The sequence below is a fragment of the Brevibacterium sp. 50QC2O2 genome, from assembly GCF_024580675.1.
Taxonomy (GTDB): Bacteria; Actinomycetota; Actinomycetes; order Actinomycetales; family Brevibacteriaceae; genus Brevibacterium; species Brevibacterium moorei.
In genome coordinates, this window is sequence record NZ_JANIJZ010000010.1 from 1 (window position 1) to 56,166 (window position 56,166).

Genomic DNA, 56,166 nt, shown 5'->3' on the forward strand with positions numbered 1-56,166 from the left:
CCTTGGTGCCCTTGAGCTTCTTCATCGCACCCTTGGACAAATCCAGACAACGGCTCTTGACGAACGGTCCGCGGTCGTTGATGCGCACGGTCACGGACTTGCCGTTCTTCTTGTTCGTCACCTTCACCTTGGTGCCGAACTTGAAGGACTTGTGCGCTGCGGTCAGCTTGTTCGGCTTGAAGCGCTCACCGCTGGCGGTGCGCGAACCGTACGAATAGTAACTGGCCTTGCAACTGCCGGACTTCTTGGCCTTCTTCTTTTTCTTCTTCTTGGAGGTCTGGTCGATGTGCACCAGGCCGGCGGCCTGTCGGCTCAGATCCGAATCCGCAGTCGTCTGCGAATACTGCGGCGCCGCCTGCTGGGTACCGGGGGCTGCAACGCAGCCACTCAGGCCAACGGCGACAGTGGCCACAGCGGCGGTCGTGGACAGGATAAAGCGTCTCTTCACTGAGTCAGAGCACCTTCCAGGTGACGTTGATGTGGCCGGCCGATATCCCGCCGACCTTCTTCATAGCGGCCTTTGACAGGTCCAGGCAGCGGCCGGCGACATAGGGTCCGCGGTCGTTGATGCGCACGGTCACGGACTTGCCGTTCTTCTTGTTCGTCACCTTCACGCGCGAATTGAAGGGCAGGGTCTTGTGCGCGGCGGTCAGGGCATTGGGATTGAAGCGCTCCCCGGTGGCGGTCTGCTGTCCCTCTGAGTAGAACGAGGCCTTGCAGCTACCACCCTTGCCGGAGGCCTTGGTGCTGGTGGGGTGCTTCGAATCCCCGGATGACTTCTTCTTCGGTGTCTTCTGCTTGGACGACTTGTCCTGCGAGGACGACTTCTTCGACTTCGAGGGGGAATCCTTCCCCTGCTTCGCCGGCGCCTGTGTGTGAGTGGGTTCGGGCGCCGGCGTCTCCAGGCGGACTCCCCCGGTCATCTGCGGAACCCTGGTCTGCTTGCTCTGGGTGTTCCCCGTCTGCTGCAGTGGAGCGATATCGGAGGCCACCACGTCCTGATCGACGTGTACGGTGCCGTCACCCTGCTGGCTGGAGACACCCGCCACGGTGACCGCCGCGATCGCAGCGGTCGGGATCGCGATGGCGGCCATCACCGGCTTGCGGTTGGTTGCGCGGAGCACGCCGGCGGCCGTGGCATGGCGTCCGGACTTGGTCTTGCCCGGCCGCAGAGCGCCCATGAACTGTTTGAAACCGGAGCCTGACGTCGCTCCAGAGTGCTTTCCCACGGTGCTTCCCCTCATCGTGTGATCATTCCGTTACAAAAGACCACCATAGATAACATTTCGTTATTTTTCTAGCCGCAGGGGGAATCAGTGGGCAAGCTCGCAGAAACTCCTGGTTGCTCCGCACGCACTGCGGGCCCCGAACCGATATCGGTTCGGGGCCCGCAGTGGACGCATGTGCCTCAGAGGACCTTGTAGCTGACCTTGATGACGCCGTCGCCGCCGATCTTGTTCATCGCGGCGGTCGAGAGGTCGAGGCAGCGGCCGGCGATATACGGGCCGCGATCGTTGATCCGCACCGTCACGGACTTGCCGTTGGAGGCGGTGACCTTGACGACGCTGCCCAGCGGCAGGCTCTTGTGTGCGGCGGTCATTGCGCTGGGGTTGAAGGTCTCCCCCGATGCCGTTGGACCGCCGGCCGTGCCGTCGCCCTCGCCGTAGGTCGATGCGGTGCAGCTACCGCCCTGGCCCGAGGCCTTACCATTCTTACCCTTGGTGCTCGCATCATCGGATGACGAAGAGGACGACGATGATTTCGCCGGTTTGGGAGCCGGAGTGTGGAGTGAGACCGCAGCAGGGTCCGCCTTGGCGGCCTTGGGTGCAGCCTGGGCCTTCTCCTGTGCCAGCGGAGAAACATCCGCGGGGACGACGTTCTGCGCAACCTGGACCTGTCCCTCACCCTGCTGGCTGGAGACCCCGGCCACCGTGACCGCACCGATCGCGGCCGTCGGGATCGCAATCGCGGCCATCACCGGTTTGGCGCTGGTGGCGCCCAACACCCCCGCCGCGGTCTTCTGCTTGGGTGCCGAGTGCCGGCCCGCGTTCGAGCGGGTGGCAAAGGCGCCGAGCATCTGCTTGATGCCAGCCTTCGACTGTTCGGGTGTGGAATGCTTACCCACGAGGACTCCTCCACGAGCGTGACCGGTTCGTTACCAACAACCAGGTTAGATAACAAAACGTTATTTGGCCAGCCTCGGGCCGATATCGGGACATACATCACGAGTGCTCTCAGCGTTTGAACAGCTTCCCCGCCGCGCGAATCCCCCGCCCCGTCAGCCGGGCCGCATATTGCAGACGGGTGTCCTCGGGCCGATGCAGCCGGCGTGCCTCCGCAGCCAGGTCGGCGGCGGCTTCGGCGATCTCGTCGAGCCCCTCCACCGTGCGCTCGGCCCGCTCCTTCGACCGCGCCCTGCGGTCGTCGGAGCGGGCCGAGCGCGCGGACCCGGCCACCACGGGTGGGTCGTAGACCGCATCCGGTTCGAGCGGCTCGGGTGGTATCGGGCTCATGCACCCATCCTAGGACCCGTTACCCTGCTCGAGTGCAGACGGGGGAATGATCCGACCGGCTATAATGTTGAAGTTTGTGAATGACGTACCCGAGTCGTGAAGGACGGCAAGAATGAGCGAACGTAGTCTCCGCGGTACCCAGCTGGGCTCCCGCAGCCTGGAATCCGAAGTCGGCGTCGAACCCGCACCCAGGCAGGATGTCGAATACGTCTGCGAGGACGGCTTCACCTTCTCCGTTCCGTTCTCAGTCGAAGCGGATGTTCCGAACACCTGGGACTCCAAAACCCACGGGATCGGCACCCGGGTGGGAGCCACCGATGATGATGCAGAGGAGGCCAAGCACGTCCGTTCGCATTGGGACATGCTGCTGGAGCGCCGCTCGTTCGAAGAGCTCCAGGAGCTGTTGGACGAACGACTGGAGATCCGGCGCGGTCTGCGCAAACCGGAGCTGTGATCCACCGGTTCCGATCCCGCCCTCGGGCCGTGGACGGAACGAATGACACGGGGGCCGTCCGATCGATGTGATCGGACGGCCCCCGTGTCATGCATCGGCTGGTCAGCGCCGCCTGCCCACCAGGCGAGCAACCTGCCGCGCACGGGCCCGCACACCCCAGACGGCGACCCGGCCCACGGCCTCCTCGATGATGTTGCCACTCATCTTGGATACGCCCAGTTCCCGTTCGACGAAGACGATGGGCACCTCGGTGATCACTGCCCCGGCGTTCTTCGCCCGCACCGTCATGTCGATCTGGAAACAGTACCCCTGGGATTCCACGGCTCCCAGATCCATGGCCTCGAGCAGCTCACGCCGGTAGGCGCGGAAGCCGGCAGTGGCATCGTGGACGCCCAACCCGATCGCCACGTTGACGTAGACGTTCGCGCCGCGGGAGAGCAGATTGCGATTCCACGGCCAGTTCACTGTCGCCCCGCCGGGGACCCACCTGGCGCCGATCGCCAGATCTGCGCCCGCATCGATCGCCCGCAGCAGCAACGGCAGATCGCGGCCCCGATGCGAACCGTCGGCATCCATTTCACAGATGATGCTGTAGTCGCGTTCCAGGGCCCAATCGAATGCGGCCAGGTAGGCGGCGCCCAGCCCGTTCTTCGCGGTGCGGTGGAGCACGTGGATCCGCTCATCGGACCGGGCCCGCTCATCGGCCCAGTCCCCCGTCCCATCGGGGGAACCATCATCGACGACGAGGACGTCGACCTCGGGGCTGTAGCGATGGATCGCCTCGATCGTCACGGGCAGGGATTCGCGTTCGTTGTACGTTGGGATCGCAATCAGGGTCTGCTGGCTCACGGGGTCCACCCTATCCGTAGATTCTGTCTGTTGAGCGTACCCTCAGTCGATGGGCGAGCCATCGACGTAGACGGTCACCGGTAGCGGCAGTGGCTGATCCGGGCTGAGATCGGGCAGTCCGGCGGTGCCGGAGCGCGGATCGGTGCTCCACGCCGCAACCCGTTCGTCCGCTGCTTGGACGACCAGATTCCCGATCCGCCAGCGGACCAGGTCGGCGCTGGCGCCAGGGGCCAGCACCCCACCGGAGACATCATCGATCGCCCGGTGGGCGAACCGGGTGACGGCGTTGAACGCCGCCCGGCCCGAGGTCCCGTCCGGTCCGAAGACGGCAGCGCGCAGGGTGGCCCAGGGCGACTCGGGATCGAGGGAGAAACTCAGCTGGGCGCCCGCGGCCAACAGCTGTGCGATGGGATAGTCATGGGTGCTGGGAGCGATCGTGATGCCCAACCCCCAGGAGCCCAGGGCAGCGATATCGGCCTCGGTGATCGGCGCTGTGACGAACAGGCGCCATGCCGCGCGCTGGGCGGCCACCAGGATCGTGGAGTCGCTCAGCCGAGCCTCCATCGCGCGCAGTTCGTCCAGCGTGTCGATGACCACGAACGCCTCCGGCGCCGTCTGCGGCGATAGTTCCAGGGCGACGCGCGCCCGCAGCGCCGGGCGGTGTCCCGGAGCGACCGAACCGTCGGATGTGAACTCATAGGCCGTCACCCGCAGCACACCGGCCGAAGAGGCGAAGGCTGTGAGTTGTTCGGACGTGCCCAGCACATGTGCACTGACGATTCCGGCGGCCAACAGCCGAGTCCCGGTCACCGCGGTATGGCCCAGATCGAGGGCCGCAGTGGTCAAACCGGGGGTGATGAAATCCTCCTGGCAGTCGATTAACCGCCCATCCATGACGGTGGCGGCTTCATCACCGCCGACCCACAGGACTTCGGGGCCGGCGAAGGCGATCGCATTGGCGAAGGGATCCACGCTCGAATAGACATCGGCGTTGTACAGGACTGTTTGACTCATCTCCCAAGTATCCCACCTGCTCGCTGCGGACCGGAGACCGGCCATGGGAGGAGATGCCGCTAGGCTGGAGGAGTGAACGAGCCGCTCATCACCATCGACCTGCCCACCCTGTACTACCGGGCTTTCCATGCGCTGCCCACGACTATGACGGCGCCCGACGGAACCCCGGTCAATGCGATCAGGGGCACCCTCGACGCTCTGGCCACGCTGGCCCAGGATCTGGGCACCCGGCGGCTGGCCGCCGTCTTCGACGCCGACTGGCGCCCGGCCTGGCGCACAGCGATTCTGCCTGAGTACAAGGCGGAGCGCGCCGGTGAGACCGGCTCCGAGATTCCACCGGAACTCGCCCCGCAGATCCCCATGTTGCAGGCCCTGTTGAATGCCGCGGGCATCACCTCGGCAGAAGTCCCGGGCACCGAGGCCGATGACGTCATCGGCTCTATGGTCGGCCAGGCGGCGGAGCCCGTGACGATCGTCTCGACCGATCGCGATCTGCTCAGCCTGCTCGAGCCCGGCCATGACACAGTGCTCTACCGGCCCAAGCCGAAGGGGGTGTGGGAGACGATCACGGCGGCCGATCTGCCTGCGCTCTACGGAGTCGACTCCGGAACCGCCTACCGGGAACTCGCAGCACTGCGCGGTGACCCCTCGGACGGGATCGCAGGGGTACCGGGGATCGGCGAGAAGACCGCTGCGAAACTGCTCTCGGGCTACGGCGATCTGCGCGAGGTACTCGCAGCCGCAGCCGCGGGCCAGCGCTCCCACGGGCTCAGTGCCCGGCGGGCGGCAGCTCTGCTGGAGGCCGCGGACCGGATCTGGAAGAACATCGAGGTGATGACGATCCGTCAGGACCTCGACGTGGCAGAGGCCCTCAGAGCCCCCGGCACCCACTCCCCCGACGTGGCCGAACTGACCGAAATGGCCGATGAGCTGGGCCTGGGCCGCAGCGCGCAGCGGCTCCTGACCGCGCTGCGCGCCGATATTCCCACGACGACGGGTGGCTTCGTACCGGCTCGGCCGTCCACTCCGGCTCGGCCCTCCGACCCGCAGCCCCTGCCCTGGACCGTCGGCCCCGTGTTCGCCTTCGACCTGGAGACCACGGGAGTCGACCCCGATACCGCCCGGGTGGTCACCGCAGCCCTCATCGACTGCACCGGGGGCGAGGCCGGAGCCCAGACCACCTGGCTGGTCGATCCGGGAGTCGAGATCCCGGCAGACGCCCAGGCGATCCACGGGATCTCGACCGAGACCGCCCGCGCCAACGGCCAACCGGCCCCCGCGGCCCTGACGCAGATCCTGGCGGCACTGGAGCAGGTGCGCGCCGCAGGCGGCGCGGTCGTCGGCCACAACCTCGTCTACGACCTGACCGTCCTCCAGCGCGAGGCGAGCCGGTACGGATTGCACCCGGATGCCCACGCCGTGTGCCCCTGGGTCATCGACACCCTGGTCATCGACAAGCAGGCCGAACGCTACCGCAGGGGCAAGAGGACCCTGACCGCGACGGCCCAGCGCTGGGGAGTCGATCTGACCGATGCCCATGATGCGGGAGCCGACGCGCGGGCCAGTGCCGGCATCGCCTTCGCGATCGCAGCCGAGTACCCGGACTTCCGCATGTCCGCCGAGGCCCTGCACGCCGCCCAGATCGAGTGGAAGGCCGCACAGGCGAAGGACTTCGAATCGTTCCTGCGCTCCAAGGGCCGCGATGCCCACATCGACGGCCGCTGGCCCTTCGAAGACTGATCGTGTGCTGAAGACCACCGGCCGATCCCCCTTATAGACTGATTCCGGTCGATTTAGAAGAAGGACGTGACATGGGTCTGTTTTCCCGTCTGCTGGGCCGCCCCGGCGCCCAGGCGGACAAGAAGTTCGCCTGGTTGGAGAAAGAACGCGCGCACATCGAAGCGCTGAGTCGGGAGTACGACTCGACCACTGACGCCGAATTCCCCGCCGCGGCATCCGCCGCCTTCGAACGTGACTCACGGCGCGAACAGTTGGTCCACTACGCCGCGCTCGTCACCGTCGCAGCCGAGCGCACCCTGGGCGAACGCCCCTTCACCACCCAGATCACCGGTCTGATCGGCCTGCTCGAGGGCCAGATCGTGCAGATGCTGACCGGTGAGGGGAAGACCCTGGTGGGCGCGATGGCCGCCGCCGGCTACGCGCTCCAGGGCCGCCGGGTCCACGTGGTCAGCGTCAATGACTACCTGGCCGAACGCGATGAGTCCTGGATGCGCCCACTGTTCGAGCTCCTGGGCGTCGCATCTGCCGCCATCACCGAGGCCCTGCCGGATGCCGAACGCCGGACGTCCTACGATAACGAGGTCGTCTACGGCTCCGTTCAGGAGATCGGCTTCGATGTGCTGCGCGACAGATTCGTCCTCGAGGACTCCGCGCTGCGAGTGGGAGAACGCGACGTGGTCATCGTCGATGAGGCGGACTCGGTGCTCATCGACGAGGCCCGTGTCCCCCTGGTGCTGGCCGGTTCGACCACCGTTGAGGCAGCCGATGAGCAGATCGCGGCTCTGGTCGAGGGTCTGGACGAGGGACAGGACTATGAGATCAGCCCCGACCGCAAGGCGGTCTCGCTGACCGATGCCGGTGCCGATCGGGTCGAATCCCTGATGGACGTCGATCTGTTCGGCGCCGATACCGCTACGCTCGCGGCGATCAACCTGGCCCTCTACGCCAAGGCCCTGGTCACCCGCGACGTCGACTACCTGGTGGTCGACGGGCGGATCAAACTGATCTCCGACTCACGCGGGCGCGTCGCCGCACTGCAGCGCTGGCCCGACGGGCTGCAGGCGGCCGTCGAGGCGAAGGAACACCTGGAGACCTCGGCCAGCGGCGAGATCATGGACCAGATGACGGTCGAGGAACTGATCCACGGCTATCGGACCGTTTGCGGGATGACCGGCACCGCGGTGGCCGTCGGCGACGATCTCAGGGAATTCTACGAACTCGAGATCCTGGTCGTGGAACCACACGAGCCGATGATCCGGCAGGATCTGGCCGACCGGCTCTACACCTATCAGGAGTCCAAGGAGCGCGCGATCGTCGAAGAGGTCGTCGAACAGCACGCGGGTGGACGGCCCGTTCTGGTCGGCACCCGCTCGGTCGCAGAAAGCGAATCCCTGGCCGGGCGTCTGCGGGATCGCGGCATAGACGCCGCGGTGCTCAACGCCAAAGACGATTCGCACGAGGCGCAGGTAATCGCGGCGGCGGGTCGGCGGGGGGCGGTGACCGTCTCCACCCAGATGGCCGGCCGCGGTACCGATATCCTGCTCGACGAGGACGACGCCGTGCGCTCTCAGGGTCTCCTGGTGATCGGCGCCGGCCGCTATACGTCCTCCCGCCTGGACGATCAGCTGCGCGGTCGCGCCGGACGCCAGGGCGATCCGGGCGAATCCGTGTTCTTCACCAGTCTGGAGGACGAGCTGCTCACCCGCGTCCCGGAGGCCGCCAGGTTCAAGGAGGAGGGCGATGAGACCGGGTTCATCGCCAACCGCAGGGCCGCGCAGCTGGTCGAACACGCACAGCGGATGGCCGAGGGCGAGAACACCGCGAACCACCGCGACACTTGGAAGTTCAACGAACTCATGGCCAAGCAGCGCCAGCTCGTATTGGCGCGCCGCGAGGGCATCCGGAAGTCCGGCGCGGGACAGGGCGAACTGCTCGAAAGCCTGAAACCGGAAACCAGGGGGAAGATCGACGGGGCCCGCCGGGACCATGGTGAGGAAGTCGTCGAGGCTGCTCTGCGCGACGTCCTGTTGTTCGAACTCGACGAACGCTGGGTGGAGCACCTGGCGTATCTGAACGATCTGCGCGAGGGCATCCACCTTCGCACCCTGGCCCATGAGCGTCCACACGAGGCCTTCAACAAGGAGTCGATCGCGGCCTTCGCCGGTTTCTGGCCGGACGTGCTCGAAACTTCGTCTCAGGTGCTCGACGATGCGACGATCACCGCGGAGGGAATCGACCTGGCCGCGCACGGGCTCAAGCGTCCGTCGTCGACCTGGACCTATATTGCGGCTGATTCGGCCTTCGGATCCGATATCGAAACAGTCGTCAACCGGATCCGTTCGAAGGTCAAGTAGGACTCAATCGAGCACCACACCGCGGCGCAGTGATTCGGCGGCCCGCCGGATCACCGCCGCGGTGCGGCCGATTGCCACCTGTTCGACCTGGCCCAGCAGATCCAGGGTTTGCCTGGCCCAGCGGACGAAGTCCCCTGCGGCGACCTCCGAGCGTCCGATCGAATGCGCCAGGTCCTTCCCATTGGCCCAGTTGTACATGGCGCGGGCTATCCCGGCTTCCGGCTCCGGGGTCACCGGCAGGCGGGCGTCCGTCTCCATCTGCGAGAGCATGCGCCAGGTCGAGCGCAACTCGTCGAAGCACCGCGACAGTTTGGCAGACGGCAGGCGCGGCGCCCCGATCGTCTCCCGGCGCGCCTGATAGACCAGCATCGAGGCCAGCGCAGCACATTCCGGTTCGTCGAGTTCGTCCCACAGGCCCGCGCGGACGCTCAGTGCCGTGAGCAGATCGCGCTCACCGTAGATCCGGCGCAGAATGTGCGAATCATCGGGGAGGAACTTCAGGGTCGTGAGCACATTGCAGACACGGTCGAAAACATGCGCGATCGACTCGGTGCGTCCGGTGATCTGCGCCATCACCGACTGCTGCTCGCGTTCGAGCTTGACGGCGCGTTCGGCCCAGCGGGCATGCGTTTCCCGGTCGGGGCAGGCATGGCAGGGATGGGCCCGCAGCTGTGCGCGCACCGCCTCGATCTGTTCCCTGCCGACAGTGTCCGCACGGACCTTGACGGCATGGCCGACATCGGCCGGGTCGTTGATCGCCCCGGACTCGATGCCGGCCGCGACGGTTTCGACGACCCGGCGGCGCTCGGCGACGACGCGATGGTTGAATTTCTTGCCCGGTTTGATGTGGCCCAGATGCACCGGTGGTTCGGTGACCTCGTGCGGGCGCAGATGCCAGACCTTGCCGGTCGACGTCAGCACGCTGGGCAGGCGGGTATCGCCCCCCTCTTCGGTGCGCAGCGGTGCGATGACGGTACAGGCGCCGAAACTACGGCGGCTGGGCAGCAGTACGACGTCGCCGAAGCGCAGCTTCGACATGGCCTCGAGCAGCTCCCGTTGTTTGAGCCTGGCCCTGGACTTGCCCGCGGACTTCTCCATCGCCGCGATGGTGCGGCGCAGCCCGAAGTACTCGGCGAAGTCCCCGTGGTCGCACTGCATGGCCGCATGATACTTCTCCAGGGCGGCGTCGGCACGGCGCGCCTTCTTCGCCAGACCGACGACCGAGGTGTCGGCCTGATACTGGGCGAACGAGGTCTCCAGTACCTTGCGGGCATCGTCGGTGGTGAGGCGCGCCAGGAGATTGGCCGCCATATTGTAGGTCGGGGTGAACTGGCTCTTGAGCGCATAGGTCCGCTTGGAGGCCAGCGCCGCGATATCGGAGGGGTCGATCGAGGGGTGCCAGATGGTCACCGCGTGGCCCTCCACGTCGATCCCGCGGCGACCGGCCCGACCGGTGAGCTGGGTGTACTCCCCCGGGGTGATCTGCACATGCGTCTCGCCGTTGAACTTCGAGAGCTTTTCGAGCACGACGGAGCGGGCGGGCATGTTGATGCCCAACGCCAGGGTCTCGGTGGCGAACACGACCTTGATGTGGCCGGCCGCGTAGAGTCGTTCGACCAGTTCCTTGAATTGTGGGATCAACCCCGCATGGTGCGCCCCGAATCCGCCGAGCAGTCCCGCGGCGAAGTTGTGGAATCCCAGGATGCTCAGGTCGGCATCCGGCAGTTCATCGTGCAAATCATCGAGTTCTTCCCTGATCACCCGTTTGCTGGCCTCATCGGTGAGGTCCAGGCCGGAGGCCAGGCAGTGTTCCACCGCATCATCGCAGGCGTTGCGGGAGAAGATGAAGTAGATCGCCGGCAGCAGCCCGGAGCGGGCCAGCGAGCGGATCGTCGCCGAGCGGGCCGGGCGGGTGAAGCGCGGGGCCGAATGGCGGCGCTTATCGCGGCGGGAGCCCGACCCGCGGTAGCGGCGCACCGCGGCCTGCAGGTCCCGGTTGACGTCGTGGCCGGTCGGTGTGAACAGCGGCAGGATGTCCGTGCCGACGGCCACGTGGTTGTACAGGGGCACCGGGCGGTGTTCGGAGACGATGACGTCGGTATGGCCGCGGACCTCGGCCAGCCAGGCGCCGAACTCCTCGGCATTGGACACGGTGGCCGACAGGCTGACCAGCAGCACGTGCGCCGGCAGGTGGATGATGACCTCCTCCCACACCGGGCCACGGAATCTATCGCCCAGATAGTGGACCTCGTCGAGCACAACGTAGCCCAGGTCGTCCAGTCCGGTGCCGGAATAGATCATATTGCGCAGGACCTCGGTGGTCATCACAACGATCTGTGCATCCCGGTTGATGCTCGCATCGCCGGTCAGCAGACCCACCCGGTCCGCCCCGTGGGCATCGACCAACTCCTGGTACTTCTGATTGCTCAGCGCCTTAATGGGGGTGGTGTAGAAGACCCTGACATCGCGGGCCACCGCCAGTTCGACTCCGAACTGCGCCACGGTCGTCTTCCCTGCACCCGTCGGAGCTGCGACGAGGACGGACCGTCCCTCCTCCAGCGCCCGGCAGGCGCGGATCTGGAAGTCGTCCAGGGGGTAGGGCAAATCGTCGCGGAAACGGTGGAGAACCGTCGATCCCTCCGCCTGGCGGGCACGGAACGCGGCATAGGCCTGGGCGGGAGAGCTGTTTTCTTGCATACCTGCCAGTCTAAGCGTCAGTCCTCATCGACGGTCACCGGCTCCACCCAGGTGCCCTCGGCGATCATCCGCCTTCTGCGCCGCTTGTCGTGCAGGGCGCAGATCAACCAGGCGAGGAAGAACATGACGAGCATCGGCACCACGAGGTAGAACATGGAGACCGCATCGGGGCTGGGTGTGGCGATCGCCGCGAAGACGAAGACCAGGACGACCAGCCAGCGCCAGGACTTGCGGATGGTATGCGCGCTGAGAATCGTCAGCATATTGAGCCCGACCATGAGCACGGGCAAGATGAAGGCCACTCCGAAGGCGAGAATCACCAGCATCACGAAGGACAGGTAGTCGCCCGCCGGAATGATGTACGAGCCGCCTTCTGGAATGAACGAACCCAGCGCCTTGACCGCATTGGGCAAAGCGAAGAAGGCCATGGTGCCGCCCAGCAGGAACATCGGCAGTGCGGTGAGGACGAAGCCCAGAGTGTAGAGCTTCTCCTTCCGCTTGAGGCCGGGCATGATGAACGCGAAGATCTGGTAGAGCCAGATCGGCGAAGACGCTATCACTCCGATGAACGCCGCTACCTTGAGTCTGATGTCGAAGGGCGAGGCCACGGAGGCGAAATTGACCTGGGCCTCTTTTCCGTCCTGCTCCGCCAGTTCGTGTAGGGGCGATTGCAGAAGACCGATCACCGGCTGATACAGGAACCACCCGACGACCACGCCGATCAGCAGGAATACGCCGATGATGATCGCGCGGTTGCGCATCTCTTTGAGATGCCCCATCAAGGGCATCCGACGTTCGGGGTTCGAACGTCGTTTACTCCGTGTGACCACCTTTTACTTGGACGACTGCGGCTTATTGTCGGTCTGCTCGTTCGCCGCGGTCTGGGCCCCGGCGCCATCCGTCCCCTGGCCCGTCAATGCCTGATCGTCCGTGTCGGCCTTCTTCTGACCGTCCTTACCCAGATCCTTGACCTCGTCGCGGAAGATCTTCATTGACTTGCCCAGGTTCTTCGCAACGGAGGGCAGCTTCGCAGCGCCGAAGATCAGCACGATCACCAGCACTACGATCAGAATGTGCATCGGGGAAAATCCACCCATGGTTTCTCCTTCAAAGTAGTCCCGACAAGTCTACGCGCTTTTGGGGTGGGTTTCTCCCCGTGCGCCCTCCCCTGTGGCACGGGCACAGGCCGCCGCACCCCGGGCCAGCTCCGCGGGTTCAACCGCCAGCAGGTGGCGGCCGTGGCACAGCAGGAAGCGGTCGAGCCACGCACGTGAGAATACTCTCAATCCGACCCTCACGCTGCCCGGACCCGCCACATCGTATTCGGTCTCGTAGGCACCGAGCTCATCGGCCAGCCAGGCCGCACGCGGGGCCAGGGTCAGGTGGACCGTGAACGCCTCCTCGGCCGGGCGCGCTACCCGTTCAGCCGAGGCCTCCTCCGGCACGCCGGGTGCGGGCGCTTCGGTGGCCGATCGCACATTGTCCACCGCGAAAGTGCGCGGCGCATGGGAATCATGGCACCACGCGTCGATGTACCAGCGGCCGTCCAGACGCAGTCGCTCCGGCGTGATGAGTCGGACGGTGAGCTCATCGCGGCTGGAGACGTAGTAGTCGATGCGCAGCCCGGAACCCGCGTCGATGGCGGCGAGCAGCGTGGAGCGCAATTGAGCTGGGATGGCGGGCAGATCGTGCTCGATATGCGCGACCCTGGCCCGGCCCACCGCTTCGATCTTCTGTCGCAACCGGGCCAGGATGGCGTCCTGCCCGTCGGTGGTCGCAGGCAGGGCACGCAGGTAGTCGACTGCCACCAGCAGGCTGCGCGCCTCGTCGGGACTCAACCGCACGGGCACGGATACCTCTTCGGCATTGGACACGTAGATTCGGTCGCCCTCCCAGCTGGCCTCGATCAGGTCATCGGGCATGTGGCCGGGCCTGCCGGAGACGAACAGGAGCTGCAGATCGTCGATCAGCTGGGCCTGGGTGATGCCGAAGGCCTCGGCCGCTGTGGCCACTCCGACCCCTTGATTGCGCACCAGATAGGGCACCAGTCCCAACAGGCGGGTCAGCCGTCCCGCTGCGGCGCTACCCCTGGCCATGGTCGCCCCCTGCCAGGCGGGTCAGTGTCTGCGCCGTCAGTTCCAGCGCGGCCAGATAGTCCCGGCGCAGCGTCTCAGGGGCCAGGACCCGCACCGCCGGTCCGAAGCCCAGCAGGTAGTCGATGAAGTCGCCACCGGAATCGACGGGGACCTCGATGTGGTCCCACCCCTCGGGTCCGGTCCAGTGCGCGCTTGCCCTGCGGCGCAGCGGATCGGCGGCACCGGGGGCCACCGCCAGGCGAGCCGTCTCCTGGGCAGGGCCGCCCGGATCGAACCAGTCGGCGGCCCGGAACTCGGTGGGGATCGCGTAGTCGCCTGCGGCCCTCCCCTGCACTGCCGAGATCGTCCCGATGATCCGCGAGAGGCGGAAGGTCCTGATCGCCGATCTGTCGATGTCCTGCCCGACCACATAGGTCGAGTCGCCCCGATTGAGCAGCGCATAGGGTTCCAGGCGCCGCCGCTGGGGTTCACCGCCGGGTTTGCGGTAGTCGAATCCGACGGGTTCCCTACGCCCCAGCGCGCGCATCAGCGGCGCGAAGGCGGCCTCGCGCAGCCCGGAGCCCGCTGGGAACTCCGCATGACCGGGTTCCAGATCCAGGCCCAGACCGCGCAGCTTATCCAGTGCCCGGGCCGCATCGGGACCCAGTTCGGTGCCGCGTAGGACGTCGGAGGCCACCGTCAGGGCCAGGGCCTCATCCCGGTCGAGCACGATGTCGCGCAGCGCGTAGTCGTCATCGTCGATCCGATAGCCGTAGGCCGGCGCGCCGGACTCCACGTCCTCCCAGGATTTCACGGAGATCTCGATGCCCAGGCCCCGCAACAGCTCCTTGTCCCGGCTGAACTTCCGGTCGAAGGCCTCATAGTCCAGCTCGCGGTAATCCTCGATCTTCTCCCGCAGACTCGCCGCATCGATCCAGCCGGCGGCCGAGCGCAGCGCGATGAGCAGGTTCAGCAGACGTTCGGTCTGCCGCCTGACCTGAGGAGAACCGAGTGAGCCGGACATGACGGCGGTTAGGCCACGCCTGCGAGGTCGCAGACGAAGATGAGCGATTCGTTCGGGGCTATCGTGCCCGGCACGCCTGCCGGCCCGTATGCCAGGTGGGCGGGGATCCGCAGGGTCCGGCGCCCGCCGACCCGCATGCCGACCACGCCCTGGTCCCAGCCGGGGATGACCATGCCAACGCCCAGGCGGAAGCGCAAGGGTTCCCCGCGGCCCCAGCTGGAGTCGAACTCCTCCCCGGTCGAGAAGGACACGCCCACATAGTGCACGGCCACGGTATCGCCGGGTTTGGCCTCGGCGCCGTCACCGGGGATGTCATCGTGAATCTCCAGGTCGACCGGGGGGACCTCACCGGGGAAGTCGACTTCGGGTTTGGTGCGTGCCATCGGATGGCCTTTCTGTTGTGGTTCTGTGGGTGACAGCGGGTGATTCAGCCGACCGCTGCGAGGATGTCGATGACGAAGACCAGGGTGGAGTTGCCCGGGATCGAGCTGCTGCCGGAGGGACCATAGCCCTTGTCCGGTGGCACAACCAGAAGCAGCTGCGAACCGACCCGCTGGCCGACGATGCCCTCGTCCCAGCCTGCGATGAGCTGCTTCACCCCGATCTGGAAGGTAGCGGGCTGGCCCTTGTCCCAGCTCGAATCGAAGGTCTTCGTATTGTCGTCCCACAACCAACCTGAGTAGTGGAAGGTCACGTTCTGGCCGGCGGCGACCTTCGCGCCCTTGCCCTTGATGGTGGGCTGGACGATCAGCTTGGACGGCTTCGTTCCACTGGGCTTGGAAATCGACGGCTTGCCGTCCTTGCCCAGGGTGACCTTCGGCAGGCCCGCCTTGGGCGCCACCTTGGAGCCGGTGGCGCGCTTGAGCACCTCGGGCTGCTTTTCGGCCTTGAGCACGTCGATGACGTAGAGCACGGTCTGGGACTGGGACGATCCGTTCGAGGAATCACTGGCGATCTGGCTCTGCATGTTGAACAGCACACGCGAACCCACCGGTACCCCGCTCAGCGCCTTGTAGAGGTCACCATTGATCTGTTTGGTGTCCATCGGGAAGCCCGCGGGCTTGCCCTGGTCCAGCGTGGATTCCGCCTTCTTGCCGGTGTTGCCGGAGAAAGTCGTCATCTGCACGGTCAGCTGCTGACCGTCCTTGACGGCCTCGCCCTTGCCCTTGCTCAGCGTCTTGTGCCCGGACTTCCCGATTGCCAGAGGGGCTGCGAAGTCGACCTTCGGTTCCTTTCCGAAGGCCCCCGTGACCTTCACCTGGTCCAAAGAGGTCGATTTGGCCTTGGCAGGGGCCTGGGCCGGTGCACTGCCGGCCGGGGCCTGGGAGGCGCTTGCATTGTCCTCCTTATCGCCTCCCCCGCAACCGGACAGGACGAGGCCGAGGACGGCCAGGGTGCTGATGAGCTTGACTCGCAAAAGATCTTCCTTCCGATGACGTACCGGGATCATCCTAGCGAAAGACCCGCGATCAGACCCTCAGCCTGTTCGTCGGTGGCCTTGAAGGGGTCCTTGAGCATGACGGCGCGCTGGGACTGGTCGTTGACCCGCAGGTGGACCCAGTCGACGGTGAAGTCGCGCCGGGCGGCATGGGCCGCTCCCACAAAGGCACCGCGCAGCTTGGCCCTGGTGGTCTGCGGCGGGGTGGTGGTGGCGGCGGTGACCTCCGCATCGGTGGTGCGCCGGGCGATCAGCCCCGCCGCCACGAGCTTGTGGTACATCCCGGTGGCCGCGGAGATGTCATGATAGGCGAAGTCCAGCCGGGCGATCCGGGCGTCGTCGAGGCCCGCGTCCGAACGCTCCAGGTACCGATCGAACAGCTTCTTCTTGATCACCCAGTCGATCTCCGTGTCCACCTGTGAGAAGTCACCGGACTCCACTGCGGTGAGCATCCTGGTCCACAGGTCGAGCACCCGGGCCGCCGTGGCATCGTCGCCGATCGAGTGGTTGCCCGATGCCACCAGCCGGGTGGCGTGTTCGAGGTAGACGCCCAGTAGTTCCCGCGTGGTCATGACCGTGCCGGAGGCCAATTCCAGCCGGGTCGATCCGGTCAGGTCGCGGGCCACCGTGCGGATGTCCCTGATCGGATTGCGCAGGCTCAGATCCCCCAGCGTGGCACCGGTCTCGATCAGGTCGAGGATGAGAGCCGCCGACCCGACCTTGAGTTCCGTGGTGGGCTCTGCGATCGACGAATCGCCGACGATGACGTGGAGCCGGCGGTACTTCTCCGCATCCGCGTGCGGTTCATCGCGGGCGTTGATGATGGGGCGCGACCGCGTCGTCGCCGAGGACACGCCCTCCCACATGACATCGGCGCGGCTGGACAGTCCGTAGACCAGTTCATCGGCGGCCAGTGTCGGCGTCTGTCCCGGGGCATGCGGGTTGACACGGTTCGTCTCCGCCGGCGGAGCCTGCAGCAGTGCGGTCTTGGGCAGTACCGCGCCCGAACCGACGAGCAGCTGTCTGACCACCAGGAAGGGCAGCAGGGTGGTCGTCAGATGGGTGAAGTCCATCGAGCGGCGGATCAGATAGTTCTCGTGACTGCCATAGGAATTGCCGGCCGAATCCTGGTTGTTCTTCACCAGGTGCGGGCGCCCGTGCACGCCATCGGCGGCCATGGCCTCGACCGCGGTATCCAGCAGGCCCGCCATCAGGGACTCCCCCGCCTTGTCCTGGACCACCAGGTCGTGGACCGAATCGCATTCGGCCGAGGCGTACTCGGGGTGCGACCCCACGTCCAGGTAGAAGCGGGAGCCGTTGGGCAGGAACACGTTCGAGGACCTGCCCCAGGCCACAATGGGGCGGAACAGGTAGCGGGCCACCTCCTCGGGCCCCAGGCGCCTGCCGTCGGTGGCGGTGAAGGCGATGCCGTATTCCGTTTCGATGCCGAAGATGCGCCGCATCTCAGGCCTCCTTTGCAGATAGGTCGAGCCGGGTGAAGGTCCGCCGGCGGGTGGTGGTGCGGTCAAGGACCGCCGCTTCCAGGTTCGTCGTATCGCCGCCGGTCAAGGCCTCGATCGCAGTGGCCTTGGCCGCCTGCAAGTCCATGCTCCTGGTGTCGACATCGGCCAGCCGGGCATCCAGCGCGGCCGCCTGTCCGCCGAGTGCCACATGGTGTCCGGCCTCGAACACGGATCCGTCGAAGGAGATGCGGAAGAGCCCGTCGGTATCCGCGGTGTCCCCCAGTTCGGCGACGACCAGTTCCACCTCATAGGGTTTGGCCTCCGTGGTGAACACCCCCGCCAGCGTCTGCGCGTAGGCTGCGACCAGGCCGTGGGCCGTGACATCGGCCCTGGCATAGCTGTACCCGCGCAGATCGGCGAAGCGCACGCCCGCCTGGCGCAGGGTCTCGAACTCGTTGTAGCGCCCGACCGCGGCGAAGCCGATCCGGTCGTAGATCTCGGAGATCTTGTGCAGCCCGGCCGAGGGATTCTGCGCCAACAGCAGGATGCCGTCGGCATAGCTGAGCACCAACACGCTGCGACCCCTGGTGACACCGGCCCTGGCATAGTCCGCGCGGTCCTTCATCAGCTGTTCGGGTGAGACGTACATCGGCATGCTCATCGGCCATTCCTTCTACCGCGGGACTCCATGATGGCCTGGGCCCGCTCGAGTACCCGCGCGGGCGGGACCCGTTGGACACCGGTCACGGTGGCGTGCAGGACCGTCGGCGCGATCCGGCCGAGAGGATCGGGACCGCCCGTGGCGGAATCCTGACCTGCTGCATCGATCAGCGCCTCGAGTGCGAGGTCGACCCCGGCGTCGAGGTCGAGGGCGGGTCTCCACAGTCGGTCCAGGGTCCCCCTGGCCCAGGCGGCACCGGAGCCGATCGAGTGGAACGGGCCCTCCGGATAGCTGCCACCGGTGACGTCGAAGGAGTAGATCCGACCGGGGTTCGCCGTGTCGGACGGGTCGACCCCGGCGAACAACGGCACCACGGCCAGGCCCCGCAGCGCCAGGTCGAGGCGGCCCCGCAGCATCGTCGCCAGACGGTTCGCCTTGCCCAGCAGGGACAGGGGCGTCCCGGAGATCTTCTCGTAGTGTTCGAGTTCGACCTGGAACAGGTGGATCAGGTCCAGTGCCAGGCCCGCCGTCCCGGCGATCCCGATCACCGAGGCGTCATCGGCCGGGTGCACTTTCTCGATGGTGTGCGAGGCGATGACGTTGCCCATCGTGGCCCGCCTGTCACCGGCCATCAGCACGCCATCGGCTGTGGTCAGGGCCAGGATCGTGGTTCCGGTGGGCACTTGTGGTGCGCCCTCACCCTCCGGGACTGGGCCCGGCAGAGCGTCGGGGATGAGCCGCCGGCCGAGTTCCGTGAAGGAATCCGTGCAGACGGTCAGGAGTTCGGGTGGCAGTGCGCTCACTGCCCGCCCTTCTGCACGAAGTTGCGCACGAACTCCTCGGCATTGCTTTCGAGCACGGAGTCGATGTCGTCGAGGATCGAGTCGACGTTCGATGTGTTGATCTGCGCCTGGGCCGCGACCACGGGCGCATCGTCCGGGGCATCGACCGGAGTGGAATCGGACTTGTGGAACTGTTCCTGTGTCATCTCATACCTCGCTTGTATCGCGGACCGGCGCGTCTGCGCCCGGCGTATCCAGTCTAGTTATTCCCAGTGCCGTCAGCAGATCCTCGGTGGTCCGGGCATCCGCCAGACGCTCCGCCAACAGCTCCCGAGTGCCCTTGAGCGGATACTTCATGGGCACCCTGACCAGGGACTGCCCGCGGGAGAACACGAGCGAGTCCCAACTGGCCGAGCGCAGATCCTCGGCGAAGCGCTCGACGACGGTGCCGCGCAGCCAGGCCCTGGTATCCGGCGGCGGCACGACGACCGCTCGTTCGACCGCCGCGGGATCGCTCAGCCGGCGGATGGCGCCGGCGGCCTCGAGCTTGTAGAACAGGCCCTTCTCCGGGCGCACATCGTGGTACTGCACGTCGATCAGCGCCAGCTTGGGACTGTTCCACGGCAGGTTGTCGCGCTTGCGATACTGCTCCAGCAAGCGCCATTTGGCGACCCAGTCGATCGAGTCGGCCAACTCCATCGGGTCCCTGGCCAGTTTGTCCAGGAAGTCTTCCCACAGATCCAACACCTCTGCGGTCGCGGTATCCGGCTCGGGGCCCACCGCGGCCTGTGCCGCCGACAGATAGGCGCGCTGGATCTCCAGCGCGCTCGTGGTCGTCCCATCGGACAGGCCGATGCGGTGGCTCAAGGTCAGATCGTGGGAGACGTTCTGGAGTTCGGCTACGGGCTCGGCGATGTCGAAGGCCGGGGCCAGGCCGGATTCGATCAGGCCCAGCACCAGGGCAGTCGACCCGAAGCGCACCAGGGTTGCGGGTTCGGCCAGGGTGGCATCGCCGATGATGACGTGCAGCCGGCGGTAGAGCTCGGGATCGGCATGGGGCTCGTCACGGGTGTTGATGATCGGCCGGCGCAGGGTCGTCTCCAGCCCTACCTCGGCTTCGAAGAAGTCCGCCCGCGAGGAGATCTGATAGCCGGGGTACTGACCCGCCGTGCCAATGCCCACCCGGCCGGCCCCGCACAGGATCTGCCGGGTGATGAAGAACGGGGTGAGACCGGCGACGATCGCGTCGAAGGGCACGGAGCGGTCGACCAGGTAGTTCTCGTGTGCACCGTACGAGGCGCCCTTGGAGTCGGTGTTGTTCTTGTACAGGTTGACCGGCTCGGTCGTGTTGGCCAGATTGCGCACAGCACCCAGCGCGACCAGATCTCCGGCCCTGTCCCACACCAGCAGATCACGGGGGTTCGTGACCTCCGGTGAGGAGTACTCCGGGTGTGCGTGGTCGACGTAGAGCCGGGCCCCGTTCTCCAGCACCACATTGGCCAGGTACTGGGCCTCGGGCTGGGCCTGAGGGATGTTCGTCAACTGGCTGGGGTCGGCATCCTGGATGTTCATCAGGAAGCCCCTGGCGTCGGCCAAGGGGGTCTCCGAGAAGAAGTCCCAGAAATTCTGGCTGGATTTGAGCCCCCGCGGCCCTGCGTATGCGTCGACGACGCGCGCTGAATCGCGCATCGGATTGGCGTGTGGGTTGTTCTGCTGCCAGATGCCGAATTCGGTCTCCGCACCCATGATGCGTTTCGCTGAGATCATCGTCTGCCTCCCCTGTCTAAACTGTAACGGTGTCGCCTAAGAAGAATTCCCATGTCGCCCCGGCTCTCATCGCCGACCTTGTGCTCGTCGTCCTGTTCACGGTGATCGGGCACTACACCCACCATCATTCCCTGGTCCCCCTCGAAGTCGTGCACACCGCGTGGCCCTTCGCCGCGGCGCTGGCCGCCGCCTGGCTGCTGACCGCGGCCTGGCGCCAACCCACTGCGCCTCTGGCCGTGGGCACCGGCGTCTGGGCGGTGACCGTACTGGGCGGTCTGCTCATCCGTTTCTTCATCGGTGAGACGAACGCGGGATCCTTCATGGTTGTAGCCGCGAGCATGAATTTCGTGACCCTGGTCGGGTGGCGGGCGATCGCCACGCTGATCGCCCGCCGCGGCTGACCGGTCACGGCCAGCCGGCGATCAGAGCAGGCTGTCGTCCGGCCTGGCCGTCACCGCCGGGGGAACCGTCGCAGCAGCAGCCGAGGCCGCGGCGATCTCCCGGCGGTCGCGTGCCAGCATCGTCAGGTTCGTGATCCGTTCGCCCTTCTTACCGGAGATCCGCGCCCACTCATCGGGGTTGGTCTCATTGGGCAGGTCCTCGTGCTCGGAGAACTCCTCGGCGATGGCCGCATCGAAGTGAGCGGCGGACAGGCCCTTGACGCCTGTGGTCAGAGCGTCCTTGATCGCATACTTCTTGGCCCGGTCGATGATATTGGCGATCATCGCCCCGGAGGTGAAGTCTGCGAAGTACATGGTCTCCGAGCGTCCGGTCGCGTATGTCACGCGGACGAATTCGTTCTCCGGCGTGCGCTCGTACATCCGCTCGGTGCAGTGATCGATCAGCCGATCGACCGCCTGCTGCCTGTCCGTGGTGCCCTCGAGCACCGACGGGTGCAGTGGCAGTTCGGCGTTGAGGTAGATCCCGAAGATCTCCTTGGCCGCCTGGCGGTCCGGACGCTCGATGCGGATCTTGACATCCAGCCGACCGGGGCGCAGGATCGCGGGATCGATCAGATCTTCCCGGTTGGACGCACCGATCACGATGACGTTGTCGAGCCGTTCGACACCATCGATCTCGGCCAGCAGCTGCGGGACGATCGTGGTCTCCACGTCCGAGGACTTGCCGGTGCCGCGGGTGCGGAACAGCGACTCCATCTCGTCGAAGAACACCACGACCGGGGATCCGGCGGTGGCCTTCTCCCTGGCGCGGGCGAAGATCAGCCGTAGCTGGCGTTCGGTTTCGCCGACGTATTTGTCCAGCAGCTCCGGGCCCTTGATGTTGAGGAAGTAGGAGCGCGGACGGCGGCCTGCGGCTTCCGGGTCGGCCTGCCGCCGGGCGGCCAGGGAGTTCGCGACGGCCTTCGCGATGAGGGTCTTGCCACAGCCGGGAGGGCCGTAGAGCAGAATGCCCTTGGGCGGCTTGAGCCCGTGTTCGCGGTACAGCTCCGGGTGCTCGAAGGGCAGTTCCACCGCGTCCTGGATCTCGCCGATCTGCGCATGCAACCCGCCGATGTCCGTATACGAGATGTCGGGGACGTGTTCGAGCAGGAGCGACTGGACCTCCGGCTTCTCCACCAGCTCATAGGCGTAATGGGTTCTGGTGTCCACCAACACCGCGGTACCGGCGCGCAGGCCGGAGTCCAACAGGGGCTGTGCCAGCGTGTAGATCTGCTCATCATCCCCCGGGGCCCCGACCAGGATCCTGTCCTCGCCCACCAGCTCGCGCACCGTGACGACGGTGCCGACCCGGTTGTAATCGGCGACGTCCAGGGCCACCAGGCCCTCCGACAGACGAACGGTGATACCGGGGACCAGCCGGGAGGAGTCGAGTTCGGGGGAAATGGCCACACGCATCTGCCGGCCCGCATAGAGGATGTCGACGGTGGGGATCGCATCCTCGCCGGTCACCACGCCCACCACTGTGGCGAACGAGTTCGGCGGCTCCGTCAGACGCTCGGCCTCGGACTTGATCCGGGTGAGTTCCTCCCTGGCCGTGCGCAGGGTCTTCGTCAGGGCCTCATTGCGCTTGCCGGCATTGAACAGCTGCTGGCGCAGGGATGCGGAATCCTTGCGCAGGCGGCCGAGCTCTTCTTCCGTGCTCATCTCATTCCTCCTCGGATGTACTCTGAGCTGTGTCCGTATCCAGGAACTGCGCGCGCCGATCGACTTCCCGCGCGACCCTGCGCAGTTTCTTGGGCGTGGCGATGCGTTCACCCACTGCCTCTGGCGTGACTTCCGGATCCTGCCAGGCGGCCCGATCGGCTTCCTTCGGGGTCGCGGCCTGCGGCCGCTTCACCCGTTCCAGGGGGCTGCCGCCTGGAGCCAGGCGGCGGGCGAACAGGAGGAAGCCGGAGTGGCCGATCATCCGGTGCTCCGGACGCACCGCCAGGCCCTCGAGGTGCCAATCGCGGACCATGGACTCCAGGGCGCGGGATTCGGTGAACTGTCCGGAGGCCGCAATCGCCTCGCGCAGTCGGGACAGCTGGGGGACGGTCGCGACGTAGCCGATGAAGACGCCGCCGGGTGCCAGGGCAGTGGCGACTTCCGGCAGGCACTCCCACGGGGTCAGCATGTCCAGGACCACGCGGTCGACCGTGCCGGGGGCGAACTGCCCCGGTAGCTCCTCGGACAGATCACCCAGAGTGTAGGACCATGCGGGATGGTCGCCTCCGAAGAAATCGCGGATATTGCCCGCGGCGATGGCGGCGAATTCCTCGCGGCGTTCGAAGGAGTGCACCCGGCCGGTGTCGCCCACCGCCCGCAGCAGGCTCAGGGTCAGGGCGCCGGAGCCCAGACCCGCCTCGACCACGGTGGCACCGGGGAAGATATCGCCCAGTGTCACGATGAGGGCGGCGTCCTTGGGGTAGATGACGGCCGCGCCGCGGGGCATCGAGAGGATGAAGTCCTCGAGCGTGGGCCGCAGTGCCTGATAGGACACCCCCGCCGAGTTCTCCACCACGGTGCCCTGCTCGGCCCCGATCAGCAGATCGTGGGCCAACTGTCCCTTGGCGGTGTGGAAGATGTGTCCCGGTGCCAGCACCAGGGTGTGCATCCGGCCCTTGGGATCGGTCAGCTGTACCTTGTCGCCGGGGCGGAATGGGCCTCGCCGGTCGTTCGCACCGGTCGTCGTCATCGCAGTCATTGTGCTTCAAGCCTATTACGAATAGGGCCCGCCCTCCCCATCGGTGGGCGGAATGTCCGCGATGCGATCACCCGGCGCGGGTCACACGGCCATCAGTTCGTCGAAGAACTCCTGCAGATCGATCAGTCCGGTCAGCGTCGAACCCTCCATCACCAGGCAGAACTCCGCCTTGGGCCGATGGGTCAGGGACTCCAGAAGGTGGGGTGCCGTGATTTCATGCGGCACCCCGACCCAGCCGCCCAGGGGGCGGGCGAACTCGTGGATGAGGCTGGTTTGCGCGACTTCCTCGTTGAGCCCGGCGACCGCATGGCGGTCGACGATCCCATAGGGCAGGCCGCGTTCGTTGAGCACGATGATGAGCGTCTGGTCCCCTGCAGCGCCCATGCTGTTCGCGACGGCCAGGGCGTGCGCCACCTCGGAGTCCCAGGTGGCGGCGATCGCCGGCTGGATCACCTGGTCGAGGTCGTAGTTCTCCATCTTGCGCGCCCGCTTCGCGTGAGTCGCGGCGTCGCCCGCGGAGAACCACAGCATGAGTGCGATCGCCGTGGTGGAGATGATCGTGACGTAGTCGGGCCGCTGACCGGCGGCCATCGGCACGACGACGGAGACGACAATGAGGGCCACCGCGATCCCCCTGCCGATCCAGCTGGCGACGATCGTGCCCTTGTACTGGCTGTTCGTGGCCCGCCAGATCAGGGCCTGCAGGGCCCAACCACCGTCTAAGGGGATGCCGGGGAACAGGTTCATCACGCCCAGAGCCAGGTTCGCGAACACCAGGGCGACCAACAGCAGCCAGGCGACCGATCCGTCCGGGACGATCCGCAGCAGCAGCCAGCCGACGAGGGCCAGCACGATGTTGACGATGGGCCCGACGATGGAGACCACGAAGTTCGTGGTCGCGGATTTCCGCTGGTCCTCCTCCACCTTGGGTTCGAACTTCGTGAAGCCGCCCCAGATGTTCAGTTCGAATGCGGCGACGCGCTGCCCGTAGAGCCGACCGGCCACACCGTGGGCAAGTTCGTGCAGGAAGACGGAGAAGAACAGCAGGACCGCATAGCAGAATGCGATGACCCAGGCGCTCATCCGCAGGTCGCCACCGCTCATGGTGCGCACGAAGGGGGTGAAGAGGATGGTGATGACCGCGGCCGCGATGAACCACGACCAGGACAGGATCACCGGGGCGCCCAACACCCTGCCCAGGGTCAGGCCGGTAGAGGAGCCGATGAAGGGCTTGCGCTTGGATTGAGACGACATCGCCCCAATCCTACCGTGTCCGTGCTCGCTCCTAAGATGGGTGCCATGGCCGAACTCAATGCTCTTTCCCCCTCGCGTGCGAACGATTTCCTGCAGTGCCCTCTGAAGTTCCGCTTCCGCACCGTCGATCGGCTGCCGGAACCGCCGTCGGCCGCCGCGTTCAAGGGCACCCTGGTACACGCGGTGCTCGAGCACCTCTACGATCTACCGGCGCCGGAGCGCACCCTCGACGCAGCGCGCGGTCTCATCGTGCCCCGGTTCGACGACCTTGCCCGGGACAAGGAGGACGTTGCCGAACTCTTCCCCGATGAGGTCGCCCGCGACCGGCTGTTCGACGAATCGGCACAGCTGCTGCGCAGTTACTTCGCACTGGAGCTGCCGGACAGGCTGGAGCCGGCGGAACGGGAGAAGTTCGTCTCCGTGACTCTGGACAACGGGCTGAAGCTGCGCGGCTTCATCGACCGGATCGATGTGGCCCCCGGTGGGCAGATCCGGCTGGTCGACTATAAGACCGGCAAGCAGCCCAAGCCGCAGTACAGCAGGGAGGCGGAATTCCAGATGCGCTTCTACGCCCTGTTGCGCTACCGTACGGACGGTGTGCTGGTCCACACCTTGCAGCTGATGTACTTGGGATCGCGGTCCATCAAGGCGATGCGACCGGTCCTGGCCGACGTCGAACGCACCGAACACCAGATCCTGGGCCTGTGGGAGGACATTTCCCGGTCGGCCGAAACCGGGGTGTGGCGCACCCGCACCTCGCCGTTGTGCGGATGGTGCCATTTCAAACCCCTGTGCCCGGCCTGGGGCAATGAGGCGCCCGCCGCCCCGGAAATCACCGCGCTCGCCGGGCGCTGAGCCCGCGGCTCACAGGTCCAGGCCGACCAGTCCCGCCAACTGCGCGGCATCGACGCCCTGCAGGGTGTCGATGAGGGTGGCCCCCGGCACACCGCTCAGGTCTTCCAGATTGCGCACGCCGATGGCCCGGGTGCCCGCCGCCACCGCGGATGTCAGACCGGTCACCGAATCCTCCAGGGCGATGCACTCGGTCGGCTCCAATCCGAGGGTGGCGGCCGCCTGTAGATAGGGCGCCGGATCGGGCTTGCCGGCGCTGACCTCGTCGCCGGTGATGAGTGTGTCCAGGGCGCCGGTGGGCGTCTGCCGGGCGACCACCTCGGCGAGCCGACGGTACGACATGGTCACCATGGCGGTCGGCACACCGCTTGCGACCAGATCGCGCAACAGTTCGAGCGCACCGGGACGGAACGGGGTGTGTTCAACGACCTGCTCCCCCACTCGGTCCAGCAGCCGTTCGACGGTCTCCGCCGTGCCAAGCGGCAGGCCGGCGGCGCGCAGCGCATCGGCCGAGACGTTCAGTGCATTGCCGATCAGCTGCCGGCCGTCTGCCGCGGTCCACGGCAGGCCGTATTGCGCCATCAGCGCGGTCTCGGCTGTGATCCAGTACGGTTCGGTGTCGACCAGGGTGCCATCCATGTCCCACAGGACTGCTTTGAGTTTCACACCCTCCACCCTAGTGCGCGGGTAGCCTGGAGGCATGTCGTATCTGTCAGCCGGGCAGCGCCTGGTCGTCATCGCCCTCGAGGGTTGGACGGACGCCGCCAATGCGGCCTCCGATCTGGCCCGCCACCTCATCGAACAGTGGGACCTGTCCCCGGGACCCGAACTCGCAGGGGAGGAATTCTATGATCTGACCTGCGCCCGTCCGCTGATCGAGCGCACCCCCGCCGGTCCCGTCATCCGGATGCCGTCCCTGCAGTGCTTCGACGGCACAGTGCCCGGCGGCGGCAATCCGATCAGGGTCGTACTCGGTCCTGAACCGCAGTTGCACTGGTCCAGGTTCGCCACGGAATTCCTCGACTTAGTCTCCACCGGTGATCGGGTGGTGTCCCTGGGCGCACTGGCCGCCGAGGTTCCCCATACCCGGCCGCTGCCGGTGACCCTGACCAGCGAGGATCCCGCCGCGCACGGGGAGGCGGTCGTCGCGGAGGAGTACGAGGGCCCCACCGGTTTCATGGGCTTCGTCCAGCCACTGCTGGCCGCCGCCGGATGCGAACCGGTCAATGCCTGGGTGCTGGCGCCCGACTATGCACTGGCGGCCCCGAATCCCAAGGCGCTGTTGGCGCTGCTGGGAGTGTTCGAGGACTTGACCGGGCTGCTGGTCGACCATCGTGAGATCCACGTAGAGGCCGAGGCCTGGCTGGCCGGGGTCGATGCGCTGGTCGCCGATGACGCGGATCTGGCGGGCTTGGTCGAGGAATTGGAGTCACAGGTGGACGCCGCAGATCTACCGGAGGCCACCGGCGAGGCGATCGCCCGCGAGATCGAACGATACCTGCGCCGCCGCGAATAGCGGGGCCAGGGCCCCTCCTGCTCAGTCCGCGAGCAGGTCGATGCCCAGCAGGGCGTCCACGGCGTGGACGATCTCGAGCTGGTCGGCCGCAGCCGGCGACGACCCGTCGCCGCGGGCCGCAGCCCATTCGTCGATCACACCCAGCGCGCTCGGGGTGTCCAGATCGTCTGCCAGGGCGGCGCGCAGGTCGGCCAGCACCTCGGCTGCGGCGACCGGCACGTTCGAGCGCGCGGCCGCGCGCCACTGATCCAACCTGTCCTGGGCGCTGGCCAGCAGGGGCTCGTCCCAGAACCAATCGCACCGGTAGTGATGGGCGAGGATGGCCAGACGGATCGCGGCGGGGTCGACGCCCTGGGCCCGCAGGCGGGAGACGAGGACCAGGTTGCCCTTGGACTTCGACATCTTCTCCCCGTCGAGTCCGACCATTCCCGTGTGCATATAGGCCTCGGCGAAGGGTGTGCCCGTCAGGGCCGTGGCATGGGCCGCACACATTTCGTGGTGGGGGAAGATCAGATCGGATCCCCCGCCCTGCACGGTCAGGGGGAATCCCGCGTACTTGCCGGCGATGACAGCGCATTCGATGTGCCAGCCCGGTCGGCCCGCGCCCAACGAGGCACCCGGCCAGCTGGGTTCTCCGGGCCGGGCGGAGCGCCACAGCAGAGCGTCCAGGGGGTTCTCCTTGCCCGGAGTTTCGGGATCGCCGCCGCGTTCTGCGAAGAACCGCATCATCTGCGCGTGGTCCAGGTGGCTCTCGGAGCCGAACGGCGGGCGCACCTCGGTGTCGACCCGGTAGTACACATCGCCGTTGTCGAGGCTGTAGGCGGCGCCCTTGGCCACGAGGTCCTCCACCGCGGCCACGACATCGGGGATCGATTCGACGGCGCCGATGTAGTGCGCCGGCGGGATCACCCGCAGTGCCTCCATATCGGTGCGGAAGAGCTCGATCTGTTCATCGGCCAGCGCACGCCAGTCGACGCCGGTGTCGTCGGCACGTTCCAGCAGGGGGTCGTCGATATCCGTGGTGTTCTGCACATAGGTCACATCGAACCCTGCGTCGCGCCAGACGCGGACCAGGGTGTCGAAGGCGACGTAGGTCGCAGCGTGCCCCATGTGTGTCGCATCGTAGGGGGTGATCCCGCAGACGTACAGGCGGGGCGCGCCGTCACCGGTGATGGTGACGGGACCGCGGGCCGAGGTGCTGTACGCGGTGGGGGCTGGGCCCCGGGTGGGCAGGACGGGAATACTAGGTTTCGACCATGATCTCACCCGACCAAGCATACATATCGTCATGGCTTTTTGAAGCCACCGGCGCCAATCCCGGCCCCCGGCCGCTAGAACGGAGGCCAGGGCAGCGGATAGCGGTCAGTCGGCGGATAGGGATACTCCCCCGCGCCCAGCAGTGCGGTGGCGCGCACGGCGACCTGCGCGACCTCGTCCGCAGTGAGCAGCGGACCGAGGACGTGGGCGACGGCACCGACATCGGCGGCAGCCCGCAGCACCCCGACCTCATCGACGGTCAGCGGTTCCCCTGCGAAGCCCCAGAGCAGGGTCCGCAACCGATCGCCGGTGGCCAGGCTCAGCCCATTGTCGATCCCGTAGACGCCGGGCGCACGGTGCTGTGGGTCCCAGCTGCCGGTGAGCACGTGGCCGCCCTTGCGATCGGCGTTTCCCATGAGCAGGTCGAGCAACGCGATCCGCCTGACCGCGGGAGTGTGGGCGATGACGAGTTCGGAGCCGTCATCGCCCTGGGCGCGGAAGACCGGCAGCACATCGGCTGGGACCCTATCCGCTTCATACACATCGACCTCCTGCCCGCCGGAGGCACTGACATAGGCCTGGAGTGAACCTGAGAGTTCCCCCAAATCCTCACGCAGCACGGTGGGCGGCACACAGTCCAGGCCGAGGAACCGTGAGAGTTCGAAGGCCGCGACTTCCCGGGCGGGCAGGGTCTCCACATCGAAGTCGTGCAGGGGCCGGGCTCCGGCACGGGGCTTGAGGACGGCACGGGCGATCGACCCGTCGGCCTCGACACTGACCAGGTAGGTAGCATTGCTGGCTCCCGGAATCTCTCCGAACACCTCGACCCGGCCGTGGTCCAGGAGTTCGGCCGGCGTCATCAGCGTGCCACTCCATTGGCCCGTGGGCATAGATGTCCGCCGGGGTCCAGCGGCAACGAACAGAAGGGGCAGTCCTCCCGACCGGCGCCCACCACCTGATCCGCCCTCCGGGAGAATTCGCGGGCCTGGGCGCCGGACAGGACGACTTTGAAGACGGCCCGTTCATCGTCATCGGGATCCGCGGTGATACCGGATTCGGCATCGGCCTGAGAGAGTTCATAGCATTCGACCAGGAGTCGGGAGAGTCCCGTGTCCCAACCCAGACTCATCGTCCCCACCCTGAATTCCGGGTCGACGGGCATCGAGAGTCCGGCATTGTCGTAATGGCGGGGCAGCGCCGTCGCGGGGATCTCGTCTACGGCCAAGGTCTTGGCCCGCACCATGTCGAGCAGTTCGGCCATCCGCTCCGAGAGCATTTCGACCTGTTCCTTCTCCAGTTTCACCGTCGTCACGCGTGACTCGGACTTGGCCTGGAGGTAAAAGGTCCGGTCCCCAGGAAGTCCGACGGTGCCCACGATGAAGCGGTCGGGGTTGGAATGCTCGAAAACCTGAGAAGCCATGGTCCAAGCCTATCGCCTGTCACTGCGTGCACGGTTAGAATGACGCCATGAGCGTAGAGCCTGAGGTCGCCCTCGAAGAATTCCTTTCCGCCATCCGAGCCCATTTCCAGGCTGCGGCGCACCGCAGCGGCTCGACCGACGAGAACGTCCGCGCCGCCTACACCGCCCTGGCAGACGCCTTCGACGACTACGACGATGCGATCTTCACCGCGTTCGACGAAGTCACGCCCTTCGAGCTCTACGACGACATCGAGGATGCCAAAGAGGATGCGGAGGACTCGGACTCAGATGACTTCGACGATGAGTCCGATGAGTTGGACGACGATGACGATGACTATGCAGACGTCGAGGAAGAGGATCGGTAGACGGGGTCGGAGATCTGATCGAGTGCCTCCAGGATCTCCGGAGCCAGGACCAACCGCGAGTCGATGACCTCGGCCAACTGCTCCGGAGTTCGGGGCGCCACGATCGTGCTGGCCTGCGGCTGCAGCCGGTTCCAGGCCATCACCACGTCCACCGCGGATGTCCCCAGGGCACTGGCGGCTTTGAGTACTCCACTGATCACTGCCCGCGATGCCTCGGTGTCGAGTTCGTCGACGTAGTCCGCGGCGCTCGTCTCCTTGCGGGTGCCGGCGGTGGACTGACCCTGGTAGCGGCCGGTGAGCAGCCCTCGGCCCAGCCCCGCACCGGCCAGAATGCCGACTCCCAGATAATCCGCTGCGGGGAAGACCGTCTGTTCGACCTCGCGGGCCAACAGAGAGTGTTCATTGCAGGCCGCCACCACGTCGATGCCGGCTCCGCGCAGCGTGGCCAGCTGCCAACCGGTGAGGTAGGCGGCAGCCACGTGGACGACCTGGCCGCTTCTCAATAGCTGGTCGACCGCAGCTGCGGTCTCGTCCAATGGAGTGTCGTAGTCGAAGCCGTCGAGGACCAGCAAATCGATCCGGTCACGGCCCAACCGTTGGAGCAGGGACCTGGTCTGGGCGAGCAGAGTGGCTCTGCCCGCATTGACATGCGCGTTCTCCCCCGACCCGACGATCCCCACCCGTGCGGCGACCGATACCGAATCGGGGATCCCAGCGGTACCAAGGACATCTGCGGCGGGACCGGCGAAGGACGGCAGTTCCACCAGAGTCCCCCCGGCCTCGGCATAGTCCTCGAGTAGTCGGGAAGCGGTTTCCCCGTCGACCCGGCGGCCGAATTCGAAGGCACCCAGAGTGACGGAAGATACCTCTAAACCCGAGTTGCCAACGCGATTTCGCTCCATATCCCATGAGACTACCGGATAACCTGTCTAGGGTATTCAATCGACCGTCGGCACGGGCCCGGCGGCCGACCACTCTGAAAGGTTTTGCATGCTGGACTGGCTCATCGCCGCGATCATGGGCATTGTGCAGGGACTCACCGAGTTCCTGCCGATCTCCTCCTCGGCCCATCTGTCGATCGTCGGGGAATTCCTCATGCCGGGCCGCGAACCGGGATCCTTCTTCACCGCCATCATCCAGTTGGGCACAGAGGCGGCCGTGCTCGTCTACTTCTGGAACGACATCGTCGGCATCATCTCGAAGTGGTGTATGGCACTAGTGGGCAAGTGGGACAGAAAGGACCCCGAGGTCCGTTTGGGCTGGTGGGTCATCATCGGCTCCATTCCCATCGGCGTCTTGGGACTGCTGTTCGAAGATGCGATCACCTCGACCCTGCGCAGCCTGTGGATCACCGCGACCATGCTCATCGTCTTCGGCATCATCCTGGGTATAGCCGACCGGCTGGGACGGCGGGACCTCACCCTGGATCAGATGACGTGGAAGCAGGGCGTGGGATACGGTCTGGCACAGGCGCTGGCGCTGATCCCCGGGGTCTCGCGCTCTGGCGGAACGATCATGGCCGGGCGCCTGATGGGCTTCACCCGTGAAGCTGCGGCCAGGTATTCGTTCCTGCTGGCGATGCCCGCGGTCTTCCTCTCGGGGCTCTATTCCGCGGCCAAGGCCGTGGACGAGCCGATGACCCTGGGCTGGGGCCCCACCGCCCTGGCCACCGTAATCGCCTTCGGCGTCGGCTACGCCGTGATCGTGGGCTTCCTCAAGTTCGTCTCCACGAAGTCGTTCGCGCCCTTCGTGTGGTACCGGATCGCACTGGGCATTGTGCTCTACATCCTGTTGGGCACTGGCCTGCTCCACGCCTGAGCGACCGTGGCGGGCCCCGCTACCCGCCCAGGGTGCCGCGGGCCCGCTGTGCAGGACCGGCGGCGGAGACGGCACAGACCATCGGGGCGTCCGGCCGTGTGTAGTCGACGAGGCTGAAGGTCCCGGTCGCCACCGTCAGCCGGTGCAGCCCGCCCAGGCCCAGGCCCAGTGCGTCCAGCAGGGCGAATTTGACGATGTCACCGTGTGTCACGACGACGATGCGCTCGCCTTCGCCCGCTCCATCGAGCAGTTCGGCCACACCCCTGCGGGCTCTGGCATAGGCCTCGGCCAGGGACTCTCCTCCCGGGAACTCGACGGAGCCGGGATTCTCCACCAGTTCGGCCCAAGCCGACAGCCGTCCCAAGTCGGCGAGCCGGCGGCCCGACCACTGGCCGTAATCGACCTCGTCGAAGGCCCGATGGATCGCAATCGCCCGGTGGCGATCCGGGAACAGGAGTTCGGCGGTCTCACGACAGCGCAATACGCTCGATCGGACTATCCGCTGCGGCGCGATGGCGGAGATGGCCTCGCGCAGAGCGGTGACCTGTTCGACCCCGCGGGAGCTCAGGTGGACTCCGGGAGTACGGCCGGCGAGTACCTTGTCGACATTCGCGCTGGACTCGCCGTGGCGCACGAATATGATCTGGGCCATTCCCCTAGCGTACCGTCAACCCGATGCCCCGTTGATACAGTGACGCACAGGGCGCGACTGAGCACCTTGGCAGACGAAAGGAGCGCGCATGCAGCGCACCAGGGCCGATATCGAATACGAGTACCGCACTGTGCGGTTCCAACCCCACACCCCCAAGTCGGTGGCCTACCGCGAGGTCAGTGAGGCCACCGAGTACGGCAAATGGGAACTCGCTCGGACCCTCATCCACTTCGGCGGGGCCAGAACCGTAGTGCTCAAGCGCAGGATCATTCGAATGCAGCGCACCGCATGACCGGGACCCGCACCGCCCAGTCGGCGGGCAATCTGGCCTTCGCCTCAACCGCTCTGCTGGCAGTGGGCGCCGGTATCGGCATGGCAGGCCAGGGCAAGGCCAATGGCGCTCTGGCCGGAGTGCTCGGTCATGGAATCTTCTCCGCCACCAGTTCCTTCGCGACCGGACTGCTCATCATGATCGTCATCGTGCTCGCCTTCCCGGCGTCACGGCGCGCGGCGGCCCGCGAGATCTCCCTGATCAAGTCGGGCCGGATCCCCTGGTGGATGCTCACCGGCGGTATCGCCGGCTCTACGATCGTCATCTCCCAATCGTTGACGGTGCCGATCTTCGGGGTCGCGGTGTTCACCCTGTCGTTCCTGTCCGGTCAGCTGTTGGGCGCTCTCATCGTGGACAACACGAACCTGCCGCCGGGTGGACGCAAGCCCCTGTCCACGACCCGGATCCTGGGCGTCGTCATCGTCATCGCGGGTGTCATCGTGTCCTCCGTGGGCAGTCTGACAGGAGGGATCGCCTGGTGGGCGCCCCTGCTGCCCGTAGTCTCCGGCATCCTCACCGGGTTCCAACAGGCCTTCAACGGCCGGATCAAGAACGCGACACGGTCCGCGGTCGCCGCGACCACGACGAACTTCCTCGTCGGCACGCTGTTCCTGCTGCTGTGCTCCGGTGTCGTCGCCGGGCTGGTCACGCCGCTGCGCTGGGAGGTTGCGCTGCCGGGCGATTGGTGGATGTTCACCGGCGGTGCGCTGGGCGTGATCTTCATCGGCGTGTCCACTGCCGCAGTGACCCGGCTGGGCGTGCTGATGCTGAGCATGTCGACACTGCTGGGCAACCTTGTCGGGTCGTTGTTGATCGATGTCTTCACCGGCAATGCCGCGCATGCTCTGGCGCCGTTGAACCTACTGGCCATGCTCATCGTCGTCATCGGCGCTCTGATCGCCGCCCTGCCCGGCCGGAAGCCGGGCGGGCGGACCAGGGTGGAGGTCTAGCCTCGTCCGCCCGCGACGAGTTCAGGAGTCGAGCATGAAACGCCCGAGCACCTTGGTGCCGAATTCGAGCGCTGCGACCGGGACCCGCTCGTCGACTCCGTGGAACATGGCGGGGAAGTCCAGATCGGGCGTCAGCTGCAGTGGCGCGAAGCCGTAGCCGGTGATGCCCAGACGGCTGAGCTGCTTGTTGTCCGTTCCCCCGGAGAGCGCATAGGGCAGCACAGTGGCACCGGGGTCCTCGGCCTGCAGGGAGGAGACCATCGCGTCGACAGTGCGGCCGGTGAACGGCGTCTCCAGCGCCACGCCCTCGATCAGGGTGTCGACCTCGACATCGGGGCCGGCCAGTTCCTTGATGGTGAGCATCATGTCCTCGGTGCGCCCGGGCAGCGGCCGGCAGTCGATCAGGGCGCTCGCCTCACCCGGGATGACATTGTGCTTGTAGCCACCGCTGAGCAGGGTCGGGTTGGAGATGTTGTTGAAGGTCGCCCCGACGAACTTCTGCACACTGCCCAGCTCATCGAGCAGGGCCCCATAGTTCTCCGCCGCGAACTCGATGCCGGTCATATCGGACACCCCGCGCAGCAGCTGCTGGGTGGCGATCGGGATTTCCTGCGGCCATTCGTGTTCGCCGATCCGGGCGACCGCCTGGGCCAGTTTGGTGATCGGGTTGTCGCGATTGACCTGGGAGCCGTGCCCGGCCGAACCGCGGGCCGTGAGTTTGAGCCACAGCAGGCCCTTCTCCGCCGTCTGCACGAGGTAGGCCCGCTGCCCGCGGATGTCCACGGAGTAGCCGCCCACCTCCGAGACCGCATCGGTGGCGCCGGTGAACAGGTCGGCGTGGTTGTCGACCATGAACTTCGCACCGAAGGCGGACCCGGCCTCCTCATCGGCGAAGAACGCGATGACGAGGTCGCGGTCGGGCTGGATGCCCTGGCGCACCAGGTGGCGGACGGATGCGATGATCATCGCGTCCATGTCCTTCATATCGACCGCACCGCGGCCCCACAGTAGACCGTCCTTGATGATCCCGCCGAAGGGGTCGACACTCCATTCCGAGGCGTCTGCTGGAACGACGTCGGTGTGGCCGTGGACGACGAGGGCGCCGCGTTCGGGGTTGCGTCCGGGGATCCGGGCCAGTAGGTTCGCGCGGCCCTCACCTGAGGTGTAGATGGTCGATTCGAGGCCCACTTCGTCGAACTTGCCCTTGATGTACTCGGCTGCGGGGAGGTCCGGGTTCGCCTTCCCATCGCCCCAGTTCTGGGTATCGAAGCGGATGAGGTCCTGCGCGATCGCTGTGACCTCGGCGGCGGCCTGGGTGAAGTCGGTCTGCGCGGCGTCCGCGGATCCTGTCATGGATGGTCCTTTCATCGGGTGCAGGCGGAAGCTCCTCCCTGCGTGTCGGTCCTCACATCCTATCCATCGTTCCTCGTCAGAGCGCCTGTGGTGTCAGCGCTCGGACGCAGGGGCGCCGCCCCCGGCGGCCCTGGCGGCCGACCATGAACCATAATGGCGGCGCACCGCCGCCGGCGACGGCAAATTCCCACCGCCGCTGCGCAGGGCCGACAGCCAGGTACTGAAGGCGGTGAAGGAACCGGTGGGGTCCTCTTGTGCGTACCGGACCATCAGCCCGTCGTAGTCGGCAGCGGAGAAGCGGGTGGCGCCGGCGGGCCGGCCGGTGCTGGCCGTGGGCAATCCGGCCGCCGCCAGTGCCGGATTCCAGCGCCCGGCGCCCAGGTGCTTCATCACCGTCTGCGAGGTGGGCGGCCAGGCCCGCTCCCCCGGCGCCGCCTGTGCGCCGACCTCCCCCAGCCAGTGCGTCCTGGCCCGGTCGTAGGCCTGCACGCTCATCACAGCGGCTCCGGGTACCGCGGCAGCGGCTCGGCCCGCTGCGGCACGGGCGAGGATTCCGGCAGGATCGACGGTGATCCCCTGTGCGCTCAACCTTGCGGCCAGTTCCTCTGTGGGGTCCGTGTTGGCCTGGGGCCGCTGAACATGGTCCACGGCGGCCGTCCCGCTGGGCACGGCGTCCGCGCGGATCCGGTCATAGAGGAAGTGGAGCGCGATTTCGGTGAGAGGATGACCGATGTGCGGCGCAGGGGCTGAGGCGGACGTCGTTTCCATGTGCTCGAGCCTATCTCGGAGGGCGCTTAGACTGGGTGGATGTCACTCGGTCGGCCGTTCTCCGTGCTCTGGAGCGCGAATGCCGCGTCGAATCTGGCAGACGGATTGGCGTTCGTCTCGATTCCGTTGCTGGCGGCTTCGCTCACCGATGATCCACGCTGGGTCGCCGGCCTCTCGACGTTGTACGCGCTCGTCCGCCTACTCGTCGCACTCCCGATCGGCGTGTGGGTCGATCGCCTGGACCGCCGCACGATCCTGATCACGGCCAACCTGCTCCGCGGATTCGCCGTGCTCGCTCTGGCGGTCTGTGTGCAGCTGGGCGCCGGTGGGCTGGTCCTCCTCTACGCGGCCTACGCTGTTGTCGGCACGTTTGAGAGCGCCGCCGACAATACGGCCACGGCCCTTGTCCCGAGCGTGGTGCGCAAGGACGAGCTGGACCGCGCGAACGGCCGGATTTCAGCGGCGCAGCTCATCGCCGACGAGTTCGTGGGTCCCCCGGTTGGCGGGTTCCTCTTCACGATAGCCGCGGCGGTGCCGGTCTTCGCCATGGGCGGGCTCTGGGCGGTTGCCGGCCTGGTCGCTTTGGCCCTTCCATTGCGTCGCTCGGATACGGCCACTGTGGCAGCGACAGCGCGCACCTCGCTCTGGAGAGAAGCCATAACCGGCGCAGTCTGGCTCGCACACCAGCGAGTCGTCGGAGGCTTGGCCGTGATCGGAGCCATCGCCAGCATCGGCTATATGCTCCCGTTTTCGATCCTCGTCGTTTTCACCCAGCGGCAACTTGGTGTGGACGAGGCGGGATACGGCTTGATCCTCGCGGCGTCGGCGCTCGGCGGGCTCGCCGGCTCGTTTTCAACAGCGCGGATTCGCTCATCGATCGGGTACCGGTGGACGATCGTGGCAAGCCTGTTCACGGGAGCCGTGTCACTGCTGGCCCTGGCGGCAACGGACAGTGCACCGCTGGCCTCGATTCTCCTGGCCATCTACATTCTCCATGCCGTGGTCTGGGGAATCTGCTCGACTTCACTGCGCCAACGCCTTGTCCCGGGCGAACTCCGCGGCCGCGTGAATGCTGCGGCTCGTGTCCTCGGTCTGCTCGGGCTGGCCCTCGGCTCATTTCTCGGAGGATTACTCGCTTCCGTTCACATCGCACTGCCCGTAGCCGTCGGCGGAGCCGTCTTCGTCCTCTGCGCGGGTATCGCTCTGATCCTCGTGCGGACCGTCGACGTCGACTGACCAGCCGGACTGCTCAACCGGGTACTACACAGGTACCGATCAAGACTTCTGCCGGATCCCTGAGAGAAAAGCCCGTGCCGTAAAGTGAATCGAATGATCAGTGATGAACTGCGGCACTTGGTCCGACTCACCGGCGAACATGCCGCGCGCTGGAACGACGACTACGATCATACAGTTGCGGCCGGTCTGCTCACCGCTTCCGGCCAGGTCGTTCTCGGGCTCAACACCTATCACTTCCTGGGCGGGCCATGCGGGGAAATCGCCGCGCTGTCCAATCACGCTTCGTCTGCGCCCACGGACCCGATCGTCGCGGTCACAGCAGTCTACGGCTCCACAGGTGACGTCATATCCCCGTGCGGAAAGTGCCGCCAGGTCATCTTCGACATGGATCCGAGAATACGTTTCGTCGTACGTGATGCGAACGGGCTCACCACGCGCACCGCCGCAGAGCTGCTGCCCCTGGCCTACGATTGGCGTGCCGTCGACCAGCCGCAGAAGCTCTATATGTGGGAAGGGTACGAGGGTCCCATCAGATCGGGCTCCAAAACGCAGACCATCCGAATCGACGACCCATTCAGACCGGGTTCCGCAGAGCTCGTCTTCGAGAAAGAAGACGGTGAGGTCGTCGTCATCCCCGCTACCATCACCGATGTCCGCACGATCGCCCGCGACGAGGCGACCGAGGACATCGCGATAAAAGATGGTTTCACCTGCCTCGAAGACCTTCATACGGCCCTGGAGAGTCACTATCCGGGCCTCGGAACGACCGATCCGGTAGATATCGTGACGTTCGCACTCGACGGCGACTAGCGCTTAAAACCGGCCAGGCCCTCACATGCTTCCCTGTTTGTCGGGCAGCAGCCCGTGTCACGAAGTCCTGTTCACGAATTGGGTATGCTGGGCCGGGATGAAACCGAGCTTCCTCCCACTGCACACCGAGCGCCTCATACTCCGTGTCCACCGCACCGACGACGCCGACGCGCTCCGGATTGTCTATTGTCGTCCCGAGGTCGCGCGGTTCCTCTTGGACGAACCGTGGACACCTCAGGACGCCATCGTCAAGACCGCGGAGCGTGTACCGAAAACCGACCTGGACGGTGAGACCGGGGCGCTCGCCCTTGTCATCGAGCACGCCGGCCGGCTGGTCGGCGATGTCCAGCTGTGGTTCACCGACCGAGAACACCGGGTCTGTGAAATCGGCTGGGTGCTCGATCCGGATTTCGGCGGTCAGGGACTTGCGACCGAGGCCGTAGCGGCCGTGCTCGATCTCGCATTCGAACACTTTCGGGTGCATCGCGTCACCGCGCAGATGGACGGGCGCAACACCGCCTCGGCCAAGCTCGCCCGCAACCTCGGCATGGAACACGAAGCCCATCTGCGACAGGACTGGTGGAGCAAGGGCGAATGGACCGACACTCTTATCTACGGAATCCTCGCGGGCGACCGCCGGCACCGCACGACGGGACTCCCCCAGGATTGATCACTCACGTGAGGCAGGGCCGCGCTGCGTGTATGAGTGGTCAACGCGGGATACGTCGGTGTCAGCGTCCGGGCGAGTGCCCCCAGGCGATGTCCTCGGGTTTCAAACCGGCCGGTTCAATGATCGTGATGTTCGTGATCCCATTGCCGTTATCGGCGAACGACGCCCGAAACTGCACTTCCATGTAATCAAATGCATCGGAATAATCGCCGGGATTCGCCTGGCCGGTGTCATCGCCTCTCACTCCCAGTTTTCCGATGAATTCGGGCGAATCGTCCGTCGGTTCATCACCGATCGCAGCCTCGGGGTCGAAGTCGTTGTTCACGAGCCTGACGTCGTAGATGCCAAACTTCTTCACAAGCTTGGCCTCCGCGGCTTCTTCGTCGATTACGGGCAGCGGCCTTCCGGAAATGCATACGAGTCCGATGAAGACCGCCCCCACTGTCAACCAGCTGAGCCCTGTCACCAGTGATTTGCGCCGGGTGTCGGGAGAACGGCGGTAGGCCATCAGGAATATGGCGTTGAAGACGACCAGCACAATGGTCACCACGACCGAGGCGAGAACCCGAGATGTGCTGGTTTCGTAGGTGAGGATGTCTCCACCGCGCGCTACCAACAAAATGCTCTCCTCCACGTTTCTGCGAGGCCATCGTCGACACCCCGGCAGAGAATCCAGTCAGCGTACTAAGCCGATTCTCCTTGTCCATAGTAGTAGCCGATCACGCCGCCAGACGAGGGCCTCTCACTCTCACGCGCCGGCCGCCGCGTGATCACGGTGGTAGCGTCGAAGGCGAAGATTGACCCCATCCCGCTGAAAGTCAACTGCCCACTTCACGGTATGGGTTCGGACAGCAGGAAGGCCCCGGAGTTTTCACTCCGGGGCCTTCCTGCTGTCCTTGTTGCGACTCAGGACAACTGTGCGCGGAGGGGGACTTGAACCCCCACGCCCGATATATTGGGCACTAGCACCTCAAGCTAGCGCGTCTACCTATTCCGCCACCCGCGCCGGGCAACAAGGAATACATTACACGGACTGTGGGGGTTTGCAAAATCGCGCGGCCATCCTGCGCAGAGCCGTCGAATCAGTCCCGCGGGAACGTTACGGAGCCCAACACATGGGGCTTGCCCCGCTTGGCGTCGAACACCTGGAAAACCGTCTTCTGCCGCGAAATCCCGCGGAATTCGGCATCTTCATCGACAGGTCCGTCCTCTCTCAATGCCCCGACCGGAGCCTCGGCATTCGAGTACGCCAGCGCCACCGTGGCCGGCAGGACGATGGGCCCGGCGAAGGAAACCTTCCATATGAAGTACGACACATGCGGGTCGATTACTGCGAGGGCACGGCTGGCCGAGTACATGCCATGGGCGATCCGCGCGGGGAATCCGAAGGCCTTCGCCGCCGGGGTGCTCAGATGGATCGGATTGATGTCATCGGAGACACGCGCATAGTCCCGGGTGACCGACGTGTCGAGGCGCCACAGGGCCTGCGGCGTGGCCGATGGATCGAAGGGCACGGCGCGGCGCGCGGGCTCCCCCACGGCAGTGTCCTCCGGGTCCAGTCCGCCCGACAGGAAGCGGCCGCGGGCCAGATAGGTCGAGGTGTCTCGAAACGCAGGCTCGGCCCGGCCGCGATGGCAGGCGGTGACGGTGATGTCCACGGTTGTGCCCCTCTTATGGGGCTCCACCGCGGTGACCTCCACACGCAGGTCGAGCTCATCGCCGACGACCACCGGCCGGTATTGGACGAAGCTGTTGTGCACATGCACCATGCCCATCACCGGCAGGCCGAATCCCGGGCTCGTCATCAGCTCCATCCCGGGCAGGAAGCCCAGGGTGTGCAGGTAACCGGCCGAGGCCTCGGTCCGCAGAGTGCCATGCACCGCGTGGACGAAGGCCGCCAGCCGGTCACGGTCGACTCCGACCCTCGCCTCGACGGCCGGCACGGCCAACAGCGCCTGCGCATCCGGCCGTGCCCGGCCGGACTTGGGCAGGGCCGAGGCCGCCGCCTTCGCATAGGTGCTCATCCGTCCCATCTCAGGCCCCCACGATGTTCTGTCCGCAGACCCGCAGGGTCTGCCCGTTGATTCCGCCTGCGTGCTCGGAGGCGAGGAAGGCGACGGCCTCGGCCACGTCCAGCGGTAGCCCGCCCTGCTGCAGGCTGGACACGCGCCGGGCCACCTGGCGGCGCAGCGGCGGCATCTTCGCCGTCATCTCCGTTTCGATGAAGCCAGGGGCCACGGCGTTGATGGTCCCGCCCCTGGCAGCGAATTCGGCCGCCGCGGCACGGGTCAGGCCGATCACCCCGGCCTTGGCCGCGGCATAGTTCGTCTGCCCCTTATTGCCCGCGATTCCCGAGGTCGAGGCCAGTGCGACAACATGCGGATGCTCGCCCCAGGCCTCCAACTCGTTCAGGGATCGATCCAGGGCCAGTTCCGCCTTGAGGTTGACCGCCAGAACGGATTCCCAACCCGCCGGCTCCATATTCGCCAGCATCCGATCGCGGGTGATTCCCGCATTGTTGATGAGGACGTCGATGGGCGCTCCGACGGCCTCCACGATGCGCGCGCCGGCGTCCGGTGCCGTGATATCGAGTTGAATCGCGACTCCCGACACCTCGTTCATGGTCGCGGCAAGGGCCTGGCCCGCGGCCGGGATGTCCACCCCGTAGACCGTGGCACCGTCGCGTGAGAGCACCCGTGCGATGGCGGCGCCGATCCCGCGAGCGGCACCCGTGACCACTGCGGTCCGGCCGGCCAGCGGCCCCGCCGCACCGAGCCCTGCCATCTCCACGGTCCCGGCTGCCCGACCGGACGTGGAGTCGACGGTGAGGAACTGCCCGTCGATGTAGGCGGACTTGGCAGACAACAGGAAGGCCAGGGTCGAGGCGACGGAGGGCGCGGTGATGGGCGCCCCGTTCAGCAGGATGCCGTTGGCCGTGGTCCCGGCCCGCATCTCCTGGCCCAAGGACCGGGTCAGTCCGAGCACCGCCTGCGCGGTCGCGGCCCTGGCAGGATCGTGCAGGACCGAATCCGTTGCATCGGAGATCGTGATGATGCGCGAGCAGGGCCGCAAAGATCGCAGCGCGGCGCCGATCGTCAGAGCGGGTTCGGCCAGCTCATCGACGTCCTCGGCCCCGGCGAAGACCGCGATGACGCCCTGGTAGCGGGCGGCGGGGTCCCGGTGCCGGTGGACTGCGAATCCGGCGTCGAGCACGAGGCCCGCAACCGCATCCGCCGGTTCCGCGCGCCCGAGGATCAACACGGGTCCGTCCTGGAAAGCCGGTTCCGAGCCCGATTCGCCGAAGCGGCGCAGCGGGACCGGCCGGGGTAGGCCCAACTGTTTGGCCAGCAGCTTCAACGGTCCGTTGACCAGGTCCAGGTACGCATCGCCCGTCGTATTCCGTTTTCCCATCGTCTTCCCCTGCCCTCTCATGCCGCTTCCACGATCGCCGCGAGGCCCTGACCGCCCGCCGCGCAGATCGATACCAGTGCGCGCCGCTTGCCCGTGCTGTGCAGGTACTTCGCCGTGGTCGCGATGATCCGCCCGCCCGTCGCCGCGAAGGGATGGCCTGCGGCCAAAGAGGAGCCCAGCGGGTTGAGCCAGTCCCGGTCGATCGGTCCCAGGGCGCCGGGCAGGCCCAGCCGCTCGCGGCAGAACTCCTCGGATTCCCAGGCGGCCAGGTGGCACAGCACGGTGGAGGCGAAGGCCTCGTGGATCTCGAAGACGTCGATATCCTCGAAGCTCAGACCGTTGCGCTCCAGCAGCCGGGGGACGGCGTAGGCCGGGGCCATCAGCAGGCCCTCGTCTCCGGAGACGAAGTCCACGGCGGCCGCCTGCGCATCGACCAGATAGGCCAGAGGTGAAAGCCCCTGGGACTGGGCCCATTCCTCACTGCCCAACAGCACGGCCGAGGCGCCGTCGGTCAGGGGTGTCGAATTCCCCGCCGTCATCGTCGCGGCCGTATCCAGCGAGGTGCCGAAGACCGGACGCAGGCCGGCCAGCGATTCCGGGGTGGAATCAGGGCGCAGATTGGTGTCGCGGACCACCCCCAGATACGGGGTGACCAGGTCGTCGAAGAAGCCTGCATCCCAGGCCGCGGCCAGGTTCCGGTGCGAGGCCAGGGCCAGATCGTCCTGTGCCTGCCGGGAGATCGCCCAGTCGGCGGTGGTGCGCGCCTGGTGTTCGCCCATGGACAGTCCGGTGCGCGGCTCCCCCGTACTCGGAGCAGCCGGCGCCAGATCGCTGGGCCGCAGACGGCTCAGTGCCTTGACGCGTCCGGCCAGGGTCTTCGACCGCATCGCCTCCAGCAGGATTCCCCTGGCGTGTTCACCCACGGCCAGGGGCGCATCCGAGGCGGAGTCGACTCCCCCTGCGATACCGGAGTCGATCTGTCCGAGGCGGATCTTCTGGGAGATGGTCACCACTGCCTCGAGCCCGGTAGCGCAGGCCTGGCCCAGATCGAAGGCCGGAGTGGTGGACGCCAGGGCCGAGCCCAGAACGGTTTCGCGGGTCAGGTTGAAGTCGCGGGAGTGTTTGAGCACGGCACCGCCTGCCACTTCCCCCAGTTCCCGCCCGGCCAAGCCGTACCGAGCCACCAGCCCGTCGATGGCCGAGGTGAACATGTCCTGATTCGAGGCGTGGGAGTATTCCCGGTTCGACCGGGCAAATGGGATGCGATTGCCGCCGAGGATGGCGGCGCGGCGTGGTGACTGGGATGTCATCCGGGGCTCCTTGTCGGTGGGCAGGAGAATTTACCTGTTACCAAGAGTACCTGCTACTGTGTTTGACATGAAGTCTGTCACATCACCAGATGGACGGTCCACCCGCTGGGATACACACAGAGCCACCCGCCGCATCGAACTGCTCCGAGCAGTGCGCGCCGCCGTCACCGAATACGGCTCCGAACTGTCCATGGATCAGATCTCGACGCGCACCCGGACGTCCAAGACAGTCCTCTACCGTTACTTCGGCGATCGCGCGGGGCTGCAGCGGGCCTGCGGCACCTGGGCGATGGACGTGATCGAACGCCATCTGACCCAGGCCGCACAGGCGGATACCGCACACCCGGCCGATCCCCTCACCCTGATGGTCCACTCCTTCGTCGAACTGGCCGCCGGCTCCCCTGGCCTCTACCGCTTCTGTGCGGCCGCCGTAGACGACGGCACCAATCAAGGCTTCTTCACCCGCGTGACCCAATCCCTGATCCACGGGCTGGGGCTGTCGACCCCGGACGACCACATCTGGGCCCGTGGCGCAGTGGGATTCGTCAGAATGTCAACCGAGCACTGGTTGGCGACCCACACGGGGACGCCGATCACCGATGCCCAGATCGCCGCGGTCTCCACACAGATCGCGGGCTGGCTGCGCGCCTCTCTGCAGCCTGCGACCGTTCCACCCACACCGGAGGAGACCACCGATGAACGCTGACACCTCGAAGACCCCAGCAGGATCCGAGCGACTGCCCGTGGACCACGATGTCCTGGCCGGTCTGGCCGATGGCCCGCGCCGGGACTTCCGCCTGCGCGGTCGCGCCTTCGCCGGCGACCCGGCCCTGCGACAGCCCGCCGATGATCCCAGCCTCGAGGCGCAGCGATCGGCTACCACCCGCGCCGCATTGGAATTGGGCAAACAGGGCTTTCCAGCTCAGAGTCTGCCTCGAGCACTGGGCGGGCAGGAGGCCTTCGCCGCCTATGTCGCAGGCTTCGAGGAGACTCTGCTGGCCAGCCCCTCGGCGCAGATCAAGGCCGGCGTCCAATACGGACTCTTCGGCGGAGCGATCCAGCACCTGGGCAATGCCGCCCAGCACGAACGCTGGCTGCGCGCCGTTATGGCCGGCGAGCTAATGGGCAGCTTCGCGATGACCGAGATCGGCCACGGTTCCGACGTGGCGGCGCTGGGCACCACCGCCACCTACGATCCCGCCACACAGGAATTCGAGGTCCACACCCCGTTCAGAGCCGCGACCAAGGACTACATCGGCAACGCCGCCAGGGATGCACGGGCCGCGGTCGTCTTCGCCCGTCTCATCACCCGGGGCGTGGACCACGGCATCCACGCGCTGTTCGTCCCGCTGCGCACGGAGGAGGGCCAGCCCCTGCCCGGCATCACGATCGAGGACGACGGGTACAAGGGCGGCCTGCCGGGCGTGGACAACGGCCGCATCGCCTTCGACCGGATCCGGGTGCCGCGGGCCAACCTGCTGGACCGCTATGGCCAGGTGGCCGCGGACGGAACGTACACCTCGGACATCGAATCGCCCGGGCGCCGCTTCTTCACGATGCTCGGCACCCTGGTCCAGGGGCGGGTGTCCCTGGACGGGGCGGCCACGGTCGGCGCGAAGCTCGCACTCGACATCGCAGTGCGCTATGCGCTGGCCCGCAGGCAGTTCGCCGGCGCGGACGCCGACGAGGAGACGACCCTGCTGGACTATGCCCAGCACCAGCGCAGGCTCATGCCGGCGCTGGCCCGGACCTGGGCGAACGCCGCAGCCCACGAGTCTTTACTGGGAGACTTCGAGCGGGTTTTCTCCGGCGCAGACGACACCGACGAGGCCAGGCAGACCCTGGAGACACGGGCGGCAGGCTTCAAGGCCCTGAGCACCTGGGACGCCCTGGACATCGTCCAGGAATGCCGGGAGGCCTGTGGCGGCCAGGGATTCCTGGCCGAGAACCGCTTGGTGGGGCTGCACCAGGATCTGGACGTCTATGCGACCTTTGAGGGCGATAACACCGTCCTGCTGCAGTTGGTGGGCAAACGCCTGCTGGGAGACTACGCGGCCGAGCTGAAGGACGTGGACTTCGGCGGGGTGGCCCGGTACATCGGCACTCAGGCGGCCGAACACTCGCTCTACCGCACAGGCCTGGCCAGCGCGGGGCGCACGATCGGTGACATCTTCACCCCTGCACTCAACGCCAGGCGGATCCGTTCGGGCAAACTGATCGGGGCTCTGCTGGCCGAACGCGTGCGGGTCATGGTGGCGCAGCTGGCCGGCGACCTGCGACCTGCGGCCAAGGCCTCGCCGGAGGCCGCCGCCGAACTGTTCAACCGGCATCAGCACGAGCTCATCGAGGCCGCCCGCGCCTATGTCGAGATGCTCAAATGGGAGGCCATCGACGCGCAGTACAAGCAGATCGACAGGGCGGCACACCCGGCCGAGGCGAAGTTGGTCAAACGGCTGCGCGATCTATTCGGGCTGAGCCTGATCGAACAGCACATCGGTTGGCACCTGATGTACGGTCGACTGCCCATGGCCAGGGCCAGGCAGGTCGGTCCTGCGATCGACCGACTGTGCGGCCTGCTGGCCGACAATGCACTGGACATCGTGGAGGCCTTCGGATTCGGTCCCGAACATCGCCGGGCCCCGATCGCCGACGGCGCCGAGGCCGCCCGCCAGGACGAGGCCCGCGCCCACTACCGCGCGGGCCGGGCAGCATCGACCTGGCCGGCCGATGAGAAGGCGATCTACAAGTCGAAGATGGCCGCGCGCCGGAGGCGCTGAGGTCGCCCGCCGGGGCGGCCGCCCACCACGGCGGTTTCCGCCCCGGCAGCCGCGGGAAACCGCGCAGCCGGAGCCTGCGGGACAGATGAAAGGCGTCTTACCTTCGCTTGCTAATCTCATGACATGACGACCAAGCGCACCAGCCGCACTCTGCTCGCACTGTCCTCCCCCATCCTCGCGGTCGGACTGCTGGCCGGTTGCGGCTCCGGCACCCCGACCGACTCACCGAGTTCCGACGCCCCGGCTCCCAGTACCTCACCCACATCCGTTGATGCCCCGGCGGCCACGGACTCCACGGGTCCCGCCACGATTCCCACCGCCTCGGCCTTCGGAGAGAACATCGATCTGGCCACACAGAACGTGCCGATCACACCGGCGGCCGCACTCGAGGCCGCGCAGCAGAAAGCGCAGGGCACCTTCTACACGATCGAGTTGGACTTCGAGCAGCGGAATTCCGCCTGGGAGTACGAACTCGGCTTCCAGCACGACCGGACGGAGTACGAGGTCTCCGTCGATGCGGTTACGGGCAAGGTCGTCGATGTTCACAAGGAGGCCACAGACGATCGGGAGACGCCCATCGAGGTCGACAAGCCCCTGCCGTATTCCGAGGCGCTTTCCCTGGCCCAGGAGAAGTCCTCCGGCAGGCTGACCGGCTGGTCGTTGGAGGCCGATGACGGCCACATCGACTACTCCTTCGACTTCGACGAGGACGGCAAGGACGTCGATGTCACGGTGGACACCGCGACGAAACGGGCCTTCATCGACGATTGATCCGCACGGTCCCGGCCACCTGCCACCCGGTCGGAACCTCCTTGGGGTGAGGATCACACCGATCCGTTCCGGCGTCCACTTCCAGCAGGGTGCATAATTATTAGGTTCCGTGCATGGATTGGGGTGAACATCCCACACCCGCATGTGAGCGTTCACCCATCAGCCCAGCGGCAAAGGACCATCGTGGCAGAATCGTTCGCCCGCCAGCTCTTCCGGCGTCGCCTCCCGGCCGATCCCCAGGCTCAGGGCTCCGGCCTGCGCCGGTCCATGTCGACCTTCCACCTCATGATGATCGGGGTGGGCGGGACAGTGGGAACCGGGATCTTCTTCATCATGTCGGAGGCCGTTCCAGAAGCCGGTCCCGCCGTCATCGTGTCATTCGTCCTGGCCGCCGTAGTCGCCGGACTCACCGTCCTGTGCTATGCCGAACTGGCCTCGACGATTCCGGCCTCGGGATCCTCGTACTCCTTCACCTACGCCACCATGGGCGAACTCATCGCCTTCGTCGTGGGAGCCTGCCTGATCTTGGAATACGGCGTGTCCGCGGCAGCTGTGGCGGTGGGTTGGTCCGAATACCTCAACCTGTTCCTGGAGAACCTGTTCGGCATCAGCTTCCCACCGGCGCTGTCGGCCGCGCCCGATGCAGGAGGGATCGTCAACGTCCCCGCCATCATCCTGGTCGCCCTGTGCCTGGTGCTGTTATTGCGCGGGGCCAGCGAATCGGCCCGCGCCAACAGTGTCATGGTGCTCATCAAGCTGGCCGTGCTCATCGTCTTCGTGGGCATCGCGTTCACCGGCTTCACCGCCGACCACTTCGCGAACTTCGCCCCCGAGGGCATCCGGGGCATCTCGATGGCGACCGGTTCACTGTTCTTCAGCTACATCGGTCTGGACGCTGTCGCCACCGCCGGCGGCGAGGTCAAGAATCCCCGCAAGGCGATGCCCCGCGCGCTCATCGGGGCCCTGGCCATCGTCACGCTCATCTACCTGCTCGTCGCAGTGGCGGCCCTGGGCGCGCAGGCCCCTGCACAGTTCGGCGCACAGCAGGCCAGCCTGGCCACCATCGTGCAGAACCTGATCGGGCAGACCTGGCCGGGCACGGTGCTGGCGATCGGCGCGGTCATCTCGATCTTCTCCGTCACCCTTATCTGCCTGTACGGCCAGACGCGCATCCTGTACTCGATGAGCCGCGACGGGCTGGCGCCGCGGGTCTTCGCCCGGATCAGCCCGCGGACCCACGTCCCCGCGGCGGGCGCCTGGATCGTCTGCGCCGTCGTCGCCGTCCTGGCCGGCCTCCTCCCTCTGGGGATCCTGGCCGACCTGACCTCGATCGGAACCCTGACTGCCTTCCTCCTGGTCAGCCTGGGCGTGATCATCCTGCGCCGGACCAGGCCGGACCTGCCCCGCGGCTTCAAGGTCCCCGGATACCCCGTCACCCCGGTCCTGTCGATCCTGGCCTGCCTCTACGTGATCAGCGGCCTGCAACCGATCACCCTCATCGCCTTCGTCATCTGGATAGCCGTGGCCCTGATCTTCTACTTCACCTGGAGCCGCCGGCATTCGACCCTGGCGATGGCGGCGGACCCAGGCCGAATCGAATAGCCGGACCACACTATCCTGGAGACGGCGCGCCCCAACCGCCCTCTGATTTTTCGCAGTACACCACCATATGAAAGGCAGACGATGTCGAAGATCGCCCTGGTCCGCAAACCCAGCCCCAATCTGAATGAGGGACTGGTCGACAACATCGAGCGCGTCCCGGTCGACGTCCCTCTGGCCATGCAGCAGTGGGAGGGCTATGTCCACACTTTGCAGGAAGCCGGCTGGGATACCCGCGAAGTCGAACCCGCCCCGGACTGCGCTGACGCGGTTTTCGTCGAGGACTCCGTGCTGATGTACAAGAATGTCGCCGTGTCCATGCACTCCGGCGCTCCCAGCCGCCAGGCCGAACCCGCCGGCACGCGCAGTGTCGTCGCAGGGCTGGGCTGCTCACTCAACCAGATCACAGAGCCCGGCACCATGGATGGCGGTGACATCCTCAAGATCGGCGACACGGTCTATGTGGGCCAGGGCGGCCGGACCAATTCCGAGGGCATCCGCCAGCTGCGCGCCATCCTCACGCCCCTGGGCGCCACAGTCGTGGCCGTGCCGGTGACCAAGGTCCTGCACCTGAAGACCGCAGTCACCGCGCTGCCCGACGGCACGGTGATCGGCTACCCCGACTTCGTCGACAACCCCTCGATCTTCGAGCGCTTCATCCCGGTCCCCGAGGAACACGGAACAGCCGTCGTCTGCCTGTCCGATTCGCATGTCGTCATGTCCGCTTCCGCACCCCGGACCGCTGAGCTGATCCGCGGCCTGGGATACCGGGTGACGACGGTTGAGATCACCGAGTTCGAGAAGCTCGAGGGCTGTGTGACCTGCCTGTCGGTGCGCGTGCGCGGTCTGGCCGACTGAATCGGCCTGCCGGATCACCCGGTCCCAACCGGGCGGTCCGGCCGCCGGTTCGACACGCCCTGGCCGGTCCTCGGTTGCATTGGCGCATCCGGGGTCGTTAGCGTGGCCGCATGTTATCCAAGACAACTCGACTTGCTGCTATAGCCGTTCTTTCCGCAGGTTCCCTGGGCGCTCTGGCCGCCTGCTCCCCTGCCGGCGACCACGACGGCCCCGGGCAGGAAGCCGGGGCCTCCGACCAAGCCGCGCAGGCCTCGGCACCGGCGGAGAAGCCGAAGGCGGCCGCACCGAAGGCCCAACACAAGGATTTCGGGAAATCCACGAACATCGCCGATAAGCCCGTCCCCGTCGACCCCGAGCAGGCCGTTGCCGCCGCTAGGGAATACTCCGGCGGCGGCGAGCTGCAGGAGATGAAACTGTCCTATGACCGCTTGTACCGCACCTGGGCCTACCAGGTGCGCACCGTCAATGGCCGTCTGCAATCACAAGCGGTGATCGACGCGATCTCCGCGAAGGCGCTCGATCACGGCTCCCAGCAGCTGGGTAAGAAGGAGAAGGTGGGCACGGTCGACGACTCCAAGACCGTGTCCTACGATAAGGCCCTGCACGCTGCCACCTCGCAGACCGACGGCAGCCTGATCCGCTGGGATCTCAGCACCGAGGATTCCCCCACCTATACTTTCGAACTCGACCAGGACGGCGCCGTGCACAGTGTGGCGGTCGACGCGCACTCCGGCAAGGTCAGGGACTGACCCGTCCCAGCCGGATCGCGCGATGCCGGATACCCCGCGATTCAGTATTCCTCGATGGAGGGAATCTGGACCTGGGAGGAATCGCCCAGCGTGTGCTCGAAGCCCTTCTTCCAGTCGCCCTTGTCCTCGGATTCCTGCAGCGCCTTGTTCACGGCCTTGCGCATGGTCGTGTCACCGTGTTTCATCGCGATGCCATAGGGCTCCTCGGTGAACAGATCTGAGGTCGTCTTGAACTTCCCGTCGTACTGGGCCGCATAGCCGCGCAGAATCGCGTCATCGGTCGTCACGGCCTCCACCGAACCGCTCTCCAGGTCGGTCACGCACTTCGAATAGGTGTCGTAGGTGACCAGGTTGACCTTCGGGTTCTTCTCCTTGATCTGCTGTGCGGAGTTCGAACCGTCGACCGAACAGATCTTCTTGCCAGTCACATCGTCGGGTCCCTTGATGTCCTCATTGTCTGCGGGCACCAGGAAGCCCTGGCCGGTGACATAGTAGGGGCCGGCGAAGTCGACGACCTTCTTGCGCTCGGGATTGATCGTATAGGTTGCCACCAGCATGTCGATCTTGCCGTTCTGGATGAAGGGCTCCCGATTGGCCGAGACCGTCTCCGTCCAGTTGATCTGATCGGTGGAGAATCCCAGCTTCGCGGCGATCATCTTGGCGATTTCGACGTCGAAGCCCTCCGGCTTGTCTTTGCCCACGGGCATATTGCCCAGGCCGGGCTGGTCGAACTTCACGCCGATGTTGATCTTGCCGGCCTTCTTGGCCTTCTCCAGGACCGGAGAGCCGGAAACGTCGACGTCCTGGGCCACCTCGTATTCCGGCGCGGCTGCTGAGTCACCGCCGGCCTCCGGCGTGCCCGACTGGCCACAGGCCGAGAGTCCGAGCAGTGCGGCGGCACTCAATGCGAGGACGGGGAGGAAATGGCGTTTCATCAGTGCTCCTTGGCGTGGGGAACGTGGGAGTTACCTGAATCACACTACTATGGTCGGAGTCACAGCGCCACTGGAGGCGGCCCAGCGGAGTCGACCCGCAGGGCCGGGGCGACGGATCCTATCGGCCCAAGAAGTCCCGCAACCGCTCCCCGACCTGCTTGGCCTCGGTCAGGAATCCGTCGTGGCCGGCCCGGGTGGGGATAGTCGCATAGTCAACCCGACCGGGCAGGGCCTGCGCCAGTTCGAGCACCTGCTGAGGCGGGTAAAGGCGATCCGTCGACATCGACAGGACGAGGAAGTCCTGCGTGGCGCCGGCCAGTGCCGAACGCAGGCTGCCGTCACCTCGACCCCGACGGATGTCATGATCGCGCAGAGCGTTCGTGAGCACGATATACGCCTGCGCATCGAAGCGGCCCACCAGTTTGCGGGCCTGGTGATCCAGATAGGACTGGATCGAATAGTAGGCGTCCTTACCGTAGACCGGGACGTCCGTGGTCTCCTGCAGGTTGCGTTCGAAGCGCTCGTTGAGCTCGGCATCCGCCCGGTACGTCAGATGCGCTATCTGTCTGGCCAATCCCAGCCCCGCCTTGGGGAACCGCCCCAACGCCAGATAGTCGCCACCGCAGTAATCGGGATCCAGCTGGATCGCCTGCACCTGGGCGTGGGCCCAGGCGATCTGGTCGGCCAAGGAGTACGCGGGTGCGGCCAGGATAGCGGCCCGGCGCACCCGCTGCGGTGCCAGGAGAATGAACTCGAGTGCCCTCGCCCCTCCCATGGAGCCGCCGATGACGGTGTCCCAGACACCGATGCCGAGGTGATCGGACAGAGCCAGTTCGACCCTGGCCTGATCGCGCACGCTGACCGAGGGGAAGCGCCCTCCGTAGGGCAGCCCGTCAGGGGCGAAGGACGTGGGTCCGGTGCTCCCGGTACAACCGCCGAGCGCATTCGAACACACCACGAAATACCGATTCGTGTCGATTGCCCTGCCGGGACCCACCAGCGCCTCCCACCACCCAGGGGCGAAGGACGTGGAGTTCTCATTGGCGTTCGCGTCGCTGACCCCGGAGGTGACATGGGAGTCCCCCGTCAGGGCGTGTTCGATCAGAATCGCGTTCGAGGCATCGGCGTTGAGAGTGCCGAAGGTCTCATAGGCGATGCGAACCTCCGGCAGCATCGCACCGCAGTCCAACCCGACATCCTCCAGGTCCAGAACGGCTCTCTGCGCTGCGACTACCATGATTCCTCCGGTCGAAATGGACGGTTCCCGAACACTGTCGCACAGGGAACCGCGGTAGACCCCGCCGAAGTACTTAATTCGACTTATTGCCCCGCCGGAGTATGGAATCCATCACTTCGCTGCCGCCCTGGGTTCATCACTTCGCTGCCGCGAAGCCCACCTCCAGGTCGGCCAGGATGTCCTCGATTCCCTCGATGCCCACCGACAGGCGTACCAGCGCCGGATTCACCGCCGACTGTGCCTGTTCCTCGGGGCTCAGCTGCGAGTGCGTCGTGGACGCCGGGTGGATGACGAGCGACTTGGCATCGCCGATGTTGGCGACGTTGGAGTGCAGTTGCAGCGCATCGACGAATGCGACGGCCGCGTCATAGCCGCCTGCGATGTCGAAGCTGAGCACGGAGCCCACCCCGCGGCCTTCCGAAAGTTCCCGCCCGCGTTCGTACCAGGGGCTGGACTGCAGGCCCGCGTAGTTGACCTTCTGCACCTGTGGGTGGTTTTCGAGGAATTCGGCGACGCGCTGCGCGTTGGACACGTGGCGCTCCACGCGCAGGCTCAGCGTCTCCAGGCCCTGGCTGATGAGGAAGGCGTTGAACGGCGAGGCCGCGGCGCCCAGATCGCGCAGCAGCTGGACACGGATCTTGAGGAAGTACGACACATTCGCGCCGAAGTCGGAATCCGGCCCCAGATCGCGACCGAACACCAGACCATTGTAGCTGGGATCGGGCTCGTTGAAGCCGGGGAACTTCTCCGGCTCGCGCGTGTAGTCGAACGTACCACCGTCCACGATCACCCCGCCGATCGCGGTGCCGTGGCCACCCAGGTACTTCGTGGCCGAATGGACCACGACGTCGGCGCCGTGCTCCAGGGGGCGGATGAGATACGGAGTGGCCAGCGTGTTGTCCACGATGAGCGGGACGCCCGCCTCGTGTGCGACGGAGGAGACGCCGGCGAGGTCGAGCACATCGGAGCGCGGGTTGGACACGACCTCGCCGAAGAACGCGCGGGTGTTGGGTTTGACGGCCGCCCGCCATTCGTCCAGGTCATCTGGATTCTGTACGAAGGTGACGTCGATGCCGAACTTCTTCAACGTAACGCCCAGCATGTTGTAGGTGCCGCCGTACAGGCTCGGGCTGGAGACGACGTGGCCGCCGGCCTCGACGATGTTGATGATGGAGTAGAACTCGGCTGCCTGGCCCGAGGCCACGAAGACCGCTCCCACGCCACCCTCGAGGCTGGCGATCCGGTCCTCCACGGCTTCGATCGTCGGGTTGCCCAGGCGGGTGTAGATCGGGCCGAGCTCCGCCAGGGCGAAACGGTCCGCCGCCGCCTTGGCGTCGGGGAAGACGAAAGAGGTGGTCTGGTAGATCGGCAGCGCGCGGGCGCCGGTCTGGCTGTCGACGATCTGTCCGGCGTGGACCTGGCGGGTTTCGAAGGACTGTTCGGCCATGGCGTGTGCTCCTCGGGTGGACTGCTGACTGCTGCGGACCAATCTAGGGGCACACCGCCTCCGACCCGGTGTACGGCGTCATCTGAAGGTCACACTGCGTCATCTTTCGTCATCGGGGTGTCGGCCTCCCTGGTCAGCAGCGAGCGTTTGAGCTCGGGACCCCAGCGGAACTGGCCCACCTGGCCGCCGGTGCGCAGCACGCGATGGCATGGCACGAACAACGCTGCCGCGTTCTTCGCACACGCCGAGGCGGCCGCCCGGATCGCGGTGGGCCGCCCGGCGGCCGCGGCGAACTCCGCATAGCTCAGCGGATGCCCCGGCGCGATCAGGCGCAGGGCCTGCCAGGCCGCCTCGCGGAAGGGACCCGATGCCTGCTCGACGGGGATGCGCGCGGGGGCGGCCAGATCACCGGCATAGTAGGCCGCAACGGCCCGTACCGCGTGGTCGAGCACCTCGGTCTGGCCCAGGTCCGGGCTCGGGTCGGTTGCTCCGGTGCCCGGCGCTTCTCCGGCCTTCGTTGTCTCCACCACGGTCTGCGGTCGCAGGCTGGGGTGGATGAGTTCCACCAGCTGCCCGGGGTTTGTGGTCCAGCCCGAGGCCAGGACCGCATGGGGCCCGGCCACGATCGTGAACGGCCCGTCGGGGGTGGGAACGGTACGGCTGCGGACGTTGTCCGCCTGGTGGTGCTGTGGTGTCCTCATGCTCATTCGTCCTTCTTCGATGGTGCTGATCGCCGGGGGCTCCTCCCCGGTCCGGCTGCTGCCCGCTGCCAGATGTGCAGCGCCGCGTAGGACCGCCAGGGGGCGAATCCCCTCGGGTCGATCCCGCGCAGGTGCAGGTCGCCGACCGGCCAGGCGTCGGGATCTCCCGTGAGCCGCATGACGATGTACTCCGTGGTCCATTCCCCGATTCCGGAATGGGCCAGTAGCTCGTCCCGCAGCTGGTCCGGGGCCCGGCCCTCCGTGGGCAGTGCCCCGGTGGACAGTGCGCAGGCCAGCCGGCGCAGGGTGTTAATCGGGCGGGCGGGCAGCCGCAGGGGCCGGTCGGGGTCCGGGTGTCCCGGCACGGCTTCCGGCAGCCCGCTGGCCAGGGCCGCGGCACTCGGGAAGTAGGCGCTCAGTTCCGGAAACCCACCGGTATACGGCTCGCCCAGTACGGTGGTCAGCCTGCTCAGATGGCCGGCCGCCGCTGCCACGGAGATCTGCTGGCCCACAATGGCCCTGGCCGTGATCTCCATGGGATCGACGGCCCCGGGGATGCGGATGCCGGGCCGCGCCACCACCTGTGCAGCCAGCGGCCCCCGTCCTAGGGCGGCGTCGATCGCGGGAGCGTCCGCGTCGAGGTCGAACAGCCGGCGGATGCGCGCTGTGGCCGGTCCCAGGTCAGCCAGGCGCGGGAGCTCGAGCTCGGCCGCCGCCCGCCAATGGCCGGGGGTGGCCGAGGCCCGGGCGAATTCGACGCGGATCGCCCCGGGGCCGCCGGGTAACAGCAGAGTCCTGCTGTAGCGCAGTCGGTCCGCTGACCGGTCGATGGCCTCCACCCCGGCAATCGTCCGGTGTTCGAGGAAGTCCATGATGCCGGGGGCGTCATAGGGCGGGCGCAGGGGCAGGTCCACCTGTAATCGCAGTCCCGCCGGCCCGCCACCGTTCGGGTCCACCAGTGGATCCGGATTCTCACCGCGGGTACGGGTGGCTGACCGGTGAGCGCGCTCGCGCAGCTGGGTGGGGGTCAGGTCGAAGACGGCGCGGATCGTGTCGTTGAACTGCCGGATGGAGCCGAACCCGGCCGCATATGCGATATCGGCGCTGCGCAGCCGTGTGCCGAGGAGCAGTTCGCGGGCCAGCT

General features: G+C 66.5%; 57 protein-coding genes and 1 tRNA gene (1 of these 58 only partly in view). 19 read left to right on the forward strand and 39 right to left on the reverse strand.

All coding sequences use genetic code 11. The features are described 5' to 3' along the window. The 4 genes from NQ038_RS09240 to NQ038_RS09255 all read right to left on the reverse strand — a co-directional run. The coding region (locus tag NQ038_RS09240) for a septal ring lytic transglycosylase RlpA family protein (protein WP_257062448.1) at nt 1-448 on the reverse strand (448 nt) is incomplete at its 3' end. A 4-nt stretch (nt 449-452) separates the two neighbouring features. Next, a complete protein-coding gene (locus tag NQ038_RS15435) occupies nt 453-1,229 on the reverse strand; it encodes a septal ring lytic transglycosylase RlpA family protein (RefSeq protein WP_373456803.1) in 777 nt (258 codons plus the stop codon). Nucleotides 1,230-1,408: 179 nt separating this feature from the next. Beyond that, nucleotides 1,409-2,125 carry a septal ring lytic transglycosylase RlpA family protein gene (locus NQ038_RS09250; protein WP_373456804.1) on the reverse strand — a complete coding sequence of 239 codons (717 nt, stop codon included), beginning with the start codon at nt 2,123-2,125 and terminating at the stop codon, nt 1,409-1,411. Nucleotides 2,126-2,234: 109 nt separating this feature from the next. Further along, complete coding sequence (locus NQ038_RS09255; RefSeq protein ID WP_257062449.1) at nt 2,235-2,513, reverse strand: hypothetical protein; 279 nt, start codon at nt 2,511-2,513, stop codon at nt 2,235-2,237. Nucleotides 2,514-2,625: 112 nt separating this feature from the next. On the opposite strand from NQ038_RS09255, the gene NQ038_RS09260 reads away from it, so the two are divergent. Continuing rightward, nucleotides 2,626-2,967, forward strand: a complete 342-nt coding sequence (locus NQ038_RS09260) for an RNA polymerase-binding protein RbpA (RefSeq protein WP_257046375.1) — start codon at nt 2,626-2,628, stop codon at nt 2,965-2,967. A gap of 102 nt (nt 2,968-3,069) precedes the next feature. Here NQ038_RS09260 and NQ038_RS09265 read toward each other — a convergent pair whose 3' ends face one another. Further along, the gene (locus NQ038_RS09265) at nt 3,070-3,816 is read right to left on the reverse strand and encodes a polyprenol monophosphomannose synthase (protein ID WP_257062450.1); all 747 of its coding nucleotides are present in this window, start codon (nt 3,814-3,816) and stop codon (nt 3,070-3,072) included. A 42-nt stretch (nt 3,817-3,858) separates the two neighbouring features. Continuing rightward, complete coding sequence (locus NQ038_RS09270) at nt 3,859-4,830, reverse strand: metal-dependent hydrolase (protein WP_257062451.1); 972 nt, start codon at nt 4,828-4,830, stop codon at nt 3,859-3,861. 72 nt (nt 4,831-4,902) lie between these two features. Here NQ038_RS09270 and NQ038_RS15650 point away from each other — a divergent pair, with 72 nt between their 5' ends. Beyond that, complete coding sequence (locus NQ038_RS15650) at nt 4,903-6,570, forward strand: 5'-3' exonuclease H3TH domain-containing protein (protein ID WP_257062453.1); 1,668 nt, start codon at nt 4,903-4,905, stop codon at nt 6,568-6,570. Between the two features lie 71 nt (nt 6,571-6,641). Continuing rightward, nucleotides 6,642-8,924: an accessory Sec system translocase SecA2 gene (gene secA2, locus NQ038_RS09280; RefSeq protein ID WP_257062454.1), complete on the forward strand. Its 2,283-nt coding sequence runs from the start codon at nt 6,642-6,644 to the stop codon at nt 8,922-8,924. 3 nt (nt 8,925-8,927) lie between these two features. Here secA2 and NQ038_RS09285 read toward each other — a convergent pair whose 3' ends face one another. From NQ038_RS09285 to dop, 12 genes are read right to left on the reverse strand one after another with little or no spacing between them, the layout of a single operon-like run. Continuing rightward, the gene (locus NQ038_RS09285) at nt 8,928-11,621 is read right to left on the reverse strand and encodes an RNA helicase (protein ID WP_257062455.1); all 2,694 of its coding nucleotides are present in this window, start codon (nt 11,619-11,621) and stop codon (nt 8,928-8,930) included. 17 nt (nt 11,622-11,638) lie between these two features. Beyond that, entirely contained in the window at nt 11,639-12,400 is a 762-nt protein-coding gene (tatC, locus tag NQ038_RS09290) for a twin-arginine translocase subunit TatC (RefSeq protein WP_257046369.1), read from the reverse strand. Nucleotides 12,401-12,454: 54 nt separating this feature from the next. Then, nucleotides 12,455-12,718, reverse strand: coding sequence for a Sec-independent protein translocase subunit TatA (tatA, locus tag NQ038_RS09295; protein WP_257046368.1), 264 nt, complete (start codon nt 12,716-12,718; stop codon nt 12,455-12,457). Nucleotides 12,719-12,748: 30 nt separating this feature from the next. Next, the gene (locus NQ038_RS09300) at nt 12,749-13,717 is read right to left on the reverse strand and encodes a WYL domain-containing protein (protein WP_257046367.1); all 969 of its coding nucleotides are present in this window, start codon (nt 13,715-13,717) and stop codon (nt 12,749-12,751) included. Next, on the reverse strand, nt 13,704-14,720 hold the full coding sequence (locus NQ038_RS09305; RefSeq protein ID WP_257062456.1) for a YafY family protein: 1,017 nt from the start codon (nt 14,718-14,720) through the stop codon (nt 13,704-13,706). Before NQ038_RS09305 ends, NQ038_RS09300 begins: the two co-directional genes overlap by 14 nt. Nucleotides 14,721-14,728: 8 nt before the next feature. After that, the gene (locus tag NQ038_RS09310; protein ID WP_257062458.1) at nt 14,729-15,103 is read right to left on the reverse strand and encodes an FKBP-type peptidyl-prolyl cis-trans isomerase; all 375 of its coding nucleotides are present in this window, start codon (nt 15,101-15,103) and stop codon (nt 14,729-14,731) included. Nucleotides 15,104-15,147: 44 nt separating this feature from the next. After that, on the reverse strand, nt 15,148-16,137 hold the full coding sequence (locus tag NQ038_RS09315) for an FKBP-type peptidyl-prolyl cis-trans isomerase (protein WP_257062460.1): 990 nt from the start codon (nt 16,135-16,137) through the stop codon (nt 15,148-15,150). Between the two features lie 29 nt (nt 16,138-16,166). Beyond that, complete coding sequence (gene pafA / locus NQ038_RS09320) at nt 16,167-17,621, reverse strand: Pup--protein ligase (RefSeq protein WP_257062461.1); 1,455 nt, start codon at nt 17,619-17,621, stop codon at nt 16,167-16,169. Between the two features lies 1 nt (nt 17,622). Next, nucleotides 17,623-18,282 (reverse strand): proteasome subunit alpha, encoded by a 660-nt coding sequence (prcA, locus tag NQ038_RS09325; protein ID WP_257062462.1) that lies wholly within the window; start codon nt 18,280-18,282, stop codon nt 17,623-17,625. After that, entirely contained in the window at nt 18,279-19,085 is an 807-nt protein-coding gene (gene prcB, locus NQ038_RS09330) for a proteasome subunit beta (protein WP_257062463.1), read from the reverse strand. The genes prcA and prcB overlap by 4 nt, the downstream gene beginning before the upstream one ends. Next, entirely contained in the window at nt 19,082-19,270 is a 189-nt protein-coding gene (locus NQ038_RS09335) for a ubiquitin-like protein Pup (RefSeq protein ID WP_257046359.1), read from the reverse strand. Before NQ038_RS09335 ends, prcB begins: the two co-directional genes overlap by 4 nt. 1 nt (nt 19,271) lies before the next feature. Beyond that, on the reverse strand, nt 19,272-20,831 hold the full coding sequence (gene dop, locus NQ038_RS09340) for a depupylase/deamidase Dop (RefSeq protein ID WP_257062464.1): 1,560 nt from the start codon (nt 20,829-20,831) through the stop codon (nt 19,272-19,274). A gap of 29 nt (nt 20,832-20,860) precedes the next feature. Here dop and NQ038_RS09345 point away from each other — a divergent pair, with 29 nt between their 5' ends. After that, complete coding sequence (locus tag NQ038_RS09345; protein WP_257046357.1) at nt 20,861-21,232, forward strand: DUF3054 domain-containing protein; 372 nt, start codon at nt 20,861-20,863, stop codon at nt 21,230-21,232. Nucleotides 21,233-21,253: 21 nt separating this feature from the next. Here the strand turns inward: NQ038_RS09345 and arc are convergent, their stop codons facing one another. The 3 genes from arc to NQ038_RS09360 all read right to left on the reverse strand — a co-directional run bounded on the left by arc (nt 21,254) and on the right by NQ038_RS09360 (nt 25,229). Further along, nucleotides 21,254-22,936 carry a proteasome ATPase gene (gene arc, locus NQ038_RS09350; RefSeq protein WP_257062465.1) on the reverse strand — a complete coding sequence of 561 codons (1,683 nt, stop codon included), beginning with the start codon at nt 22,934-22,936 and terminating at the stop codon, nt 21,254-21,256. A gap of 1 nt (nt 22,937) precedes the next feature. Continuing rightward, nucleotides 22,938-23,975 carry a tRNA (adenine-N1)-methyltransferase gene (locus NQ038_RS09355; protein ID WP_257046355.1) on the reverse strand — a complete coding sequence of 346 codons (1,038 nt, stop codon included), beginning with the start codon at nt 23,973-23,975 and terminating at the stop codon, nt 22,938-22,940. Between the two features lie 81 nt (nt 23,976-24,056). Then, nucleotides 24,057-25,229: a site-2 protease family protein gene (locus NQ038_RS09360; RefSeq protein ID WP_257062466.1), complete on the reverse strand. Its 1,173-nt coding sequence runs from the start codon at nt 25,227-25,229 to the stop codon at nt 24,057-24,059. A gap of 45 nt (nt 25,230-25,274) precedes the next feature. On the opposite strand from NQ038_RS09360, the gene NQ038_RS09365 reads away from it, so the two are divergent. Then, entirely contained in the window at nt 25,275-26,084 is an 810-nt protein-coding gene (locus NQ038_RS09365) for a PD-(D/E)XK nuclease family protein (protein WP_257062467.1), read from the forward strand. Nucleotides 26,085-26,093: 9 nt separating this feature from the next. Here the strand turns inward: NQ038_RS09365 and NQ038_RS09370 are convergent, their stop codons facing one another. Next, nucleotides 26,094-26,747: an HAD family phosphatase gene (locus NQ038_RS09370; protein ID WP_257062468.1), complete on the reverse strand. Its 654-nt coding sequence runs from the start codon at nt 26,745-26,747 to the stop codon at nt 26,094-26,096. A gap of 34 nt (nt 26,748-26,781) precedes the next feature. Here NQ038_RS09370 and NQ038_RS09375 point away from each other — a divergent pair, with 34 nt between their 5' ends. Beyond that, nucleotides 26,782-27,597: a PAC2 family protein gene (locus tag NQ038_RS09375; protein ID WP_257062469.1), complete on the forward strand. Its 816-nt coding sequence runs from the start codon at nt 26,782-26,784 to the stop codon at nt 27,595-27,597. 21 nt (nt 27,598-27,618) lie between these two features. Here the strand turns inward: NQ038_RS09375 and mshC are convergent, their stop codons facing one another. The 3 genes from mshC to NQ038_RS09390 form a co-directional block, all read right to left on the reverse strand. Further along, nucleotides 27,619-28,863: a cysteine--1-D-myo-inosityl 2-amino-2-deoxy-alpha-D-glucopyranoside ligase gene (gene mshC / locus NQ038_RS09380; protein ID WP_257062470.1), complete on the reverse strand. Its 1,245-nt coding sequence runs from the start codon at nt 28,861-28,863 to the stop codon at nt 27,619-27,621. 65 nt (nt 28,864-28,928) lie between these two features. Further along, nucleotides 28,929-29,714: an SCO1664 family protein gene (locus tag NQ038_RS09385; protein ID WP_257062471.1), complete on the reverse strand. Its 786-nt coding sequence runs from the start codon at nt 29,712-29,714 to the stop codon at nt 28,929-28,931. After that, a complete protein-coding gene (locus tag NQ038_RS09390) occupies nt 29,714-30,274 on the reverse strand; it encodes a DUF3090 family protein (protein WP_257046348.1) in 561 nt (186 codons plus the stop codon). The genes NQ038_RS09385 and NQ038_RS09390 overlap by 1 nt, the downstream gene beginning before the upstream one ends. Before the next feature lie 47 nt (nt 30,275-30,321). Between NQ038_RS09390 and NQ038_RS09395 the strand changes: the two genes are divergently transcribed. Then, entirely contained in the window at nt 30,322-30,639 is a 318-nt protein-coding gene (locus tag NQ038_RS09395) for a hypothetical protein (protein ID WP_257062472.1), read from the forward strand. Here the strand turns inward: NQ038_RS09395 and NQ038_RS09400 are convergent. Continuing rightward, the gene (locus NQ038_RS09400) at nt 30,609-31,541 is read right to left on the reverse strand and encodes an aldo/keto reductase (protein ID WP_257062473.1); all 933 of its coding nucleotides are present in this window, start codon (nt 31,539-31,541) and stop codon (nt 30,609-30,611) included. The two genes, NQ038_RS09395 and NQ038_RS09400, sit on opposite strands and share 31 nt — an antisense overlap. A gap of 91 nt (nt 31,542-31,632) precedes the next feature. Between NQ038_RS09400 and NQ038_RS09405 the strand changes: the two genes are divergently transcribed. After that, nucleotides 31,633-32,457: an undecaprenyl-diphosphate phosphatase gene (locus NQ038_RS09405; RefSeq protein WP_257046639.1), complete on the forward strand. Its 825-nt coding sequence runs from the start codon at nt 31,633-31,635 to the stop codon at nt 32,455-32,457. 19 nt (nt 32,458-32,476) lie between these two features. Here NQ038_RS09405 and NQ038_RS09410 read toward each other — a convergent pair whose 3' ends face one another. After that, complete coding sequence (locus NQ038_RS09410; protein ID WP_257062474.1) at nt 32,477-33,109, reverse strand: histidine phosphatase family protein; 633 nt, start codon at nt 33,107-33,109, stop codon at nt 32,477-32,479. An 88-nt stretch (nt 33,110-33,197) separates the two neighbouring features. Between NQ038_RS09410 and NQ038_RS09415 the strand changes: the two genes are divergently transcribed. Next, on the forward strand, nt 33,198-33,401 hold the full coding sequence (locus tag NQ038_RS09415; RefSeq protein WP_257046344.1) for a DUF5703 family protein: 204 nt from the start codon (nt 33,198-33,200) through the stop codon (nt 33,399-33,401). Continuing rightward, entirely contained in the window at nt 33,398-34,390 is a 993-nt protein-coding gene (locus tag NQ038_RS09420; RefSeq protein WP_257062476.1) for a DMT family transporter, read from the forward strand. Before NQ038_RS09415 ends, NQ038_RS09420 begins: the two co-directional genes overlap by 4 nt. Nucleotides 34,391-34,411: 21 nt before the next feature. Here the strand turns inward: NQ038_RS09420 and NQ038_RS09425 are convergent, their stop codons facing one another. Further along, nucleotides 34,412-35,743 carry a M20/M25/M40 family metallo-hydrolase gene (locus NQ038_RS09425; protein WP_257062477.1) on the reverse strand — a complete coding sequence of 444 codons (1,332 nt, stop codon included), beginning with the start codon at nt 35,741-35,743 and terminating at the stop codon, nt 34,412-34,414. A gap of 93 nt (nt 35,744-35,836) precedes the next feature. After that, a complete protein-coding gene (locus tag NQ038_RS09430) occupies nt 35,837-36,511 on the reverse strand; it encodes a hypothetical protein (RefSeq protein WP_257062479.1) in 675 nt (224 codons plus the stop codon). Nucleotides 36,512-36,550: 39 nt separating this feature from the next. Between NQ038_RS09430 and NQ038_RS09435 the strand changes: the two genes are divergently transcribed. From NQ038_RS09435 to NQ038_RS09445, 3 genes are all read left to right on the forward strand, one after another. Continuing rightward, nucleotides 36,551-37,747 (forward strand): MFS transporter, encoded by a 1,197-nt coding sequence (locus tag NQ038_RS09435; protein WP_257062480.1) that lies wholly within the window; start codon nt 36,551-36,553, stop codon nt 37,745-37,747. A gap of 93 nt (nt 37,748-37,840) precedes the next feature. Then, a complete protein-coding gene (locus NQ038_RS09440; RefSeq protein WP_257062481.1) occupies nt 37,841-38,557 on the forward strand; it encodes an ASCH domain-containing protein in 717 nt (238 codons plus the stop codon). 97 nt (nt 38,558-38,654) lie between these two features. Next, complete coding sequence (locus NQ038_RS09445; protein WP_257062483.1) at nt 38,655-39,227, forward strand: GNAT family N-acetyltransferase; 573 nt, start codon at nt 38,655-38,657, stop codon at nt 39,225-39,227. 61 nt (nt 39,228-39,288) lie between these two features. Here NQ038_RS09445 and NQ038_RS09450 read toward each other — a convergent pair whose 3' ends face one another. The 5 genes from NQ038_RS09450 to NQ038_RS09470 form a co-directional block, all read right to left on the reverse strand. Then, complete coding sequence (locus NQ038_RS09450; protein ID WP_257062484.1) at nt 39,289-39,861, reverse strand: hypothetical protein; 573 nt, start codon at nt 39,859-39,861, stop codon at nt 39,289-39,291. Between the two features lie 284 nt (nt 39,862-40,145). Beyond that, nucleotides 40,146-40,233 (reverse strand) — tRNA-Leu (locus tag NQ038_RS09455). A 76-nt stretch (nt 40,234-40,309) separates the two neighbouring features. Next, nucleotides 40,310-41,251, reverse strand: a complete 942-nt coding sequence (locus NQ038_RS09460) for a MaoC/PaaZ C-terminal domain-containing protein (RefSeq protein ID WP_257062485.1) — start codon at nt 41,249-41,251, stop codon at nt 40,310-40,312. Between the two features lie 10 nt (nt 41,252-41,261). Continuing rightward, nucleotides 41,262-42,638 (reverse strand): 3-oxoacyl-ACP reductase, encoded by a 1,377-nt coding sequence (locus tag NQ038_RS09465; protein WP_257062487.1) that lies wholly within the window; start codon nt 42,636-42,638, stop codon nt 41,262-41,264. Between the two features lie 17 nt (nt 42,639-42,655). Beyond that, complete coding sequence (locus NQ038_RS09470; RefSeq protein ID WP_257062490.1) at nt 42,656-43,948, reverse strand: acetyl-CoA C-acetyltransferase; 1,293 nt, start codon at nt 43,946-43,948, stop codon at nt 42,656-42,658. 67 nt (nt 43,949-44,015) lie between these two features. Here NQ038_RS09470 and NQ038_RS09475 point away from each other — a divergent pair, with 67 nt between their 5' ends. The 6 genes from NQ038_RS09475 to NQ038_RS09500 all read left to right on the forward strand — a co-directional run bounded on the left by NQ038_RS09475 (nt 44,016) and on the right by NQ038_RS09500 (nt 50,702). Next, entirely contained in the window at nt 44,016-44,654 is a 639-nt protein-coding gene (locus tag NQ038_RS09475; protein WP_257062492.1) for a TetR/AcrR family transcriptional regulator, read from the forward strand. Further along, complete coding sequence (locus NQ038_RS09480; protein ID WP_257062493.1) at nt 44,644-46,725, forward strand: acyl-CoA dehydrogenase family protein; 2,082 nt, start codon at nt 44,644-44,646, stop codon at nt 46,723-46,725. Before NQ038_RS09475 ends, NQ038_RS09480 begins: the two co-directional genes overlap by 11 nt. A gap of 123 nt (nt 46,726-46,848) precedes the next feature. Beyond that, entirely contained in the window at nt 46,849-47,496 is a 648-nt protein-coding gene (locus tag NQ038_RS09485) for a PepSY domain-containing protein (RefSeq protein ID WP_257062494.1), read from the forward strand. Between the two features lie 183 nt (nt 47,497-47,679). After that, on the forward strand, nt 47,680-49,098 hold the full coding sequence (locus NQ038_RS09490; RefSeq protein ID WP_257062495.1) for an amino acid permease: 1,419 nt from the start codon (nt 47,680-47,682) through the stop codon (nt 49,096-49,098). An 81-nt stretch (nt 49,099-49,179) separates the two neighbouring features. Beyond that, on the forward strand, nt 49,180-49,953 hold the full coding sequence (gene ddaH, locus NQ038_RS09495) for a dimethylargininase (protein ID WP_257062497.1): 774 nt from the start codon (nt 49,180-49,182) through the stop codon (nt 49,951-49,953). Nucleotides 49,954-50,063: 110 nt separating this feature from the next. Then, nucleotides 50,064-50,702: a PepSY domain-containing protein gene (locus NQ038_RS09500; RefSeq protein ID WP_257062498.1), complete on the forward strand. Its 639-nt coding sequence runs from the start codon at nt 50,064-50,066 to the stop codon at nt 50,700-50,702. Between the two features lie 41 nt (nt 50,703-50,743). On the opposite strand, the gene NQ038_RS09505 is transcribed toward NQ038_RS09500, so the two are convergent. The 5 genes from NQ038_RS09505 to NQ038_RS09525 form a co-directional block, all read right to left on the reverse strand. Continuing rightward, nucleotides 50,744-51,637 carry a glutamate ABC transporter substrate-binding protein gene (locus NQ038_RS09505; protein ID WP_257046672.1) on the reverse strand — a complete coding sequence of 298 codons (894 nt, stop codon included), beginning with the start codon at nt 51,635-51,637 and terminating at the stop codon, nt 50,744-50,746. A gap of 118 nt (nt 51,638-51,755) precedes the next feature. Continuing rightward, complete coding sequence (locus tag NQ038_RS09510) at nt 51,756-52,874, reverse strand: homoserine O-acetyltransferase (RefSeq protein ID WP_257056846.1); 1,119 nt, start codon at nt 52,872-52,874, stop codon at nt 51,756-51,758. Between the two features lie 136 nt (nt 52,875-53,010). Beyond that, the gene (locus NQ038_RS09515; protein ID WP_257046674.1) at nt 53,011-54,363 is read right to left on the reverse strand and encodes a bifunctional o-acetylhomoserine/o-acetylserine sulfhydrylase; all 1,353 of its coding nucleotides are present in this window, start codon (nt 54,361-54,363) and stop codon (nt 53,011-53,013) included. Between the two features lie 47 nt (nt 54,364-54,410). Further along, complete coding sequence (locus tag NQ038_RS09520) at nt 54,411-55,028, reverse strand: methylated-DNA--[protein]-cysteine S-methyltransferase (protein ID WP_257046675.1); 618 nt, start codon at nt 55,026-55,028, stop codon at nt 54,411-54,413. Beyond that, a protein-coding gene (locus NQ038_RS09525; RefSeq protein ID WP_257046676.1) for an AlkA N-terminal domain-containing protein crosses the window boundary here: on the reverse strand, nt 55,025-56,166 show its 3' portion. It continues 415 nt past the right edge of the window; the window shows 1,142 of its 1,557 coding nt (coding positions 416-1,557); the start codon falls outside the window, past its right edge — the gene reads right to left on this strand; it ends in the stop codon at nt 55,025-55,027. The genes NQ038_RS09520 and NQ038_RS09525 overlap by 4 nt, the downstream gene beginning before the upstream one ends.

Bases quoted from the DNA above. Each gene is read 5' to 3' on its own strand.
- NQ038_RS09410 (WP_257062474.1), bottom strand. From the start codon at position 33,109: ATGGCCCAGATCATATTCGTGCGCCACGGCGAGTCCAGCGCGAATGTC.
- NQ038_RS09365 (WP_257062467.1), top strand. From the start codon at position 25,275: ATGGCCGAACTCAATGCTCTTTCCCCCTCGCGTGCGAACGATTTCCTG.
- NQ038_RS09430 (WP_257062479.1), bottom strand. From the start codon at position 36,511: ATGGAAACGACGTCCGCCTCAGCCCCTGCGCCGCACATCGGTCATCCT.
- NQ038_RS09440 (WP_257062481.1), top strand. From the start codon at position 37,841: ATGATCAGTGATGAACTGCGGCACTTGGTCCGACTCACCGGCGAACAT.
- NQ038_RS09300 (WP_257046367.1), bottom strand. From the start codon at position 13,717: ATGGCCAGGGGTAGCGCCGCAGCGGGACGGCTGACCCGCCTGTTGGGA.
- pafA (WP_257062461.1), bottom strand. From the start codon at position 17,621: ATGCGGCGCATCTTCGGCATCGAAACGGAATACGGCATCGCCTTCACC.
- tatA (WP_257046368.1), bottom strand. From the start codon at position 12,718: ATGGGTGGATTTTCCCCGATGCACATTCTGATCGTAGTGCTGGTGATC.
- NQ038_RS09475 (WP_257062492.1), top strand. From the start codon at position 44,016: ATGAAGTCTGTCACATCACCAGATGGACGGTCCACCCGCTGGGATACA.
- NQ038_RS09400 (WP_257062473.1), bottom strand. From the start codon at position 31,541: ATGGAGCGAAATCGCGTTGGCAACTCGGGTTTAGAGGTATCTTCCGTC.
- NQ038_RS09255 (WP_257062449.1), bottom strand. From the start codon at position 2,513: ATGAGCCCGATACCACCCGAGCCGCTCGAACCGGATGCGGTCTACGAC.
- secA2 (WP_257062454.1), top strand. From the start codon at position 6,642: ATGGGTCTGTTTTCCCGTCTGCTGGGCCGCCCCGGCGCCCAGGCGGAC.
- NQ038_RS09390 (WP_257046348.1), bottom strand. From the start codon at position 30,274: ATGGCTTCTCAGGTTTTCGAGCATTCCAACCCCGACCGCTTCATCGTG.
- NQ038_RS09425 (WP_257062477.1), bottom strand. From the start codon at position 35,743: ATGACAGGATCCGCGGACGCCGCGCAGACCGACTTCACCCAGGCCGCC.
- NQ038_RS09520 (WP_257046675.1), bottom strand. From the start codon at position 55,028: ATGAGCATGAGGACACCACAGCACCACCAGGCGGACAACGTCCGCAGC.
- NQ038_RS09285 (WP_257062455.1), bottom strand. From the start codon at position 11,621: ATGCAAGAAAACAGCTCTCCCGCCCAGGCCTATGCCGCGTTCCGTGCC.
- NQ038_RS09335 (WP_257046359.1), bottom strand. From the start codon at position 19,270: ATGACACAGGAACAGTTCCACAAGTCCGATTCCACTCCGGTCGATGCC.
- NQ038_RS09385 (WP_257062471.1), bottom strand. From the start codon at position 29,714: ATGACGCCGGCCGAACTCCTGGACCACGGCCGGGTCGAGGTGTTCGGA.
- NQ038_RS09270 (WP_257062451.1), bottom strand. From the start codon at position 4,830: ATGAGTCAAACAGTCCTGTACAACGCCGATGTCTATTCGAGCGTGGAT.
- arc (WP_257062465.1), bottom strand. From the start codon at position 22,936: ATGAGCACGGAAGAAGAGCTCGGCCGCCTGCGCAAGGATTCCGCATCC.
- prcA (WP_257062462.1), bottom strand. From the start codon at position 18,282: ATGAGCATGCCGATGTACGTCTCACCCGAACAGCTGATGAAGGACCGC.
- NQ038_RS09420 (WP_257062476.1), top strand. From the start codon at position 33,398: ATGACCGGGACCCGCACCGCCCAGTCGGCGGGCAATCTGGCCTTCGCC.
- NQ038_RS09395 (WP_257062472.1), top strand. From the start codon at position 30,322: ATGAGCGTAGAGCCTGAGGTCGCCCTCGAAGAATTCCTTTCCGCCATC.
- NQ038_RS09480 (WP_257062493.1), top strand. From the start codon at position 44,644: ATGAACGCTGACACCTCGAAGACCCCAGCAGGATCCGAGCGACTGCCC.
- NQ038_RS09310 (WP_257062458.1), bottom strand. From the start codon at position 15,103: ATGGCACGCACCAAACCCGAAGTCGACTTCCCCGGTGAGGTCCCCCCG.
- NQ038_RS09470 (WP_257062490.1), bottom strand. From the start codon at position 43,948: ATGACATCCCAGTCACCACGCCGCGCCGCCATCCTCGGCGGCAATCGC.
- NQ038_RS09445 (WP_257062483.1), top strand. From the start codon at position 38,655: ATGAAACCGAGCTTCCTCCCACTGCACACCGAGCGCCTCATACTCCGT.
- NQ038_RS09415 (WP_257046344.1), top strand. From the start codon at position 33,198: ATGCAGCGCACCAGGGCCGATATCGAATACGAGTACCGCACTGTGCGG.
- NQ038_RS09460 (WP_257062485.1), bottom strand. From the start codon at position 41,251: ATGAGCACCTATGCGAAGGCGGCGGCCTCGGCCCTGCCCAAGTCCGGC.
- NQ038_RS09505 (WP_257046672.1), bottom strand. From the start codon at position 51,637: ATGAAACGCCATTTCCTCCCCGTCCTCGCATTGAGTGCCGCCGCACTG.
- NQ038_RS09375 (WP_257062469.1), top strand. From the start codon at position 26,782: ATGTCGTATCTGTCAGCCGGGCAGCGCCTGGTCGTCATCGCCCTCGAG.
- ddaH (WP_257062497.1), top strand. From the start codon at position 49,180: ATGTCGAAGATCGCCCTGGTCCGCAAACCCAGCCCCAATCTGAATGAG.
- NQ038_RS09485 (WP_257062494.1), top strand. From the start codon at position 46,849: ATGACGACCAAGCGCACCAGCCGCACTCTGCTCGCACTGTCCTCCCCC.
- NQ038_RS09360 (WP_257062466.1), bottom strand. From the start codon at position 25,229: ATGTCGTCTCAATCCAAGCGCAAGCCCTTCATCGGCTCCTCTACCGGC.
- dop (WP_257062464.1), bottom strand. From the start codon at position 20,831: ATGATCTCAGCGAAACGCATCATGGGTGCGGAGACCGAATTCGGCATC.
- NQ038_RS09465 (WP_257062487.1), bottom strand. From the start codon at position 42,638: ATGGGAAAACGGAATACGACGGGCGATGCGTACCTGGACCTGGTCAAC.
- NQ038_RS09305 (WP_257062456.1), bottom strand. From the start codon at position 14,720: ATGTCCGGCTCACTCGGTTCTCCTCAGGTCAGGCGGCAGACCGAACGT.
- NQ038_RS09510 (WP_257056846.1), bottom strand. From the start codon at position 52,874: ATGGTAGTCGCAGCGCAGAGAGCCGTTCTGGACCTGGAGGATGTCGGG.
- NQ038_RS09500 (WP_257062498.1), top strand. From the start codon at position 50,064: ATGTTATCCAAGACAACTCGACTTGCTGCTATAGCCGTTCTTTCCGCA.
- tatC (WP_257046369.1), bottom strand. From the start codon at position 12,400: ATGGGGCATCTCAAAGAGATGCGCAACCGCGCGATCATCATCGGCGTA.
- NQ038_RS09435 (WP_257062480.1), top strand. From the start codon at position 36,551: ATGTCACTCGGTCGGCCGTTCTCCGTGCTCTGGAGCGCGAATGCCGCG.
- NQ038_RS09260 (WP_257046375.1), top strand. From the start codon at position 2,626: ATGAGCGAACGTAGTCTCCGCGGTACCCAGCTGGGCTCCCGCAGCCTG.
- NQ038_RS09355 (WP_257046355.1), bottom strand. From the start codon at position 23,975: ATGACTGCGATGACGACGACCGGTGCGAACGACCGGCGAGGCCCATTC.